General features: G+C 47.4%; 40 protein-coding genes (1 of these 40 running past the window's edge). 28 read left to right on the top strand and 12 right to left on the bottom strand.

Features of this window, described 5'->3' with window-relative positions; genetic code table 11:
• Both CWE08_RS10975 and uvrD read left to right on the top strand, forming a co-directional pair.
• Positions 1-483: the 3' portion of an HAD-IA family hydrolase gene (locus CWE08_RS10975; protein WP_126768228.1), read on the top strand. Its footprint begins 222 nt before the window's first position; only the last 483 of its 705 coding nucleotides appear in the window; the start codon falls outside the window, past its left edge; the stop codon is at positions 481-483.
• A gap of 140 nt (positions 484-623) precedes the next feature.
• Positions 624-2792: a DNA helicase II gene (gene uvrD, locus CWE08_RS10970; RefSeq protein WP_126768227.1), complete on the top strand. Its 2169-nt coding sequence runs from the start codon at positions 624-626 to the stop codon at positions 2790-2792.
• On the opposite strand, the gene rarD is transcribed toward uvrD, so the two are convergent.
• Positions 2779-3696, bottom strand: a complete 918-nt coding sequence (gene rarD, locus CWE08_RS10965; RefSeq protein ID WP_126768226.1) for an EamA family transporter RarD — start codon at positions 3694-3696, stop codon at positions 2779-2781. The genes uvrD and rarD overlap by 14 nt on opposite strands.
• Positions 3697-3767: 71 nt before the next feature.
• Positions 3768-4226, bottom strand: coding sequence for a thioesterase family protein (locus tag CWE08_RS10960; protein WP_126768224.1), 459 nt, complete (start codon positions 4224-4226; stop codon positions 3768-3770).
• Positions 4227-4376: 150 nt separating this feature from the next.
• Between CWE08_RS10960 and recQ the strand changes: the two genes are divergently transcribed.
• From recQ to CWE08_RS10935, 5 genes are all read left to right on the top strand, one after another.
• On the top strand, positions 4377-6242 hold the full coding sequence (gene recQ / locus CWE08_RS10955) for a DNA helicase RecQ (protein ID WP_126768223.1): 1866 nt from the start codon (positions 4377-4379) through the stop codon (positions 6240-6242).
• 257 nt (positions 6243-6499) lie between these two features.
• Positions 6500-9742 (top strand): TonB-dependent receptor, encoded by a 3243-nt coding sequence (locus CWE08_RS10950; RefSeq protein WP_126768221.1) that lies wholly within the window; start codon positions 6500-6502, stop codon positions 9740-9742.
• A 199-nt stretch (positions 9743-9941) separates the two neighbouring features.
• Positions 9942-11615: a carbon starvation CstA family protein gene (locus tag CWE08_RS10945; protein ID WP_126768219.1), complete on the top strand. Its 1674-nt coding sequence runs from the start codon at positions 9942-9944 to the stop codon at positions 11613-11615.
• Positions 11616-11765: 150 nt separating this feature from the next.
• Positions 11766-12062 carry a cory-CC-star protein gene (locus CWE08_RS10940; protein WP_126768218.1) on the top strand — a complete coding sequence of 99 codons (297 nt, stop codon included), beginning with the start codon at positions 11766-11768 and terminating at the stop codon, positions 12060-12062.
• On the top strand, positions 12062-13081 hold the full coding sequence (locus tag CWE08_RS10935; RefSeq protein ID WP_126768216.1) for an ArsA family ATPase: 1020 nt from the start codon (positions 12062-12064) through the stop codon (positions 13079-13081). Before CWE08_RS10940 ends, CWE08_RS10935 begins: the two co-directional genes overlap by 1 nt.
• A 194-nt stretch (positions 13082-13275) precedes the next feature.
• Here the strand turns inward: CWE08_RS10935 and CWE08_RS10930 are convergent, their stop codons facing one another.
• The 3 genes from CWE08_RS10930 to CWE08_RS10920 form a co-directional block, all read right to left on the bottom strand.
• Entirely contained in the window at positions 13276-16545 is a 3270-nt protein-coding gene (locus CWE08_RS10930) for a S41 family peptidase (protein ID WP_126768215.1), read from the bottom strand.
• Positions 16546-16652: 107 nt separating this feature from the next.
• Entirely contained in the window at positions 16653-17252 is a 600-nt protein-coding gene (locus CWE08_RS10925) for a DUF502 domain-containing protein (RefSeq protein ID WP_126768213.1), read from the bottom strand.
• A 102-nt stretch (positions 17253-17354) separates the two neighbouring features.
• Positions 17355-17786 (bottom strand): MAPEG family protein, encoded by a 432-nt coding sequence (locus CWE08_RS10920; protein ID WP_126768212.1) that lies wholly within the window; start codon positions 17784-17786, stop codon positions 17355-17357.
• Between the two features lie 114 nt (positions 17787-17900).
• On the opposite strand from CWE08_RS10920, the gene CWE08_RS10915 reads away from it, so the two are divergent.
• Positions 17901-19337 carry a serine hydrolase gene (locus CWE08_RS10915; RefSeq protein WP_126768210.1) on the top strand — a complete coding sequence of 479 codons (1437 nt, stop codon included), beginning with the start codon at positions 17901-17903 and terminating at the stop codon, positions 19335-19337.
• Between the two features lie 109 nt (positions 19338-19446).
• Here CWE08_RS10915 and CWE08_RS10910 read toward each other — a convergent pair whose 3' ends face one another.
• On the bottom strand, positions 19447-22851 hold the full coding sequence (locus CWE08_RS10910; protein WP_126768209.1) for a PAS domain-containing hybrid sensor histidine kinase/response regulator: 3405 nt from the start codon (positions 22849-22851) through the stop codon (positions 19447-19449).
• A 204-nt stretch (positions 22852-23055) separates the two neighbouring features.
• Here CWE08_RS10910 and CWE08_RS10905 point away from each other — a divergent pair, with 204 nt between their 5' ends.
• Positions 23056-23721 (top strand): class I SAM-dependent methyltransferase, encoded by a 666-nt coding sequence (locus tag CWE08_RS10905; RefSeq protein WP_126768207.1) that lies wholly within the window; start codon positions 23056-23058, stop codon positions 23719-23721.
• Position 23722: 1 nt separating this feature from the next.
• On the opposite strand, the gene CWE08_RS10900 is transcribed toward CWE08_RS10905, so the two are convergent.
• Together CWE08_RS10900 and CWE08_RS10895 are read right to left on the bottom strand one after the other, a co-directional pair.
• Entirely contained in the window at positions 23723-24388 is a 666-nt protein-coding gene (locus CWE08_RS10900) for a response regulator (protein ID WP_241973891.1), read from the bottom strand.
• 194 nt (positions 24389-24582) lie between these two features.
• Positions 24583-26841 (bottom strand): TonB-dependent receptor, encoded by a 2259-nt coding sequence (locus CWE08_RS10895; RefSeq protein WP_126768206.1) that lies wholly within the window; start codon positions 26839-26841, stop codon positions 24583-24585.
• Between the two features lie 186 nt (positions 26842-27027).
• Here CWE08_RS10895 and CWE08_RS10890 point away from each other — a divergent pair, with 186 nt between their 5' ends.
• The 6 genes from CWE08_RS10890 (at position 27028) to CWE08_RS10865 (ending at position 37789) form a co-directional block, all read left to right on the top strand.
• Positions 27028-28323 carry a GntP family permease gene (locus CWE08_RS10890; RefSeq protein WP_126768204.1) on the top strand — a complete coding sequence of 432 codons (1296 nt, stop codon included), beginning with the start codon at positions 27028-27030 and terminating at the stop codon, positions 28321-28323.
• A gap of 70 nt (positions 28324-28393) precedes the next feature.
• Entirely contained in the window at positions 28394-30034 is a 1641-nt protein-coding gene (locus CWE08_RS10885) for a long-chain fatty acid--CoA ligase (protein WP_126768203.1), read from the top strand.
• A 2-nt stretch (positions 30035-30036) separates the two neighbouring features.
• Positions 30037-31227 (top strand): E22 family MetX-like putative esterase, encoded by a 1191-nt coding sequence (locus CWE08_RS10880; RefSeq protein ID WP_126768201.1) that lies wholly within the window; start codon positions 30037-30039, stop codon positions 31225-31227.
• Between the two features lie 304 nt (positions 31228-31531).
• Entirely contained in the window at positions 31532-34246 is a 2715-nt protein-coding gene (locus tag CWE08_RS10875; protein WP_126768199.1) for a hypothetical protein, read from the top strand.
• A 12-nt stretch (positions 34247-34258) separates the two neighbouring features.
• Complete coding sequence (locus CWE08_RS10870; RefSeq protein ID WP_126768198.1) at positions 34259-36949, top strand: TonB-dependent receptor domain-containing protein; 2691 nt, start codon at positions 34259-34261, stop codon at positions 36947-36949.
• Positions 36950-37141: 192 nt separating this feature from the next.
• A complete protein-coding gene (locus CWE08_RS10865) occupies positions 37142-37789 on the top strand; it encodes an FkbM family methyltransferase (RefSeq protein ID WP_126768196.1) in 648 nt (215 codons plus the stop codon).
• Between the two features lie 110 nt (positions 37790-37899).
• Here CWE08_RS10865 and metJ read toward each other — a convergent pair whose 3' ends face one another.
• Positions 37900-38223, bottom strand: a complete 324-nt coding sequence (gene metJ / locus CWE08_RS10860) for a met regulon transcriptional regulator MetJ (protein WP_126768195.1) — start codon at positions 38221-38223, stop codon at positions 37900-37902.
• A 175-nt stretch (positions 38224-38398) separates the two neighbouring features.
• Here metJ and metL point away from each other — a divergent pair, with 175 nt between their 5' ends.
• A complete protein-coding gene (metL, locus tag CWE08_RS10855) occupies positions 38399-40843 on the top strand; it encodes a bifunctional aspartate kinase/homoserine dehydrogenase II (protein WP_126768193.1) in 2445 nt (814 codons plus the stop codon).
• 9 nt (positions 40844-40852) lie between these two features.
• On the opposite strand, the gene CWE08_RS10850 is transcribed toward metL, so the two are convergent.
• Positions 40853-43429, bottom strand: a complete 2577-nt coding sequence (locus CWE08_RS10850) for a penicillin-binding protein 1A (protein WP_126768248.1) — start codon at positions 43427-43429, stop codon at positions 40853-40855.
• A 132-nt stretch (positions 43430-43561) separates the two neighbouring features.
• Here CWE08_RS10850 and CWE08_RS10845 point away from each other — a divergent pair, with 132 nt between their 5' ends.
• From CWE08_RS10845 to CWE08_RS10810, 8 genes are all read left to right on the top strand, one after another.
• Positions 43562-44260 carry a hypothetical protein gene (locus CWE08_RS10845; protein WP_126768192.1) on the top strand — a complete coding sequence of 233 codons (699 nt, stop codon included), beginning with the start codon at positions 43562-43564 and terminating at the stop codon, positions 44258-44260.
• Positions 44253-44774, top strand: a complete 522-nt coding sequence (locus tag CWE08_RS10840) for a hypothetical protein (protein WP_126768190.1) — start codon at positions 44253-44255, stop codon at positions 44772-44774. The genes CWE08_RS10845 and CWE08_RS10840 overlap by 8 nt, the downstream gene beginning before the upstream one ends.
• Before the next feature lie 2 nt (positions 44775-44776).
• Complete coding sequence (locus CWE08_RS10835) at positions 44777-45592, top strand: hypothetical protein (protein WP_126768188.1); 816 nt, start codon at positions 44777-44779, stop codon at positions 45590-45592.
• A 106-nt stretch (positions 45593-45698) separates the two neighbouring features.
• Positions 45699-46217, top strand: coding sequence for a shikimate kinase AroK (gene aroK, locus CWE08_RS10830; protein WP_126768187.1), 519 nt, complete (start codon positions 45699-45701; stop codon positions 46215-46217).
• A gap of 2 nt (positions 46218-46219) precedes the next feature.
• Entirely contained in the window at positions 46220-47332 is a 1113-nt protein-coding gene (gene aroB, locus CWE08_RS10825) for a 3-dehydroquinate synthase (RefSeq protein WP_126768185.1), read from the top strand.
• Positions 47333-47394: 62 nt separating this feature from the next.
• The gene (locus CWE08_RS10820; RefSeq protein WP_126768184.1) at positions 47395-48231 is read left to right on the top strand and encodes a Dam family site-specific DNA-(adenine-N6)-methyltransferase; all 837 of its coding nucleotides are present in this window, start codon (positions 47395-47397) and stop codon (positions 48229-48231) included.
• Positions 48228-48671 carry a GNAT family N-acetyltransferase gene (locus CWE08_RS10815; protein ID WP_126768182.1) on the top strand — a complete coding sequence of 148 codons (444 nt, stop codon included), beginning with the start codon at positions 48228-48230 and terminating at the stop codon, positions 48669-48671. The genes CWE08_RS10820 and CWE08_RS10815 overlap by 4 nt, the downstream gene beginning before the upstream one ends.
• Complete coding sequence (locus CWE08_RS10810; RefSeq protein ID WP_157981252.1) at positions 48668-49444, top strand: class I SAM-dependent methyltransferase; 777 nt, start codon at positions 48668-48670, stop codon at positions 49442-49444. The genes CWE08_RS10815 and CWE08_RS10810 overlap by 4 nt, the downstream gene beginning before the upstream one ends.
• On the opposite strand, the gene CWE08_RS10805 is transcribed toward CWE08_RS10810, so the two are convergent.
• Entirely contained in the window at positions 49441-49998 is a 558-nt protein-coding gene (locus CWE08_RS10805; RefSeq protein WP_157981251.1) for a YceB family lipoprotein, read from the bottom strand. The two genes, CWE08_RS10810 and CWE08_RS10805, sit on opposite strands and share 4 nt — an antisense overlap.
• Positions 49999-50135: 137 nt before the next feature.
• Here CWE08_RS10805 and CWE08_RS10800 point away from each other — a divergent pair, with 137 nt between their 5' ends.
• A complete protein-coding gene (locus CWE08_RS10800) occupies positions 50136-51569 on the top strand; it encodes a YfcC family protein (protein WP_126768177.1) in 1434 nt (477 codons plus the stop codon).
• 96 nt (positions 51570-51665) lie between these two features.
• Here the strand turns inward: CWE08_RS10800 and CWE08_RS10795 are convergent, their stop codons facing one another.
• A complete protein-coding gene (locus CWE08_RS10795) occupies positions 51666-52538 on the bottom strand; it encodes a tetratricopeptide repeat protein (RefSeq protein ID WP_126768176.1) in 873 nt (290 codons plus the stop codon).
• 209 nt (positions 52539-52747) lie between these two features.
• Here CWE08_RS10795 and CWE08_RS10790 point away from each other — a divergent pair, with 209 nt between their 5' ends.
• The 3 genes from CWE08_RS10790 to CWE08_RS10780 all read left to right on the top strand — a co-directional run.
• On the top strand, positions 52748-53947 hold the full coding sequence (locus CWE08_RS10790; RefSeq protein ID WP_126768174.1) for a BaiN/RdsA family NAD(P)/FAD-dependent oxidoreductase: 1200 nt from the start codon (positions 52748-52750) through the stop codon (positions 53945-53947).
• A gap of 212 nt (positions 53948-54159) precedes the next feature.
• Positions 54160-56370: an FG-GAP repeat domain-containing protein gene (locus CWE08_RS10785; RefSeq protein ID WP_126768173.1), complete on the top strand. Its 2211-nt coding sequence runs from the start codon at positions 54160-54162 to the stop codon at positions 56368-56370.
• The coding region (locus CWE08_RS10780; RefSeq protein WP_198677162.1) for a hypothetical protein at positions 56357-57671 on the top strand (1315 nt) is incomplete at its 3' end. The genes CWE08_RS10785 and CWE08_RS10780, both read left to right, overlap by 14 nt.

Below are 57671 nucleotides of genomic sequence, written 5' to 3'. Positions count from 1 at the left end.
GCCCTTCGCCTTGCAACGCTCGAACATGGCCTGAGTAAATTTGGGGTTGAACAGCCGAAAGCATTAGCAGAAGAGGCGATGGCTGAATTCCTAATTGCACGCAATCGTGTGCAAATTCCTGATGCAGTACACCAACTCTTGGCGGCATTAGCGGCGCGCTATCCTTTGGTGGCGGTGAGCAATGGCAATGCCGATATTCAACGCATTGGCTTGGGTGATTATTTTCAAGCAGCGTATCAACCGGGCAATGGCAATCGCGGGAAGCCATTTGCCGATTTATTTGTAGCGGCTAGTGAGGGCTTAAAACTCAACCACGCTAGCGAACTCTTGCATATTGGTGATCACCCGGTAAGCGATGTGCAAGGGGCCCTCAAGTTTGGCTCTCAAGCCCTCTGGTACGTGCCCAATAAACCGATGGCTGGCGCAACATGGTTGCCCCACGCTCGGATTAGTCAGTTATCGGCGCTGTACGATTTGCTGTAAGCTGTGCGATTTGCTCCGAGCTGTGCGATTGGCTCTGAGCTGTGCGATTTGCTTTAACAGAATGCACAGGCTGGCGCATTGCCTACTGGTTTTATATACAGTAACATAGTGCGCTGTTGGTTATTGGCGGGGGTTTGGCGATGGATGTTTCATATCTTTTAGACGGCTTGAATGATCGCCAACGAGAAGCGGTAAGCGCCGCAGAGCAAGATATGTTGGTGTTAGCCGGTGCAGGGAGTGGTAAAACACGGGTGCTGGTGCATCGTATCGCCTGGCTGATCGAAGTAATGAACTATTCGCCGTTATCGATTCTGGCGGTAACCTTTACCAATAAAGCCGCCGCCGAAATGCGTGGCCGCGTTGAAAAACTCATGGGGCGCGATGTTCAGCGCATGTGGATTGGTACCTTCCACGGCTTGGCGCACCGCTTATTACGAGCCCATTACCAAGATGCCGGGCTGCCGCAGAATTTTCAAATTCTCGATTCTGATGATCAACAACGCCTTTTGAAGCGCACGATTAAAGCCCTTAACCTCGATGAAAAACAATGGCCTGCTAAGCAGGCGGGTTGGTACATCAACGCCAAAAAAGATGATGGCTTGCGGCCTCAACATATCGATACCTACGATCCTACCGAGCAAACGCAAGTGCAAATTTATCGCGCCTATCAAGAAGCCTGTGATCGGGCGGGTTTAGTAGATTTCGCTGAGTTGTTGCTGCGGGTGCATGAATTATTGCGCGATAACAAACATGTGCGTGAGCACTATCAGCGGCGTTTTCGGCACATTTTGGTGGATGAGTTCCAAGATACCAATCAAATTCAATATTCCTGGGTTCGCCTCTTAGCAGGCAAAGAAAACCATGTGGCTATTGTGGGCGATGATGACCAATCAATTTATGGTTGGCGTGGTGCGCAGGTGGAGAACTTGCAGCACTTTTTGCGTGATTTCCCCGATGCGCAAACCATTCGTTTGGAGCAAAACTATCGTTCTACCGCCACTATCTTGAAGGCGGCGAACCAAGTGATAGGCAATAACAGTGATCGCTTGGGTAAAGATCTTTGGACTGATGGTATCGATGGTGAACCGATTTCCTTGTACTCGGCATTCAATGAACAAGAAGAATCTCGGTATATTGTCAGCCAAATTAAACGCTGGCAGGAACAAGGCGGTGCGCTTAGTGATGTGGCAATACTGTATCGAAACAACGCCCAATCACGCGTACTCGAGGAAGGCTTGCTGTACGCTGGGCTCGCTTACCGAATTTACGGTGGTTTACGCTTCTTTGATCGGCAAGAAGTAAAAGATGCGGTGGCCTACTTGCGATTATTGAGCAACCGCAACGATGATGCCGCCTTTGAGCGGGTGGTGAATACACCTACGCGTGGTATTGGCGAGCGTACACTAGGGTTAGTGCGCGAGCTGGCGCGAGAGCGGCAACTCACTATGTGGGATGCTGCGCGGCTGATGGTGAGTGAATCCTTACTCTCCGGCCGTGCTAAGAACGCTATGGCGGCTTTTCTGGAGATCATTAATGGCTTAGAAGATAAATGCGTCGATAAGCCTTTATCAATTCAAACTGATTTGGTTTTGAAATCAAGTGGGTTAATGGCTATGTATCAAGCTGAGCAAAGTGATAAAGCAGAAACCCGCGTTGAAAACTTAAAAGAATTAGTGAGTGCTACCGAAACCTTTGTGCCCACGGGCGAAGAAGACACGACACCCTTAGCTGAATTCTTGGCTCATGCAGCCTTAGAAGCGGGCGATGAACAAGCAGATGCCTATCAAGATGCAGTGCAGCTAATGACGCTGCACAGCGCGAAAGGGTTGGAATTTCCGCTGGTATTTATGACAGGGCTAGAAGAAGGTACGTTCCCTTCGCAAATGTCTTCGGGTGAGCCTGGCCGGCTCGAAGAAGAACGCCGCCTTTGCTATGTGGGTATGACACGAGCAATGGAAAAGCTCATTATTACTTATGCAGAAAGCCGCCGGTTATATGGGCAGGAAAACTTCCATACACCGAGTAGGTTTATTTCTGAGATTCCTTCCGAGTTTATCCATGAGGTGCGCGTGCAAACTCGGGTTACGCAGCCATCTGCCCAGCGTAGCCGTTTTCATACGGGTGCCTCTCATGAAGCATTTTCGCAAACCGGTTTTCAGTTGGGCCAACGGGTGCTGCATCAAGTGTTTGGTGAGGGAACCGTGCTGAACTACGAAGGCACTGGCCCACAAAGCCGAATTCAAATTAACTTCGATGATGTGGGTAGCAAATGGCTCGTAGTGGCTTACGCCAAACTCACTGTAATTTAGCGGCTCGGCGCACTTGTTGGTGCGTGCGCACCGCATCGAAGCTGTAGATTGCCAGCGCTAGCCAGATAATAATAAAGGTTACGAGCTTATCTAACGCCAAAGGCTCGTTGTAAAGTAATACGGCGAGCAGGAACATTAAACTAGGTGCAATGTATTGAAATAGCCCCAAAGTTGAATAGCGAATGCGCCGAGCTGCACCAGTAAAAAATAGCAGCGGCACGGTAGTAATTATGCCTGCTAGAATTAACAGCACATTCAACTGCCAAGTGTTGAGTAGCATATTGCTGGCGCTACTATTGGCGAAGAAATAGAAATAAGCCAACATGATGGGCAGCAATAAAATCACCTCCAGCCACAAACCCGTGAGTGAATCAAAGGGCAGCTTTTTGCGAATGGCGCCATAAGTAGCAAACGAGCTAGCGAGCGCCAAAGCCACCCAAGGCACGGAGCCAAAGGTAATTATCTGAATCGCTACGCCCACGATGGCAAGGCTTACCGCAACAACTTGCAAGCGCCGTAAGCGCTCACTGAAAAACAGCATGCCGATGGCAACATTCAACAGTGGGTTAATGTAATAGCCCAAGCTAGCATCGAGAATATGATCGTTAGCCACGGCCCATATAAACAAAAACCAATTAAAACCAATTAAGCAGGCCGCCAAGCCAAGCTGTAATAGCAGTTTCGGTGAATCAAAGGCACGAATCACTTGTTGCATGCGGCCTGTGCTTACAATCAGAATGAGCATAAACAGGAACGCCCAAACAATACGGTGCGCAAGTACTTCGAAGGCTGGCACATGGGCTAGGGTTTTAAAGTAAATAGGCGCAAAGCCCCAAATAGAGTAGGCGCAAAGAGCAAAAATTACGCCTTGACGCGCGCTACGTTGTTCATCACTTGGGTTCACGCAAGGTCCTTAAATTAATGTGCTGAGCGGATGCAAAAACAGGCCGCTAGTTTAGCAAATTTAACGGGCCTTTAACCAACAATATACGTGCCGGTACCAAATGCAATTAACATGCCTTCTTCGTTATGCATTTCCATACGAGCAACAGCAACGCGGCTGCCGGAACGAATAATGGTGGCGGTAGTGATAAATTCTTTACCGCGGCCGGGGCGAACATAATCAACGCGCAAATCAATGGTGCCGCAACGCGCCATGCGTTCAACAATTTCTTCAGCACTCACATCCTTTGCCATACGGTCGATCACGCTGGCCATAATTACCACGCCACCGGCGGTATCAAGTGCGGTGGCCGTTGCGCCACCATGCAATATTTGCATCGGTGCGTTGCCCACCAGTTCATCTTTCCATTGAAAGCGAACTTCAGATTCTTGGCTATCGAATTTCGTTACGCGAATCCCCAAATACTTTTGAAACGGAATTCGCTCGTTCATAAAGGCGGAAAGTTGATCAATTAAGTTAGAATGCGTCATAAGCTCATGGTTATCTGTGGCAAGGATGCATACAATAGGCAGCAACGGATTTTGAGTCAACGCTGTTGGCGATACAAACGTGTAATATTCTAAATTTTTCTTGAGAGTTAAGCATTTTAGCTCGTTTTCGCAACAAATAAGAGAGTTTTCGTGTCCTTTACTGATTCCGCCGAAGCCTACGCCAAGCATGCCGCAGATTCCGCTAACAGTGGAGAAGCTGATTTAACAGCTGCCCGAAAGCTACTTCGAGATGTGTTTGGCTACGATAAATTTCGCTTTGGCCAAGAAGAAATTATCAGCAATGTATTGGCCGGGCGAGACACCTTGGCTCTGTTACCTACGGGCGCTGGAAAATCTATGTGCTACCAGTTGCCCGCGATGTTGCTTCCTGGGGTTACGATTGTTGTATCACCTTTGGTTTCTCTAATGGACGACCAAGTGGCGGCAATGCGTGAGGTTGGTATCGCGGCAGGTGCTATTCACTCGGGGTTGAATGCTCCGGAAGTGATGGACACCTTTCGTAAACTTCATAATGGTGAACTAAAAGTACTGTATTTGGCGCCTGAGCGCTTGCTGCAACGTTCGTTTCAGGAGCGTTTACAAGAAGTACGAGTTTCGCTTATTGCGGTTGATGAGGCCCATTGTATTTCCCAGTGGGGCCATGATTTTCGGCCCGAGTATGGTCAGCTCGGTGAAATTCGCGAACAATTACCCGGTGCACCCGTTTTAGCCTTAACAGCAACCGCTGATGCTGTTACCCGCCAAGATATTATTGAACGTTTACACCTTGATGATTCAGCCCTGGTACAAGGGTCGTTCGATCGGCCAAATATTCGTTATTTGGTGCAAGAAAAATATAAGCCACGCACGCAAGTGCTGAAATACGTGAAACGCCAACGCGGCGCTTCCGGAATTATTTACTGCGGTAGCCGCAAGCGTACCGAAGAATTAGCAGAAATGCTGATGCGCGAGGGTATTCGCGCAGCGGCGTATAATGCGGGTTTACCGCATGATCAACGCGCCGCCGCGTTGCAGGGCTTTATTCGTGATGATATCGATGTTGTTGTGGCTACGGTAGCCTTCGGTATGGGTATCAATAAGCCCAACGTACGCTTTGTAATGCATTACGATCTCCCGCGCAGCGTGGAGGCCTACTACCAAGAAACAGGGCGTGCGGGCCGCGATGGTGCGGCGGCAGAGGCCATTATGTTATATGAACCGGGAGATGCGGCTTGGGTTTGGAAAATCTTAGAAGAGCATGATGAAACGCCGCAACTTCGGGTAGAAAAGCAAAAATTTTCAGCGATGACCTCCTTTGCGGAAGCACAAACTTGCCGGCGTTTAGTGCTCTTAAATTATTTTAACGAATATCGCGATAAAGCCTGTGGTAACTGTGATTTGTGTATTCAGCCACCACGGCAATACGATGGCACCGTGGATGCACAAAAAGCATTGAGCTGTGTGTATCGAACCGGGCAGCAGTTTGGCGTGCATCATGTGGTTGATGTGCTTCGCGGTAGCCAAAACCAAAAGATAAAACAATTTAATCACGATCAACTCTCCACTTACGGTATTGGTAGCGATCACTCGGCAGAGTATTGGGTATCGGTACTACGCCAACTCATTCACCGCGGCTTATTGCTGCAGGATATTCGCCGGCACAGTGCCTTGGTGCTTACCGAAGAAGCTCGGCCAGTTTTACGCGGCGAAGTTGCACTCACTTTAGCTGAGCCGCGTTTAGCGACAACTGCACAACTAAACAGTGTGGTTGAACAAGGCCAACACGATAAGGCACTGTTTCGCCGTCTGAAGAAACTGCGGAAAGAAATAGCCGAACGCGAAGGAAAACCACCGTTTGTTGTGTTCAGTGATGTGAGCCTGCAAGAGATGGCGCTTTTGTTACCAAGTTCTGAAAGTGAATTTTTGCGAATTTCGGGTGTGGGTCAAATCAAGCTAGAGCGTTATGGCGAGGCCTTTATAACCGAAATCAACGATTATCTTGCTGCTGAGAACTGAATAATCTTCCAGCGATTGTAAATGTATTGTTATACTTGTTGTATAATCTATAATCACAAAGATGGCAGTTCGGTTACAATTAAATAACAAAAAAGCAGGTAATTTCGGCAAAAAACTTATGAAACTGTCACGAATTTGTCATAGAATACGCGCGCTTAATTTCACGATTGTCATTGAATTGAAATAATTCAGTATTATCGTTATGCGTCCAAGCTTATTAGAAAACTCTCACACACTAACTATGCAGGAAAATTGGCATGACTAAGACAACGAAACTGACTCGCATTGCAGCAGCAGTAGCGCTTACGTTAGGTATGTCTGGAATCGCAATCGCAGATACATCATCTGCAATGCGCGGCCAGATCGTTGGTCCACAAGGCGAAGTAGTGGCCAACACTCGCGTAATCATTCAGCACGTTCCATCAGGTACCGTAACCACAGCAGAAACTAACGAATCCGGTATTTTTACCGCGAGCGGTTTGCGTGTTGGTGGTCCTTACATTGTTATCATCGATTCTGATGTTTATGAAGGCAAAACCTTAGAAGATATCTTCCTGCAGTTAGGTGATGCATACCGTCTTAACGCCCAACTAGAAGAGCGCCGCCAAAACATCGAGCGCATCACAGTTACGGGTAGCGCAATTAATACAACTTCGTTGCAAGCTGGTTCCTCGAGCACTTGGGGCGAGCAAGAAATTCGCAACATGCCAACCTTTGACCGCGACCTAAAAGATGTTGTTCGTCAAAACCCATTGGCAACTGATTTAGGTGACGATAACCGTTCGCTTACTGTTGGTGGTAATAACCCACGCTACAACAGCATCACGGTTGATGGTATCGGCCAGAACGATGATTTCGGTTTGAACTCAGGTGGTTACCCTACTAACCGTTCACCAATTTCTATCGATGCAATTGAACAGGTTTCAATTCAATCTGTACCATTTAATGCCCGCTACAGTGGCTTTACTGGTGCGCGTATCAACGCGGTAACTCGCTCTGGTACTAACGAATTGTTCGGTTCTGTATTCTATGAATACGCAAGTGATGACCTAGCTGGTACGCCAGATGCTAGCCGTTATACACCGAATGCGAATCGCCCGAACCTTGATTATAAAGAAGAATCATACGGTTTCAGCGTAGGCGGCCCAATTCTTCAAGATCGTTTGTTCTTCTTCTTAAACTATGAAGAGTATAAAGAACCAACTTCAATTGCTCAGGGCCCATTAGGTTCTTCTGCAGTTGAAACCAAAAACATCGATCCAAGCGTAATTGCTCGTGTTCAAGATATCGCGCAAAACGTATACGGTGTTGATGCTGGTGATTGGAATGTTCAGCCAGAACAAAAAGATGAAAAAATCTTGGCGAAAATCGACTGGAACATCAATAACGATCATCGTTTAGCCTTCACTTATCAAAGTGCGGAAGACGTTGCAGCGAACAACACCACAACTGGTGGTCAAACTAACCTTAACTTGCAATCACGCTGGTACACTCGTACTCAGGAAATGGATAACTTTGCACTACAAGTATATTCAAACTGGACGAATAACCTGAATACAGAATTCAAAGCGTCGGTTAAAGATGTTAGCACTGGGCAGAACCCATCTTTAGGTCGTAACTTCGGGCAAGTTGAAGTGCGTTTCACTGAAGACGAAAACCCAGGTGGTGATGAAGGTCAAATCAATATCGGTCCTGACCGTTCACGTCATGCCAACTCATTAGAAACCACTACAACTGAAATTCAGTTGCACGGTGAGTATTTGTGGAACGAACACCAAATTCAATTTGGTGCTGAATACCAAAATATTGATGTATTCAATGAATTCGTGCAGAACTCATTAGGTAACTTCTTCTTTGATAGCATTGAAGATTTTGAAAATCGTTTTGCTTCAGAAATTCAATATCAAAACGCGTTCACCAACGTAGCCGCTGATGGCGCTGCTAGCTTTGAATACGGCAACATGGCGCTGTATTTACAAGATACTTGGGATGTGAACTGGGATCTTACTTTAAGCTTCGGTTTACGTTATGAGCGCTTCAGCTCAAGTGATACGCCTGCACTTAACAGCAACTTTGTTGAGCGTTATGGCTTTGAAAACACCAACAACATGGATGGCTTAGATTTATTGCTTCCACGTTTCAGCTTCAACTACGAGTATAACGACAACATCACAATCCGTGGTGGTGCTGGTATGTTCGCTGGTGGCCGTCCTAACGTATGGATTTCAAACGCTTATTCAAACGATGGTGTAACGGTAGTAAGTGCTCCGAACTTAAGCGATGTAAGCAACGTCGATATCACTAGCGTACCGCAGGAAATGCGTGATTCACTAGCCGCAGGTGATGGTAACACCACACCAATCGATCCTAACTTCAAAATGCCATACGATACGCGTTACAGCGTAGCTATTGATTACGATGATTTATCGCTTGGTCATTTAGGTGAAGGTTGGTTTGCGTCTGCTGAATTTATCTACACAGACAAAAACCGCGAAGTAGCATGGACCAACTTAGCTAAAGTACCATTGTTAGATGACTCTGGTAATCAAGTAACTTCAGCTGCGGGTCGTCCACTTTACGTGAGCTGGGATCCACTTGCTGGTCCACGCCCAGATGAAATTGGTGGCTCGAACACTAGCCGTTACGATATCTTGTTAACTAACGTGTCAGGCGGCCGTAGCTTAATTTCTACCTTAAGCTTAGGTAACAACTGGGATAACGGTTTGAGCGTTCGCTTTAGCTACACTAACCAAGACGTGAAAGATATCACTTCTGGTGGTTCGTCTACTGCGCACTCAAACTACAACTTCCAAACGGCTATCGATAAGCAAAACCCAACTGTGGGCCGTGCTTCTTATGAAATCGAGCACCGTTTCATGGCATCACTTAACTACAGCAAAGAGTTCTTCGCTGGTTACCGCTCTAACTTCAGCTTGTTCTGGGACCGCACTTCTGGTCGTCCGTACAGCTATGCGTTAGATGCGTTCCGCTTTGGTGGATTTGGTGATGCATCACAAAACAACTTGTGGTCTTCTACTAACTACTTGCCGTACATCCCAACAGGTGCTGACGATCCAAACGTTCGCTACACTGGTGGTTTAACTTACGCGCAATTTGCTGAGTGGATTGAATCTGCAAACTTAGAACAGTTCGCTGGTGGTTACGCAGTTCGTAACGAAGGTAACCGTGGTCCTTGGAATACCAACCTAGATTTCCGTTTTGAACAAGAAATCCCAGGTATCCTTGATGGTCATAAAGGTGCAATCTACGTAGACGTTCGCAACGTGTTAGCCATGCTTGGTCAAGACAACCAACGCCACACTGTGAGCTTCTCTGATACGGGCGTTCGTTTAGCCTCTATCGGTATCGACACTGAAACTGGCCAATACATCTATGGTTCACCATTTGGTGGCTTTGATGAAACGCCAGCGTCTGCAACCCGTTACAACGCTCGTGCGTCAACTTGGTCTGCGAAAATTGGTGTACGCTACCAGTTCTAATAACCTAAGGCTTTGGCCTTTGAGTTAGAGAGCTTGTAGAACTAAGTACGAAAGCTAAGCCGGTCATTGTGAAAACAATGACCGGCTTTTTTATTGGGCTAAAGTCTAGTCAGAAATAGGTAGATATATTGCTATACTCGTAGCAACACTAATTTATCGATTTGTAATCGTGCTTAATAACAACAAATAGGAAAGGCCAATGAATTCTATTTTCGTGTTAATCGCAGGTATTGTCGCCATGGCACTGGGGTACTTCATTTACTCCAAGTTTGTAGCGGAAAAGATTTACAAACTGGATGCTAATTTCCGCACGCCTGCTCATGAATTTGAAGATGGAGTGGATTTCGTTCCAACTAATAAATTTGTGCTCTGGGGGCATCATTTTACTTCCGTAGCGGGTGCAGCGCCGATCATTGGCCCGGCGATAGCGGTGATTTGGGGTTGGGTGCCAGCATTTCTTTGGGTAATTTTCGGCACCATTTTCTTCGCCGGTGTGCACGATGCGGGTGCAATTTGGGCCAGTAACCGCAACAAAGCAAAATCTATTGGCGCACTTACGGGTGATATCGTTGGTAAGCGTGCGCGCAGCTTATTCATGATTGTTATTTTCCTTGTGCTGTTAATGGTAAATGCCGTATTTGCGGTGGTGATAGCCGGTTTGTTGGTTGATTTTAATAGTGCTGTAATTCCTGTTTGGGGCGCTATTTTTGTTGCCTTGATTATCGGCCAGCTCATTTACCGCAAACTTGTTGGCTTACTGGCCGTGTCGATTATCGGTGTAGTAGCACTCTATGCCTTAATTGGCCTCGGCCCGGTATTCCCTATTGCATTGCCAGAAACCTTTATAGGGTTATCTGATCGGGCGCAGTGGATCATGATTCTGTTTGGCTACGCGGCTATCGCATCATTGCTTCCGGTATGGATGCTGTTACAACCGCGAGATTATATTAACGGGCTGCAGTTATTTATCGGTTTGATCTTGCTATATGCAGCGGTGTTAATTGCTGGCCCCAATATGGTGGCACCAGCATTTAATACCGATTTGCCGGCGAATACGCCTTCGATGATTCCATTGCTCTTTGTAACCATCGCTTGTGGCGCCATTTCCGGTTTCCACGGCTTAGTGGCAGGTGGCACAACCTCGAAGCAGCTGGACAAAGAAACCGATGCCCGGTTCGTAGGCTATTTTGGTGCTGTGGGTGAAGGCTCACTCGCCCTCGCTGCAATTATTGCCGCGTGCGCCGGCTTCGCTACCTTTGGTGATTGGCAGGCTATTTATCATTCATTCGGGCAAGGTGGTGTGAACGCCTTTGTTGCCGGCGGTGCCAGCATTATTAGCGAGGGTATCGGCTTAAGCGAAAACTTAGCGCAAACGCTACTTACCGTAATGGCCGTTCTTTTTGCGGGAACGACCATGGATACGGGCTTACGCCTGCAGCGTTACATCTTCCAAGAGTGGGGCGCAATTTATAACATTAGCTGGATGCAGCGTGTGGTGCCGGCAACCTTGCTGGCTGTGGGTGCCTGTTTGCTATTAGCATTCGGTGCAGGTGGCGCGGATGGTTCCGGTGGTTTAATGATTTGGCCACTATTCGGAACAACCAATCAGTTACTTGCAGGGCTTACGCTTCTAGTTATTACCGTAATGCTTGTACGTTATGGCCGGCCCATGTACGTTACCCTAATTCCATTAATCTTCTTGTTGGTGATGACAGTAGCAGCCTTGGTATTGCAGCTACACACATTCTACAACCAGCAAGATTGGTTCCTTTTCGGCCTCGATATTGTGGTGTTAATCGCTGCTATTCTCATCGCCCTTGAGTGTGGTTCGGTGTTAAACCGATTGCGTAAGGGTGAAAAAGAGCTCGAGTAATGAGAATTTAAATTCTATAAGTGTTTGTTTTAGCCCGAACTTTGCTGTTGGCGTTCGTAGTTAACAGTAAGGTTAGGCTAATGCTTCTATTAGCATTATGTGTTAGAGCTAGAAACGATTAGAGGCAGGAACGATTAGAGGTAGGAACGAATGGCTCGGAAAATTATAGAAGTTAGCAAACTTGGTAAAGTGAAAGCGTTCTGGCGCAGGGCGAACGCCTTCGCTGAGGAGGCTTACAATGCACCTTATCGTTCCGCCATTGCCCGAGCTCAGAGAGACCAAGACGATTTGTTTATGTTGTTGGTTTATTCTGAGCTTATGGGCATTCCGAATCCAGCTACCTTCTATACCATGGAGTTGCAGCCGCTGATGCTCGAACGCTTCCATGAATGGCATATTCGTATGGGTATGGAACATTCGCCTCTTGATAACATGCGGTGTTGTTAATGTCGTCAATCAATCAGCTTGTGGATAACCTCGAAAATAAACAACTTATTCTTGTGGGCGGTAAAGGCGGCGTTGGAAAAACTACCCTTTCCAGCACCCTAGCGGTTGCATTGGCAGAACAAAATAAGCGCGTGTTAATTATATCAACCGACCCCGCCCACAGTTTGGGTGATGCGCTTGGGTGCTCCGTAGGCAACAAAATACAGAGTATTCATCGAAACCTAGATGCCTTAGAAATAGACCCTGATGCGGAAGTGAACACTCACATCGCAAAGATTATTGCGCAAACAAAACAATTCGTGCATCCCGAGATGTACGCCGAAGTGGAGCGACAATTGCGCAGTTCAGCGCAATCACCAGGCGCGCAAGAAGCAGCATTACTGGAACGTATTTGCCGCGAGATTGATCAAGGTTTGGATACCTACGATGTACTCATTTTCGATACCGCGCCAACAGGCCATACTTTGCGATTACTGAGCTTACCCGAAGCCATGGCGGCGTGGACTCAGGGTATGCTTAAGCACGATAAGAAATCACAAGAACTCGCCGGTGTTTTGGCACACTTGGCGCCAAAATCCGGGAAAGATATTGATAACCCGATGGCGGAACCAATGAATTTAGCCACCGCCGAGATGAGTGAGCGTAGCAAGGGGATTACGGAAACATTACTTAATCGCCAGCGCCTATTTCAACGCACTCGGCGTATTTTAAAAGACACCAATTCAACAGCACTTCTGTTTGTGCTTACCCCGGAAAAATTACCTATTCTGGAAACTGAACGCGCAATTAAATCCTTGTTAGCGGAAAAACTGCCGGTAGCCGGATTACTGATAAATAGGGTATTGCCCGAAAGCGCTGATGGCCACTTTCTAGCCCAAAGGCGAGAGGTTGAACGGCAACGGTTAGCGGAAATTGACCAGATCTTTAAAAAGCTGCCGCGTTACCGCGTGCCGCTGCAAGCCACGGATATCGAGGGTGTTGCAGGGTTGCGCGATTTGTTGGCAAGGTCGGCGCTTTAATACGCCCCTATGGCAGGTATGGTAAGGCCCAACATATTGGGCACATATGAATTACTTTTGGGTTAATTACCAAGTATTAATTACTCATTATTCTACTCATGAGTGCTTATTAAGCACCAATTAAAAAAGGGCTCTCACTTCAAGCTATCAGAAGTGAAAGCCCTTTTGTTTTAACGGTTCATTTAGCGGCCAAGTCAGCGGCTAATATCATCGGCTCTTGGCGCCGACATTGGTTGCGGCTCAAGTTGTGGATACGGATTTTCACGAAGTAATTCACGAAGCACTTGAATACCGCGATCTAACTGAGCATCACTGCCATTAAAGGTAGCAAAGGGCAAGTTATCCACTTCAATATCCGGCGTTACCCCAAACCCTTCAAGAATCCAGCGGCCGTCCATCGCGTATTGTGGCGTTTCTGCAACACGGGCCACACCTCTATCGGCTAAACTATTCCGCCCTGAAAGCCATACACCAGCACCGGTGGTTTGCTTGCCTACAAGTGGCCCAAGGTTTAGTGCTTTTACGCCGGCGGAGAAGGTTTCACCATCAGAATAGGTAAGTTGATCGGTAAGCACCACGAGCTGGCCTCTAAAGGTTTGCTGCATGTTCGTGTAACCTTCTCCTAACCGCGGCTGCCAAAAGCTCCAAGCACGGCGTAAAAGCTTTTCAATGATCCAACTATCAATGTTGCCACCACGATTTCGGCGCACATCGATAATTAGCCCTTCTTTCTGGTAGTTGGCGTAAAACTCACGAGCAAAACTCGCAATGTCGTTACCGCCCATGGCGTACAAATGTAAATAGCCAAACTTTCCATCGCTGGCTTCAGCCACTTTATCACGGTTGTTTTCAACCCAAGTTTCATAGCGTAGGCGATGGTCGCGCCCTGCGCTCACAGGCGTTACCACGGTTTGCAATGTTTCACCATTCCGTTGAATAGTTAGCAATACTTGCTTATTAGCTTGGCCCCGCAACGCCGTGATCAATTCGCCAAGATGGCTAACTGTGCGGCCATTGATATGCGTAATCACATCACCCACAGCTGCATCAACGCCGGGCGCACTGAGCGGTGAGGCCTGATCCGGTAAATCCGCATCAACTCGATAAATAGTATCGATACGCAGCCCATTAGTAGCCATGCTAAATTGCCCGCCTAAGCTAGCGGCACTTGCCCGCTCACTCGGCTCAGAATATTCGCCACCACGAACTTGCGAATGCAATACGTTGAGTTCACTTAATAATTGCGAGAAAACATCGTCGAGTTCATGTCGATCGGTGAGCCGATCCAGCAAGGGCTCGTAGCGCTCACGCATTTCTACCCAATCTATGCCACGCATATTGCTATCAAAGAGAAAATCTCGATGCATCAACCAAGCATCGCGAAACATTTGCCGCCACTCCTCAGTTGGCGAAAATGCTAACTGCCAATCATTTGTGTTCACAGCTGCTTTGCTAAGATCCCCCGGTGCCGTGGCGTTAGCATCAACAATAAACATGTTGTTATTACCGTTCTGTTGAAAGAACAAGCGCTTGCCATCATGAGATAATTCATAATTGTTCACATTACTGGCAAACACCTCCGCTTTCACATCGGTTTGGCTGAATGCAATACTATGCAGCGTAGGCGGCGCGCTGCGATCAAAGGTGCGCGTTTGCACATATAAGCGCTCTGCATTGGCACTCAAGTTGTAGTAGTTATCAGCAGGAACAGGAACTTGCCATAGGCGCTCAGGTGCGCCTGCTAAATCGACACCTTGCTCCTTGGCAACTTCGTTATCGCAGCTTACAACTTCTTGTGGCGGCGCAAAGGGGAAACATGCATCAGGTTTAAGTGCTACCGCATAAATTAATGCGCGGTTGTTAAACATTGGCCCAAGGTTCCGATCGCCCCAAGGGGAGCTTGGCGTAGCCTGAAAGTTTCGATCGGAGAGAAAGTAGAGCCAATTACCATCACGGCTAAAAGCTGGCGAGCCCGATTCATATTTGTTGGAAGTGAGCACTTGCGTTTGTTCTGTGGCAAGCGAGTATAGCCAAATTTTTTGTCGGCTGTTATCTTGCCCTGTTCTAGAGAAGGCTAATAGATTGCTATCCGCGTTCCAAACTAAATCCGCCATCCCCCAGTGGCCTACAGCACCAGTTTGAATACGTTGGTTCTCGCCAGACTCTAAGTTAAGTAACCAAAGATCACCATTTTTATCATCGTGTGCTAACCATTTTCCATTAGGCGATGGCGCTAAATTCCAGCGAAAGGTACTGCCGTTATCGGTAAGTTGCTCAGCGCCTTCGGAACCATCGGCGGGGAAACGCCAAATTTCATTTTCACCCGTGTGATCATTTAATGCATATACCCACTCGCCATCATGGCTCAGGAACGCATTGCGAGAGCGGCTTTCAGCGGGTGTTGTGATCTGCACTAAGCGGCGAGGCCCAGTGTTTGCCACTGCGATCTGGCTTCTGGCGGTAATAACCACTTGGTCATGGTTATCGAAACGAGCGGCGGTGATATAGCTTAAAGGGTTCTCTAACCAACGCTCTTGGCGTGCTTTGAAATCGCTGGTTAGATTAATTGCTAATGTGTGTGAATCCCCACTTTCAATATCAAACTCATGTAAATCGGCACCGCGTTGATAAACAATTTTGCCATTGTGGTGGCTAGCCGACCAAACCTGCCAATCATCGTAATCGGTATGCTGGCGGAAATCGCGGCCAGCCGTTGTCATCGACCAAATATTCGGTGTGCCATCGGCATCGCTAATAAAATAAATACGGCCTTCATGATACATGGGCCGTTTCACCGAGCCTTGGTGGTTCTCGGTTAGTAACGTTGCTTCTTGATTCGAACCCAGGTTAAATCGCCAAATCTCACCCATAGCACCGCCACGATATACGCGCGCGTTATCGCCGGTGGCCTGCAATCCGAATCGAGTGAAATAAACCTCTTGGCCATTGCTATTCGTTGTACCCTCAATGGCATCCACTAGCGGTAAGGTAGCTGTTTCTAAGCTCTCAGGATTAACCGTACGCAGAACCCATTGGTTTGCCGGGCCAACCACATTATCAGTGCTGAACATCACTTCACCGTTTGGCGTCCAGCCTTGCACACGAACCCGGCTATTCTCAAAGCTCACTCGTTTGGGAATACCGCCAGTGATGGGTATCACATACACTTCGGTAGCACCTTCATAGTTGGCCGCATAAGCCACTAATTTGCCATCATGGGAAATAGCCGCGCCAATCTCCTCCGCTGGGTGCGAGGTAAGCCTTTTGGTGTTATCAGCCGTGCGGTGCCATAAATCACCTTCAGCGGTAAAAATAATATGATCTTGGTGAATAGCTGGCGCGCGATAGTACCCTTGTTCGGCGGCGGCAACATTGGCACTAAATAACGCTGCAACCGAGGCTGCAACCGATGCTGCAAACAATGCCGTGCTATGAATTCCCAGAGAAAACGTTCGTAGTTTCATAAATAAATTCCGCATTCATTAAACAAAAGCCGAAACTTGCATCAGTTTCAACTGCTATGAGTATCGGTACTCGGAGCATGAATATACTGAGTAAAAAGTGCCTTGAGCTAATCTGATGATTTCGTTGAGCCGAGGCCACCGCTTATTACCAGTTGTAATGCTTCGGCTGGTTTCATATCAATGTTTTTAGTGCACGATTTGGGCACAATTACCGTGTAACCGCCAACGTTGTAAGCCATAGGCAAAAACACGGCTAAATGCTCATCTTCAATTAACTTCGACATTGAATCACCTTTTATACCGCTTTTTTTGGTAACAATACCAATCAGTTCAACCTCAGATTGTGGGAGTTTAACGAGAACTACCGATTCATCGGCGAAGTTCTTGCCGGACATCACTTCCATAATATCCTGCATCATGCCATAAATTTGTTTAGTGCCCGGAATCTTCATTAGAATTCGGCCGGGCAACCGCCAAAGCCAGTTCGCCTTTTGCCAACGTGCACTGAAGCCAATGAGCGTGCATATCAGTAAAAAAGCAATTGTTGCCATACCTGGAATATACCACTCAGAACGAAGTACGAGTTCGAGCACGGGAGCAAGGCGTGATTCTATGGTGATTAACAACCAACGAATAACTTCGATGGTAATCACTAAAGGTAAAATAATGGCTAAGCCCTTGAATAAGCTGCTTACAATCAATTTCATAACATTCCCTTATTTAATTTCGCAGTACTTTGCAGGCACCAACTTGATAAAATAGCATTACCCTACCTCATTCGATTCGGCAGAGTGTTTACCTCGTTTAATTTAATGGCTTACTACCGCAACCATACCAAGCACAATAATCGCAAGGTTAGCAAACCAACTCAGCATGAAAAAATAACTGCGCGGGCTTGGGTTTTTATCCGTAGCAATACCATAATACAAAACCATATGGGCAATTCGGCTCACTACCATAATCGCCATAATGCCCTGTAGCCATTGCGGATTAGCGCCAGCGAGAATAGCAAAAATAGCACCCCCTACCATGGTAGCTGCGTTTTCTAGAGTGTTTTGGTGGGTACGCCAAGCCCGAAATGTAAAATGCTTGTGGCCAGCATCGCGTGGTGGCAGGCCGGGCACAGCACCGGGCTGTGATGCTTTTGCATATGATGCTACCAACCATTGCAGCAAAATAAGGCAGAGTAAGATACCGAGCCACAGAATAGTGCCGTTGTATTCAGAAAGATCTAACATCATGAGCGAGCTCCAATATTGGGGAATAAATTCACAGGTTTCACGTTTATGAAATGTATAAGGTATAGTTATAACTTATCACTGTAGCTTACTCTACAGGTCTTAGGAGAGGGAACCATGGAAATATTCGCGAAAAAAACGCTTTTAACTTCGCTAGTTCTGAGCGCTGGGTTAATTATGGGGTGTTCGGAGCAGGTTGAATCTGAAAGTGTTCAAGGAACTGGAAACGATAATCGTATGCAAGTGGAATCGTCGGTAGCGGTTACCGAAGCGCTGCGCGCGCGCATTGAAAGTGATGCTTCTACCGCCTGTATTGCCGCGGCACGCTTGCAACGCAATAGCGACGGCTCACTCACCAGCGAACGTGGTTTCTATTGTGCCGATGAGCAAACTGCTCTACCGAATGCAGATTCCCGCTACGAAATTGGGTCTATTTCGAAAGCCATGTTGGGTGGTATTTTTGCTCACTTAGCGGCCAGTGGAAAAATCGATATTAATGACCCCTTGCAAGCTTGGGTACCCGAGGGCATTGAAGTGCCCCAATATAACGATGAGCCTATTTTGTTAAGGCACATGCTCACGCACACTTCCGGTTTGCCGCGTTTGCCTGCGTTGCTTATGCCGGACGATGTGAATGACCCTTACGTTGATTTCAGCGACGAGGCGTTGTGGCAATCGTTAACGGATGCGGAGCTCGTTGCCTTGCCCGGTGAGCAGTTTGGATATTCGAATTTCGCATTTATGCTGCTTTCAAAAATAGCGGCCGAAGCAGCGGAAATGCCGTTAGCAGAACTCTATGCAAAAACACTGTTTCAGCCTTTAGAGATGGCGAACGCCAGTTTTACTGGCGAAACCATGCAAGGTTTTAGCGCTGAGGGTGAGCCGGTAGTAAACTGGAACTTTGCTGATGATATGCAAGGTGTTGGCGGTGTAAGAGCGAGCTTAAGTGATATGGAAGCTTGGGTGGGTGCACAACTAGGCGTTGGCCCAGAGCCACTCACTACAGCGTTTGCAACGAGCCATGAAGTATTAGCTGAAACAGAGCAAGCAACAGTGGGTTGGGCATGGTTGTATGCGCCGGTGCAAGGCACTAGCTATGTAACGCACGGCGGTGGTACGGGTGGTTTTGCCACTATGGTGGCGATAAACCCTGAAACTCAGCAAGCCGCTATTGTGTTGAGCAACGCAGCGCTTTATCAAACTGGCGATGTGCAAGCTCTGGCGATACACCTGCTCGATGCCAATATTCCCCCAGGAGCGCCTTACATCTCGGTAGCCATGCCAGATTCGGTTAATTTAGCCGATTACTTTGGCTACTACGAAATAATGCCAGGCTTTGTGGTACATGTATTCGAAGAGGCGGGCTCCTTGATGATTCAAGCTACGGGGCAACCTTCGGCACCGGTAGCTTATGCAGAGGAAGATATTTTTGAAAATGTTGCTTTTGGTGCTCGGTTCGTTTTTTCTCGAAACCAAGATGGTGAGGTAGATGGAGTAACACTCTATCAAGCCGGGCAAGAGTTAACAGGTGAGCGGCGCTTAACTGAAGAGTAAGTTGCCTGTTTTTTACTAAGTAAGATTTGTAGAGCCGGCTTTTTGCCGGCTCTATTGTTTGGTGATTTTGCTTAATACCTTTTAACTCTAAAAAAGCGGCTACGTGAGCCTACAAAAGCCGTTTTAATAACCGTAACAACGCGGCCTGCTTCACTGGTTTTGGTAAAAATGAAGCCTGTATCTCAACAACCTGTTCGCGAATACTTTCATCGGGGTCAGCCGTGCTGAGAATAGCCGGGATTTGTGTTTGCCATTTTTCTCGCAGCGTGCGAATACCGGTAACCCCTACCTCATCGTTATCTAAGTGATAATCAACAAAAAGTAAATCGGGCTGAGTAGAAACAGCCATGGCTTCCTCAATGGAATGGCAAGCCGTAACCTCAGCGCCCCAACCAACTAAAAGTTTGCTAATCGCTAAACGCAGCGTTTCATCGTTATCGAGCAGTAAAATATGCACATTTGCCAGCACCGCGTTAGATTGCTGGGTTTCGGGTACAGTGATCGATTTAGGCGCAGCCGTTTGCCAACCGTTTAGGGGCAGAATAATACCGAAGCAGGTTCCGTGGTGCTCTGATGATTTTAAAGTGATAGGAATTTGCAGCAATCGGCACATCCGCTCTACGATAGCCAAACCTAAACCTAAGCCAGGGTTTTCAGCTTGATCGCCGAGTTGATGAAACTCCTTGAAAATCTCATTTTGCTTATCTTTCGGAATCCCGCGGCCTGTATCAATAATTTGTAACTCGATAGCCGCGGCAGAACGCCGACGAATGCCACAGAGCACACTGCCATTATCGGTGTAACGAATGGCGTTGGAAATTAGGTTTTGAATCACCCTCGAGAGCAAACGCTTATCGGTGGCAACCCAGGCTTTGGTAGGCCTCACTTTTAGGGCTAAACCTTTTTCATGCGCAAGAACAGTGAAAGATTCAGCCAAAGGTAACAAAATATCATCGAGCGGAACCTGTTGAATATCCGGCTTTAAGTTACCCGATTCGAGCTTTGTCATTTCCAGCAGCATGGTAAGAAGCTCTTCGGCATTACTCAGTGATTGTTGAATCTGTGCCGCAAGGGCATATTCCTCTTGCTGTTGTGCTTGCTCAAGGCGCTGCTGCAACATTTCACAAAACAGAGATGCCGCATTGAAAGGTTGCATCAGATCGTGGCCCGCGGCGGCGAAGAAACGTGATTTGCTCAAGTGCGCCTCTTCAGCAGCGCGCTTCGCCAACTCCATTAAGCTATTGGCTTCAGTAAGCTCTTGTGTGCGCTCATTCACCCGATTTTCCAATTCTTGGTTAATGCTGTGCAGATCCTCTTGCGCCTTTACCAACTTAGTAATATCCGTGTAGGTGGTTACAAAACCCCCTTCAGGCATAGGGTTTCCCTGCAGCTCAATCACTCGCCCCTCGTGTTGGCGTTGATAGCGATAACTGCTGCCGCGGCGCAAGTAAGTTAAACGTTTATTCACCTCTTGCTGAATATCCGCATCTGGGTGGCCGAACAAGCCACGCTTGGCATTGTAGCGAAGTATTTCAACTACTGGCATGCCGGCATGAATAAAGCCATCAGGATAATTGAAAATTTGCAGATAACGGCGATTCCAAGCCACTAACCGCAGATCTTTATCCACTACACTAATCCCTTGGGGAATGTTTTCTACGCTGGCCTGCAATAATTCGCGATTAAAGCGATAGAGCCGCGAGGCTTCGCTCGCCCAATCGGCCATAACCTCAGCATTAACTTCTGAAGTGCGAGCTAAACCATGGAGAATTAAGCGGCTTGCAGCACTACCCACGGCGCCGGCCAGCTCACGCTCTACGCGTTGCAGTAGTACCGGCGGCACCAAACCCTCGGCAGGGGCAGCGGCTAGGGTTAAGCCCAAGCGCTTATCAAGCTGTACCGTATCTTTTGCATCAATGAAGCGGCTTAATACCGAGCGCAACTTACCCCAAGTTACCTGTGGTCGAGAGCCAACATCGGTGTAATCGGCATTAGGTTGGAGATAGCGTTGAGCATGCTTGCGCTCGTTCGCTTTATCAGGAAACAACAAGGAACCGATAACAAAGAGTAAAATATTCACCGAAAGGCTAATTAGAATACCATTACTAATCGCTAAATCGGTAAGTTGCCGCGTGCTTTGCAGCGATGGTAATAACAACAAAATAATCCACAGAATGCTGCCAATACCTAGAGCGCCAATCGCGCCGATACGGCTACTTCGCTGCCAATATAACCCACCGATTAGTGCCGGCCCCAACTGTGTTAGTAGGGCCATAGCGATTAGGCCATTACTTACCAATGGCACGCCACTTTCCGTTGCCTCATGGTACAAATAGGCAAGGGAAATAATCAGCACCATAGTAAGCCTACGAATGGTGAGCACCACACCAGAAGTAAGCCTAAACTCTTGCTGCTTGGCTTTTCGCCAACGCAACCAAAGCGGTGTGAACACATCATTAGAAATCATAATGCTTAATGCCAGTGTGGCCATAATCACCATGCTGGTAGCGGCTGCTAATCCGCCAATAAACGCAATGATGCTGATATCAGGCCGTTCCATGAGCACAGGCAAGGCCAGCATAAACATATCTTCGCTACGGCTTTCTGGAACCAGTAAAATACCCGCTAACGTTATCGGGAGAATGAAAAAGTTAATGGCAAACAAATAGAGCGGAAATGCCCAACGCGCGGTTTTCAATTCATCAGCGTGCGTGTTTTCAATAAAGTTTACGTGGAACTGGCGTGGTAAGAGGAACATGGCTGCTGCACCGAGCAGCATGTGAGTAATATAAATGTAGGTGCCATTCGGCAGGCCCGCTAAGGCTTCACGGGCTAAAGGTGCCGCTGCCGCCTGAATCAGCAGATCATCGAAACCGTTAAATAGTTGGTAAGTACAAAAAAGGCCAATAAGCCCGAAGCTAACTAGTTTTACGATAGATTCAAAGGCTACTGCATCCATTAAACCAGGGTGTTTCTCTGATAAGCTGAGTTTCCGTGCACCAAATAAAATGGCGAACAGAATCATCACCACAGCTACACCGGCACTTACATCGGTAAACCAAGGGATACGCGTGGCATCAACGCCGGTAATGGCGGAGAAACTGGCACTTACAGCCCGAAGCTGCAAAGCAATATAGGGCACCAAAGCAATAAGCGAAATAAAGGTAACAAACACCGCTATGCTGTGAGATTTGCCGTAACGGGAACCGAGTAAATCGGCAATAGAGGTGAGGTTTTGTTGTTTTACTACGGTTAACAGCTTCATTAAGAAGCCGTGGGCGAACAAGAAAATTAAAATACCGCCGAGATAGGTTGGAGCAAACCACCAGCCATAGTGAGCCGCTTGCGTTACCGTGCCGTAAAAGGCCCAGGTAGTGCAATGTACGCCAAGCACCAAGGAGTAACGCCATGGCCGAGGTTTATCGGTTTGTTGCTTTTCGCCCCGTGAAGCAATTAAAAACAAAATAGCGAGGTAGGCTAGGGCAACAAAAATAACAAGATAAGCGGGTAACATAGCGAATTCTCTTTTCCTTACCTTCTAGTTGTTTGTTTCAAAGCACTTAAGCATTACCATTGAGCCCTAACATAGAGCCCTAACATAGAGCACTAACACAGAGCATTCGCATTTAGAACTAACACTCAGAGCTAAAACTCAGAACTAACACTCAGAATTAGCACAGCGCATTGTAATTCTGAATTGAAGCCGTTGGAGCACCCCTTGCCTAGAAAAACTGAACAGTGCCCGTTATGCCGTGAAGCAATTGCTGGAGAGCCTTGGTTCGTGGAAACACGCGCGCCTTTGCAGGGTCGAGAGCATTTTCAGTGCATGCATTGCCATGTAGTTTTCGTGCCCCAACGCTTTCATGTATCCGATGCTGAGGCTAAAGCGCTTTACGAGCTGCACGAGAACAACCCCAACGATATCGGCTACCGAAAGTTTCTAGCGCGCGCTGCTGAGCCGGTACAACGCTTGTTACCGCAAGGATCTTCGGGCCTTGATTTCGGTTCTGGCCCCGGGCCTACGCTCTCACTTATGCTCAACGAAGCAGGCTTTCCTTGCTCTATTTTTGATATTTTCTATGCAAATAATCCCGAACGCTTGCAGCAAACTTATGATTTTATTACCAGTACCGAGGTGTTTGAGCATCTGGCGCAACCAAGGCAAGTGCTCAACCAGTTAGTGCCGCTATTAAATCATGGAGGCCTGTTGGTGATCATGACACAAAGGCCGAAAACCATCGATCGCTATCAAAAATGGACCTACCTTCTTGATCCAACTCATATCACTTTTTTTCGTGATGAAACGTTTCAATGGATAGCCCAGCATTGGCCCCTTGAGCTTATTGAGCTACACAAAGACGTGGCAGTTTTGCAAAAACGGTAAACTATGCTTCCTCATCGGCTTTGAGCATATCGTGGAAAATAACGCCGGCTTGCGTGCGGTTATACACGCCCAACTTGCGCAAAATCGCTGAAACATGCTGTTTAATAGTGGTTTCTTGCACATCAAGTTCGTAAGCAATTTGCTTGTTTAATAAGCCATCAGCAATACAGGTAAGCACTTTAAATTGCTGTGGCGTGAGTTGTTCTAACTTGGTGGCGAAATCTTGGCTGGCTGCGCTTGCTGGGCGCTTGAGTTCATCTTTTAAGTGCTCAGGAAGCCAGCTATCACCTGCTAATACCGCATCAACGGCATTCATCAGCATTGGTAGAGGCGCTGATTTTGGCACATAAGCGCTGGCGCCGAATGCCATAGCACGGCGGATTACATCAATACTCTCGTTGGCCGAAACAATTAAAATCAAAACATCAGGAAATTGATTGCGAATAGCGGTAAGGCCAGTTAACCCGCGGTTACCCGGCATATTTAAATCAAGAAATAGCAATTCAACCTGCCGCTCTTGCTCGAGCACAGTTTGAAGTTCTGTGAAATTTTCCGCTTCTAGTACATCACTGCCTAAAGTAGCTGTTAAGGCTTGCTTTAGGGCCGCGCGAAAGAGCGGGTGGTCGTCTGCAATAATGGCTCGTGCCATGCAACTCATCTTCTTCATAAAGCATGGAACCTATTTTGTACCTGATGTACAACCATGCTGCAAGGTAAGCATAGGGCTTTGTTGTACTTAACGCAGGAAAGTTGCAGAAAAAAGCCACCGCTACGGTTAAATAACGGTGGCAAAGTATTACCAGAGAAAACAACAGGTTTTTCTTTGTGTTGCTTTTACGCTTCTTAGCTTTTTATCGCAGCTTAGAAACGATAGCCAACCGTTAGTGATACAGTGCGAGGCGCGCCGTAGTAACCAACAATTGTATCTTCACCACCTAAACCAGCACCGATAATGTTGCCTTGCTCATCACGCGGCGCTGCAAAGTTGTAGCCTGCTAGGCGGTATTCTTTATCAAACAGGTTTTTCACGTGCAAACCGGCTTGCCATTTACCACTGTGCGAATACCAAACTAAGCTTGTATTCGCTAAGCTGTAGGAATCCATATCCAGCATTGAAGGTATTTCAAAAATCTGGGTATCACTGCGGTAAGCCACATTACCTGACCAAACTAAATCACCCTGCATTACATCGCGGAACTCTTGTACAAAACCAATGTTTGCGCTGAGTTCAGGTGTGTTGGCGAACGACCATAAACCCGATACATCTTCATTTTGCTGGGTATTCGGGTTAAAGAAGATAACCTGATCAAAGCTTGCATCAACATAACCAACCGAAGCGTTGAACGATAATGTATCAGTGGCTTGCGCAAGCGCTTCAATTTCAAAGCCTTGAACTGTTGCATCAGCGGCGTTTAGCACTTGCGAAGCAACACCAGCGGCAACGGCACGTTGAACGGTAACCTGCATATCCTGATAATCAGAATAGAATATGGCAGCATTTAAGCGTACGCGGCCATCCATCAACTCACTTTTCAAACCAAACTCATAGGTGTCTACAATTTCCGGATCGTATGGGTTGGAAGCATCAGGGTTTAAGGAAACATCGGCCCGCATATCTACACCACCAGATTTGAAACCGTTGCTATAGCTGGCGTAGTACATGAGATCACGAGTTGCTTGATACTGCACACTTGCATGCGGCGAGAAACGGCTCCAATCAGCAGCAGTAGTGAAATCAGAGTTGGTTACCAACGGATCGCCAACGGCTTCACCCGGATACACTTGGCCTAAATACGTGAAACGATATACATCAGCTACTTTGTCATCTTTAGTGTAGCGGCCACCGAGAGTGAACGACCATTGATCATCCACTTGGTAGGTGCCTTGGCCAAATACTGCATAACTTTCAGTTTCAACACAGCCACCGTTTTCCACGGTTACGCCTAAACCACCAAGAATCGTACCGAACACGCCACAGGCTTCGCCATCGTAATAGTACAAACCACTTACGAAGCGTAAGTTCTCATCGGCATAATTGAGCTGAAATTCTTGGGTGAATTGTTCATCTTCATAAATAGCCGGCACTAATAAGGTTGGCATTTCAGTTGAATCGAAATCGATATTGGTATCGGTAAAGCCTTCACGTTTAGCCGTTACTGATTTAAACATCCAGTTTTGATTCAGTTCCCAATCTACAACAGCCGACATCCCCTCGGTTTTTACGTAGTTATCTACCGGCATAGCCGTGCGCGAATCAAATACGCTATCAAGTGGCTCGTCACCGGTTACTTGGCTTGTAGTTAAACGATAACCACCACGCGAGTTCGAATCATCTTCGGTACGATCGGCGGATAAACGTACAGTTACCGTATCGGAAGGCATCCAAAGTGCACTGATGCGGCCGGTAGTAAGCTCTTTGTTGTAGTTATCATCGCCGGTGTTTACGAATTCACCGAAGCCATCTCGATTTAGTGAGGCGAAAGCACCGCCCACATAAAAGTTATCGGAAAGTGCCGTTTGCCCTGAGATTTTGAAATCACGGCGGTTGTAATCACCCACAGTGCCTTGCACTCGCACTTCGGTATCGCCAGAAAGTTGTGCGGTTACATATTTCATCGCACCACCGATGGTGTTTTTACCATAAAGCGTGCCTTGTGGTCCGCGTAATACCTCAATGCGCTCAACATCAAATACTTCAAGTACAGCACCTTGCGGGCGTGCTACATATACATCATCAATGTACACACCAACGCCTGGCTCAAAACCCCAAAGCGGATCTTGTTGGCCGATACCACGAATATAGGCGGTAAGGGTTGAGTTTGTACCACGGCTTACTTGCATTGTGGTGTTTGGAATACGTTGTTGTAGCTCAGTGATATCGTTAATACCAACGCGCTCGAGCTCCATTTCTCCGAAAGAGCTTACTGAAACTGGCACTTCTTGCAGGTTTTCAGTGGTACGGCGAGCGGTAACCTCAATGCGTTCAAGGCGTGTTGTTTGTTCCTCTTCCTCGGCATCCTGCGCTACGGCTGGCATGCTGATACCCAAAAGCGCACTGGTAACGGCCGCTGCACAAAGGCTACGGCGGAACTGTTGTGTTTTAAATGTTGTTGCTTTCATCTTGATCCCCCAAGGGTTTGTCTTTTCCAGACGTTATATTTTTGTTACGGATGCAACATTAGCCTAAGTTGAGGAATTTGTGACCTGTACCATAGTACTATGGGTAGAATTTAGTTCTTGGCCGACAATAACGCTCAACGACGAAAACGCTAATGTGCGCATCGAATAATAAAAAAAGAGGTGTTTATGCTGAGTATGATTGGTTTAGTAGGTGGGCTTATATTATTGATATTGCTCACCTTGCGCGGGTGGAATTTATTTATCAGCGCGCCCATTTGTGCGCTTATCGTAGCATTGTGTAGTGGCATTCCGGTATTCCTTGGCGATGTTAATTTTGTAGAAAATTACATGAACGGCTTTTCTGGCTTCGTGGCTTCTTGGTTCTTTATGTTCTTGCTCGGCTCAATTTTCGGCAAGTTTATGGAAGATACCGGTGCCGCTGATAGCGTGGCCGAATGGATAATTAACAAGCTGGGTAAGAAGCAAGCCGTAATGGCCGTAGTGCTTGCTTGCGCAATTCTTACTTATGGTGGCGTGAGTGTATTCGTGGTGGCGTTTTCCGTATACCCAATGGCATTAAGCTTATTTAAAGATGCCAACCTTCCACGCCGATTTATTCCGGCAGCACTCGCGTTTGGCTCGGTAACCTTCACCATGACATCGGCCGGCTCACCAGAAATTCAAAACTGGATTCCGATTCAATATCTCGGCACTTCGCCCTATGCAGCATGGGAAGTGAGCTTAGTGGTGGCCATTATTATGGCGATTCTCGGTTACTGGTGGTTGATGAAAATTATTAATAAAGCGGTGGCGCGTGGCGAGCACTTTGTTGAGCGTGAGAGCGATCCAAAATTGGTTGATCGCCGCCGGCCACACCCGATCACCGGGCTTATTCCACTGGTTGTGGTGCTTACACTTTCGTTTTTCTTTCACGAAAAATATGCACAGATGGCGCTCATCATTGCGCTTACCGGCGGTGTTCTTGCCATCATGGCGATTAATTGGAAATTCTTTAACGATATGCAGCACGCACTTGGGCAAGCCACAACAGGCGCTTTGGTGGCCATTGGTAATACGGCGGCTGTAGTGGGGTTTGGTGCTGTTGCGCGGGTAACACCCGCATTCGAGCAAGCGGTAGTTGCCATGACATCACTGCCGGGCAATGAGCTTGTGGGCGCCGCGGTAGCGGTAAGTGTGATCGCCGGTTTAACGGGTTCTGCCTCGGGCGGGCAAGTTATCGCGCTGCCAGAGGTAGGCCCGCATTATTTGGCTGCGGGTGTAAGCCCAGATCAGCTGCATCGAGTGGTATCCATATCTTCTGGTGCGCTTGATTCTCTGCCACACAATGGTTACGTGGTGACAACCATTCGCGGTATCTGTAACGAAACCCACAAAGATGCCTATTGGGCGGTAGGTGCGGTAACCGTGGTGGTACCCGTGATTGGCTTAAGTATTGCCATTTTATTATTTAATTTGTTCTAAAAAATATAAGCGCACGCAAGAGCACGCAACATTGAACACAGCAGTTATAAAAGGCACTAGGAGAATTGGAATGCAAGGCAGTTTAAACGGCAACATGATGAATACCCAGTTATTGGTTATTGATTTGCTCGATTATGCCCGGCAGCAGTTTCCAGAACAGGAAGTTGTGAGCCGGCGGCTCGAAGGTGATATTCATCGTACAAATTATGCACAGTGCTGGCGCCGCAGCTGCCAATTGGCACACGCCTTAGATGCTTTGGAAGTAGGCATGAACGATTGTGTGGCTTCTATGGCTTGGAATACTTATCGGCATTTAGAGCTTTACTACGCGGTTTCTGGTGTGGGTGCTATTTTGCATACGGTAAACCCACGATTATTTGCCGAGCAAGTGGAATACATCATTAATCATGCCGAAGATAAATATGTGTTTGTAGATCTTGGATTCGTGGCAATGTTAGAAGAAATTCAAGGTCAATTACCCACGGTAAAGGGCTTTATTGTACTGACAGATCGTGAACACATGCCAGAATCATCATTGCCAAATCTTTTGTGCTACGAAGAGCTATTGGCGGGCCAGTCAGAACATTATGATTGGCCACGCTTTGATGAAGATCATGCGGCGTCGTTGTGCTACACCTCAGGCACAACCGGCAACCCGAAAGGCGTTTTATATTCTCATCGAGCACTGGTGTTACACGCACAAGCTACGGTTTCCGGTGCTTTGCTCGATTTACGGGCAGACACCGTGTTATTGCCCATGGTTACTATGTACCACGCCAGTGCCTGGGGGGCGCCTTATGCCGCCCCTTTAGCGGGAGCGAAACTAGTGCTACCGGGCAGTGGCATGGATGGCGCTAGTATGTGGGAATTAATTTCAAGGGAGAAAGTAAATGTAGGTTTAGGCGTACCTACGATCTGGTTAACGTTACATAATTATTTGCAGGAACAAAAAATCAGCGAAACACCCTTAGAAAGGGTATGCGTGGGAGGAGCAGCTTCACCTATTGGCATGGTGAGAACTTATGCTGAGCGCTACAACATTTATTGGCAACCCATTTGGGGAATGACAGAAACCGCCCCCTTAGCTACTAGCCTGCCCCCTACGCCTGCGATTATGGCACTGGCAAAAGAAGCCCGTTACGAATTGCAAACCACCGCTGGCCGAGCAGCCTTTGGGGTAGAGATGGAAATATTCGATGCCGATGATGTAGCAGTAGCTCATGATGGCGAAAGCTCGGGTGAATTGCGTGTGCGTGGGCCATGGATTTGTAATCAGTATTACAAAAACGAAGATTTAAGCAGTTTCCCCAATGGTTGGCTCGCAACCGGCGATATCGCCGTAATCGATTCTCAAGGCTACATGCGCGTTGTTGATCGGAAAAAAGATGTTATCAAAAGTGGTGGCGAGTGGATAAGCTCGTTGGAAATAGAAAATATTGTTAGTTTGCATCCACAGGTAAATGAGTGTGCGGTAGTGGGAGTGAAACACCCGAAATGGGATGAACGCCCGCTATTATTAGTAGTGTTAAACCCAGGCGAGGAAGCAACGCAGGCGGATATCCTTGCGCATTTAAAAGGAAAAATCGCAAAGTGGTGGACACCCGACGCCGTTGAATTTGTATCTGAGTTACCGAAAACTGGCACGGGAAAAGTGCGGAAAAATGAATTACGCGATGAATTTTTAAATTATTTAATTGAACAAGGAGCCTAATCATGGCCGCTAAAAAATTAACAAGCTGGCTCATTGCTGCCATTTGTGTTGCTAGCCCGCTAGGGTTTCTGCAGGCAGCTGAGTTGCCCTTAGTAGAAAAGCAGGTTTTTAGCACGGAAAACTTTACCACCTTTGGTGGCGAAACCATTGCAGAGGTGAATGTGGGCTGGGAGGCCTACGGTGAGCTGAATGCCGAAAAAGATAATGCTATTTTGATTACTCACTTTTTCTCTGGAAATAGCCACGCAGCCGGTAAATATTCCGCCGACGATGCCCAACCTGGCTATTGGGATGCCATTATTGGCCCCGGAAAAGCAATTGATACCAATGAATTTTATGTCATTAGTGTTGATACATTGGTAAATCAAGAACCCTATAATCCAAATGTTACCACTACTGGGCCGGCGAGTATTAACCCAGAAACAGGGAAAGAGTATGGCTTGGATTTCCCCGTAGTTACCATTCGTGATTTTGTAAATGTACAAAAACTGGTAATCGATTCCTTAGGTATTGAGAAGCTCTATGCGGTGGTGGGAGCGTCCATGGGCTCTTTGCAGGCCATTGATTGGGCAGCGGCTTACCCGGAACGTGTTGAGCGTATGATTTCTGTGATTGGTATGGCCGAGGCCGATCCATGGACAATTGCAAACCTACAACATTGGGCTAACCCAATTATTAACGACCCGAACTGGAATAATGGCAATTACTATAATGGCGAGGCGCCAAAAAGTGGTGTGGTACAGGCATTAAGAATGATTACTTTAGGTTCGCTGCATCCGCAGATTGTGAACCAAATGTATTCCGCTAGCTCGGCTCGTGAGCCTGCGCCGTTGCAAGATATCCAAGCTAACTTCAGTATTGTAGATCAACTCGAAGCCGCTGCTAATTTGCGTGCCACTTATGCCGATGCGAATCACATATTGTATCTGGTGCGCGCAAACCAGTTATTCGTGGCAGGTTTTGAAGATTCGCTTGCTGAAGGTTTGGGAAATATCACCGCGAAATCATTATTTTTACCGGCTACGAATGATTTATTGTTGCAGCCTTATTTGGCAAAACGTGCACACGATATACTGATAGAGCAGGGAAAAGAGAGTAGCTACAGCGAAATTGCGGGGCCTTGGGGCCACCTTGATGGCGTGGTGAGTATCAGCCAACAGGCGGATCGTATACGAGATTTCCTAAATAATTAGGCAAATTTAGGCTCTGGGAAAAACAGAATAAGTGATAACTATCAGTAATATGCAGAATCCATTTACACTTTGTTACAATTAATTTGTTTTTCCTGTGGGGCCGCTGTGCTAAATTTCACCACATCAAGTTAATGTACGGTTTCGCACACACGGATGTGTGCACCTATTCCAGAAAAAGCCGAAGGCATTGCGCCCTCGGCTTTTTTTTGTCTCCAAATTGTCATGTTTCCGTAAACCTATCTTCATGAAAAAGCCCCACAGTACGCACGTTAATTCTCGTTGCATACTAATTCGGAGCTTCATCATGCGTTTGAATCGTTTTTTTCAACTTAGTGCCTTGGCGGCAGCTATAGCCCTAACCGGCTGTGGCGGCGGTGATATCAATATTAATATCAATGAAACTGCGCCACCCACCAGCGGCGGCAACCCAGGTGGTGGTAATACTGGCGGCGGCAACCCGCCACCAACGAATGCTTGCCCGGATTGGGCTAGCGCTGGCGAAGCACTTACAGGTTACTCCCAGCCTGTGTGTGAAATAACCGGTACCTTTACTGAAGATCGCACCCTAACTAACGATATCCTTTGGGCCTTAGATGGCCGTGTTGCTGTGGGTAATGATAAAGCAGATTCTGCCACGCTAACTATCGAACCTGGCACTTATTTATTTGGTAAATCCGGTGCTGATTTCTTAGTTGTGCGTCGCGGCTCACAAATTGAAGCAAATGGCGCTGCTAATGCGCCTATCGTAATGACATCACTACAAAGCATGCTCGGCCTATCCGACCATACATCCATTGGTGAATGGGGTGGTTTAGTACTGCTTGGTCAAGCGCCGGTAAATGGCTGCGATCAGGCTAATCTAGAAAATTGTTCGATCGAAGCAGAAGGCGATGCAGGCCCTTACGGCGGTAATTTGGAAGATGATAGCAGCGGTACCTTACGTTACGTGCAAGTGCGCCATGCCGGCTACGAAGTTCTGCCTGATAACGAATTGAACGGTATTACCTTCGGTGGTGTTGGCCGCGGTACAACGGTTGAATACATTCAAGTGCATAATAACTTAGATGATGGTATCGAGTTTTTCGGTGGCACCGTTGATGTGAAGTATGTTGTGTTAACTGGTAACCAAGATGATTCATTGGATTGGGATGCAGGCTGGAATGGCCGCATGCAGCACGTTTTAGTGCAGCACAGCCCAACGAATCAAAAAGCGAACCGTGGTATCGAAGCGGATAATAGCTCTTCGAACTTTAGCGCAACGCCGATGAGCCGTCCGGTTATTGCTAACATGACGATTCTTGGAAATGGTTACGACGCCGATGATGATTCAGAAGGTGTCTTGTTACGCCGAGGCACAAGCGCAGAGCTTTATAACTTTGTTATAACCGGAGACCCAGCAATGGGTGAGTGCTTTGAATTAAACGACCAAGAAACGGTGAACAATGCTACCGGCGGTGATTTGCGTTTCGAAAACTCTATTATTTCCTGTACAGAACCGTTCCGCAACACCACTGATGAAAGCGGAGCTGTAACTTTCGATGCAGAACAATGGTTCTTAGCGCAAGAAGGCAACATGCTGGTTGATCCATTACTTGGCGGCTATATGCCATCAGCGGTATCACCTGCACTCGGCGCTGGCCGCAATGTCGCCAACGACATCGACCCATGGTTTGATGATGTTGACTACATTGGCGCGTTTGATGGCGAAAATGATTGGACCATCGGTTGGACTTATAGTTTGCATAATGATGCAGGTTCAGAGCTTGCTTTTTGTCCGGAAAACACCGTAGAAGTGACTTCAGTTACCGACAAGATAAATTGTCAAATCAGCGGAAGCATCACGGAAGATATGTACCTTCCTGTAGGTGCTGATTACGTATTGAACGGCCTTGTTCGTGTAGGCAATGATAATGCCGATAGCGCCACGCTGTTCATTGCTCCGGGTGTGAAGCTATTTGGCCAATCGGGTGCTGATTTTTTAGTGATTGCGCGTGGTTCAAAAATCATGGCTGAAGGCCGCCCGAATGCACCAATCGTGTTTACATCATTACAAGATGCCATTGGCTCAGAGGGCGAAAAAGCCCAATGGGGCGGTGTCGTGCTACTCGGTAATGCACCAAGCAACAAATGTGATGCGGCTAACTTAGGTGATTGTGCTATCGAAGCTGAAGGTGATGCAGGCCCTTATGGCGGTGCAGATCCAGAAGATAATTCAGGTAAACTGAAGTTCGTACAGGTACGTTACGCCGGTTATGAAGTACTGCCAGATAACGAACTTAACGGTATTACATTTGCGGGTATCGGCAAGCCAACCCAAGTTGAATTCATCCAAGTTCATGAAAACCTTGATGATGGTATTGAATTCTTCGGTGGCAATGTGGATGCACGTTTTGTTGTTATTACTGGCGCTGGTGATGATTCACTAGATTATGCCGATGGTTGGAATGGCCGTATTCAGTTTATGCTCACAAAGCATAACGGTGAAGGAAACAGAGGAATTGAAGGTGATAACCAATCAGGCAACTTCGGCGCTTCACCTCGCACTAATCCAACTGTAGCCAACATGACCATTATTGGAAATGATTACACTTCTGCAGATAAAGACTCAGAGGGTGTCTTAATTCGTGCCGGTGCTACATCACAATTGCATAACTTCTTGATTACTGGCCCTGCAGAGATGGGCGAGTGCTTGGAGTTTAACTCTGCGGAATCGGAGCAATTAGCGGCCAACGGCACTACGGTAATGACGCACTCGGTAATTGCTTGCCCTGAACCATTCAAGGGCAGCGTAAGTGCAACAGAAACCACCGAAGCCTGGTTCTTAAAGCAAGAAAATAATAGCGTTGCGGCAAGCATGCTGGATGTTATTGATGGTTACTACACCATTGATACTACGGAAGCGAAAGCAATGTCGGAAGTAGATGCAGATTTCTTCATGGACGTACCATTCGTTGGCGCAGTTCACCGTGATTTCGATTGGACACGTGGCTGGGTTCATAGCTTGCAAAACTTCCAATAAGGCTCGTTGATTATGAAGAAATCTCTGGTAATGAAACCGCTGGCAACAGCGGTTCTTTTCGCCCTCAGTGCTTCAATGATAACAGCTACTGCCAACACGGAAGATGCAGAGGCTGCTGAAGCTGAGGCTGATGCCATCGTTGGCAATGAGAATCTGCAAGGCACAGCGCGCATCGAACGGATTCAAGTGAGCGGCAGGCTTTTAAGCTCTGCGGCGATAACGGCGGCTGAGCGCAGAGATAACGCGCAAGTGGCCGATTTCATGGATGCGGAAATGATAAGCCGCATCGGTGATTCGGATGTTGGTGCGGCATTGCGCCGGATTACCGGCTTAACCCTAGTGGATAACAAGTTCATCTACGTACGTGGTTTAGGTGAACGTTATTCGAGCACGCTGTTGAACGGCGCCATGGTGCCAAGCCCAGATCCAACGCGAAATGTAGTGCCCTTGGATATGTTTCCAACCAGTATCCTTGATCGTTTAGTGGTGCAGAAAAGTTTATCGCCAGATCAGCCCGCTACCTTCGGTGGTGGCGGTGTTGATATTCGTACTTTGAGTATCCCGCGGGAGCGCGTGTTCGAGGTTTCTCTGGGCACGGGCTATAGCACTATGCATGATGAAGATGGCTTAACGTATGCCGGTGGCGGCGATGATTGGCGCGGGCGCGATGATGGCACGCGTTCAATGTCGAGCACTTTGCAAGAGGCTTTGGATACTTATGGTTCTCTGGAGCCTATTCCGATTGCTCAGGCATTGGGTGGCGTAAATGCGGCTAACTTGGCGCAAGCCGAGGAAATTAACCGTAATCTGGGTTTAGCCTTGAACCGAAATTACGATATTCAAACGGAATCATCGAAACCTGATGTGGATGCTAGTGTTACCTTTGGTGATCGGTTAGAGCTGGGTGATAAGTGGGTTGTGGGTATGCTAGCGAGTGCTAGCTACGATCGCAGCCGTTCTAACAGCAAAGAGCAAGAGCGTTATTACTCGATTACCAGTGGTAACGACCTCACGCCTTTGGTGCAATATGACGATATTCAAGCTACCAGCGATAACGTGCAATTATCCGGTATTTTCAACTTTGGTATTGAATACGATGGCAACCATCGCTTGCAAACCACTAGTTTGTATTTGCTTGATACCGAAGATGAAATAAAAATTAAAACCGGTGATACCATTGAAACCATCAATGAAGCGAACCGCGAGAACGTTGATTACTCCATCATGTATGAAGAACGCAGCTTGGTGAGTAATCAGATTCGTGGTGAGCACCGCTTTGAATTTTTAGCTGATTTGGGCGTGAAATGGCAGTACACCGATTCCAAAGCACGCCGTTATGCGCCGGGGCAAGTTGATTATCGGTATATTCGCAACATGGATGGCGAAGGGAATCAAACCGCACTCACGCTTCGCCGCAGTGATAACGCTGCATTGATTCAGTTTGGTGATATGCGCGATAACATGGAATACGGCACTACTGATTTCACGCTTCCATTGAGCTTATCAAAATGGGAACTGGAACTGCAGGCAGGCTACGCTTGGCAGCAGCGCCAACGTACCGCAGAGAATGATCGCTTTAAGCTGGATAGCCGAGGTTTTAGCAATCAGGAGCTGCAACAAAACTTCTCGGAAATATTTTCTGACGCCAACATAAGTGATGCCAGCAACCGCTTCCGTATCTCTGATGTTACCGCTCAGGCCGATGATTATGTTGCCGCGCAAACCTTAGATGCAGGCTATTTTGCAATGGATGCGCTGTACGATTACACCTGGCGCTTTAATTTTGGTGCCCGCTACGAATCGTTCCGGCAGATCTCGATTCCTTTGAATCCATCTACGGGTGAAGTTGAAGGTGATGTTACCGATTATCCGTTGGTAGACGAAGATTGGTATCCATCATTGGCGGCTACTTGGCTGTTCCATCCAGATATGCAACTTCGTTTCGGTATCAGTGAAAGTGTGGTTCGCCCAGATCTAAGGGAAGTAACGCCGGTTCTTTTCGTGGATCCGGTTACTGATTTCCTAGTTGTTGGTTTTCAAGATTTGCAGCCTTCGAAGATTACTAACCTTGATACACGTTGGGAATGGTACCTCGAATCGGGCAGCAGCTTGAGTATAGGCGCGTTCTATAAGGATATTGATCAGCCCATCGAAACGGTGGAAATTAAAGGCTCTGATGGTAACTTGCAAGTAAGCTTCCGAAATGCTGAAAAAGGCAGTGTTTATGGGGTTGAAGCGGAGTTCGTGCGAACGTTCTCAGAGCTTGATTTCATTCCTCTGTGGGCCAGTGATTTCTTCCTAGCCGGTAATATAACCATTAGTGATTCTGATATCGAGATTCAACGTTTAGGCGAATCAAATATTACCAATCTTAGCCGCCGCTTAAGCGGCCATTCACGTTATGTGGTGAATACGCAACTTGGGTACGATGCACCTAACGAGCGCCATTCGGCAACACTTTCATACAACGTGTTCGGCCCGCGTATTTCATTTGCCGGTGTGGATGGCAAAGATGATGCGTTTGAGCAGCCATTTCATTCGCTTGATTTCACCTATAGTTACTACCCACGGGAAGGGCTATCAGTGAAACTTGGATTGAAAAACCTGTTAGATGAGAAAACGGAAATTCTCCAGCAGGGGCAAGTGGTACAAATGCGCGAGCGTGGAACTTCTGCCAGCTTGAGCGCAACGATGCGTTTTTAGGAATCACCTGCTTCATTTAAGCTCGGCATTCAGGGAATGCCGAGCTCACTTCCCACTAAAACACCCTGCTGTTTGTAACAGAATATATACAACCCTATATCCAAGATACTAGGCTTTTGTTTACAGAACTTTATTTATTCGTGCATAATTTACTAACTACAATAATAAATTCGAAAGCAAAAGGATAACTCGGTGGGTATTTTTACTTGGCTAAAAAACCTCGATAGCGCGCGCAGAAAAGCACGTTACCAAGCACAAACTGAAGCCTTCAAAGTTGCAGCGGCTGCATTAAGTGCGGGTGATATTGCCATCGATTGTGGTGCCAATGTGGGCATCTACACTGAGATTATGGCCCGCAGTGGAGCAACAGTTTACGCCTTTGAGCCCAATCCCATAGCGTTTGCAGCATTGCAAGAACGCGTTGCCGATTATCCTAACGTAAAATTATTTCAAGCCGCCAGTACGGTGAAGCCCGGCTCTTTTAAGCTGTATTCGCACCGCCATGCCAAACGAGATCCATTGTTATATTCCGTGAGCTCTTCGCTTATTTCGGCAAAATCAAATGTGAATGCAGATGATTTCTACGAGGTTGAAGGGGTGGTATTGAGCGATTTTATTGCTGACTTAGCTAAGCCAGTAAAGCTTCTGAAAATGGATGTAGAGGGCGCGGAAATCGAGATTATTAATGATTTAATGGATAAAGGCTTACATAAAAGTATTCAAGCCGGCTTTGTAGAGGTTCATGATCGCCGTGTGAAATCTTTGCGGGAACCAACCGCAGCGCTTCGAGAGCGCTTAGAGCGTGAGGGGGCAACACATATCACGCTCGATTGGCGCTAGCAGAAAAATTATCGCTAGCTCTTTTAATTTAATCCTGAGTTCAACCCTGAGCTCAACCCTCCGTTTATACTTAGTTTAGAGAGAAAGCGGGGGCATGGTCGGCACCAAAATTAATCTTCGATCAAATCATCCTCTGAATACTGAATGTTGTGGGCATCGAGGTACTCGCGCACAGCTTTTGGTATTTTATGCGGGTTATCTTTACTCAAATCGTTATCATCTGGTAACGGCTGGCCGGTGAAGGCGTGCAAAAAGGCTTCGCACAGTAACTCGCTGTTCGTAGCATGGCGTAAATTCGCAACTTGGCGGCGAGTGCGTTCATCGGTTAGAACTTTTAAAACATTCACCGGAATCGATACGGTAATTTTTTTCACCTGCGTGCTTTTTTTGCCATGCTCCGCATAAGGGTAAATATACTCGCCATCCCATTCCATAATGAAAACCTCCGGTAAATGCGGTTTCAAGCCGCCGAAAAAACGTTATTATATTTGCATGTTCTATATTATGCCCTTTTTTGCAGCATTTAGCCATCTAAACTTCTAATTCCAGAAAAGTTTCGTTATGATGCTAAGTATTACTTTTCAAACACAAGGCTAGTAGGCTGTTAGCATGAATACACCGGTAAACCCTTCTCCTGAAAGAATCCGCGCTATCGCTGATGAAGTTCACGTGCATAAATTTGGTGGTAGCAGCCTTGCCGATGCCTATTGCTATCGCCGAGTAGCCCGAATTGTTACTGAACATGCCGGTGTAAGTGATTTAGTGGTGGTATCAGCCGCAGGCGATACTACGAACCGCATTATTGCCATTGCTGATGCACGAGAAACTCAGCCAGAATACGCCGCCACCCTTTTGAGCTCATTGCAGCGCTTTCAGCAAGGGCTTATCGAAGAATTACTTTCTGGGCGTTTGTTGAATCAAGTCATGGCGCAATCGGAAGCTGATTTCGAACGTTGGCAGCAATGGCTTATAGGCGCGGAAACTATTGAGCGAGCTGAGCTGTGTGCCTATGGTGAGCTTTGGAGTTCACGCTTGCTTGCGGCGTTACTGCAGAAACAAGGCACGCGTGCCGATTATATTGATGCGCGTACTTTTTTAGAGGCAGCCGATGCGGCAGAGCCCGTTATCGATACGCAAACTTCGCGTTCCCAGTTACTTGCTCGCTTGGGGCCATACCCCGGTACTCGCTTCATTGTCACGGGTTTTATTTGCAGCGAATCTGGCAGCGGCCGTACTTTGCTGCTGGGGCGCAATGGTTCCGATTATTCGGCTACCTTGATAGCCAGTTTGATTGATAGCAGGCAAACCACGATTTGGAAAGATGTGGCAGGCGTGTATTCGGCAGATCCGCGTAAAGTTGAGCGAGTGGTGAGCTTGCCTTCGCTGGATTGGAGTGAGGCCGAAGAGCTTGCCCGTTTAGGTAGCCCAGTGTTACACCCGCGCACCTTTCAGCCCGTAAACCGAGATCGCATGGTGATCAGCGTTCGCTCAAGTTTAAAAGTAGAGAATCAACAAACGCGAATTGGCCAATATGATTACACCGAGGCGCAAGGCAAAGTATTAACATCGCTGCAAGATGTTGTTCTATTCAGTATCGGCTTGGCACACCGAGGCTTAATTGCCCGTTTCGAGAGTAACCAATTGCAACCGCTTTTAACCTGGGATGAGGAAAATAGCAGCGAACGTTTCTATGCATTTCATCAAAACCACCTTGATTATATTCGCAACTGGATAGCCGTGAGTGATGCAGAACATCAAGTGCGCGAGGTGAGCGGTTATAGCATGATTGCGCTGGTAGGTGCCCGCATTCAAGAAACTAAGCAGTTTTCGGTGTTACGCCGTGAAGTAGGTGAACAAGCGTTGCGGCGATTTTCTATCTCCGATAATAAAACCTCAGCGATCGCGATTCTGGGGCAGAAGCTCGATAACCGCTTGCTAAACCGCCTACATAGCCAGCTGTTTAACTTCCGCCGTAGCGTGGGCGTGTTGGTGATAGGCCGCGGCAATATCGGTAGTGAATGGATTGAGTTGTATCGCCAACAAAGCGATAGAATGAACGAAAACGTTGATGTTCGTATTTTAGGTATCGCCAACTCACGGCGCCTTTGGCTTGATTACAGTGGCGTGGATTTACAAGATTGGCAGGACAACTTTGAACGTTTGGCGCGGCCTTATGTGCTCACGGAATTGCTACGAGAATTACCGAATGCACCTTGTGATGAGCTGATCCTAATGGATTTAACCGACGCCAATGCTATTTCCCAGCTGTATCCTAGCTTCTTTGCCAATGGCATGCATATCATTAGTGCTAACAAGCGTGCTGGTTCTGCAGAAGAATCGCTGTATCGTGAAATTCGTACTATTCAACACGAATACAAACGCGAGTGGCTCTATAACACCACTGTGGGAGCTGGCCTGCCATTAAATTATGCACTCAACGATTTAATTCGCTCTGGTGATCATATTCGTAGTATCTCGGGTATTTTTTCCGGCACCATGAGCTGGTTGTTTGAAAACTTCGATGGCCATGTGAAGTTCAGCGATCTTGTGCTGCAAGCAAAAGCGGAAGGTTTTACTGAGCCGGATCCTCGAGAAGATTTGTCTTGCCACGATATCGTACGTAAATTATTGATTGTGGCGCGCGAAATCGGTGCTCAACTTGATTGGAATGATATTGAAATTCATGGCCTCGTGCCCGAATCGTTGCGTGATGTGCCGGTAGCTGAGTTTATGCAGCGGTTGGGCGAACTCGATGCGCCAATGCAAGCACTATGGGATGAAGCACAAAAAGAAGGTAAGGTTCCACGCCTAATGGCGAGTTTCTCGGTAGCCGATGGCCGCAGCCACGCCCGCGTAGGCATCGAAAACATCTCAGTGGAAGATATGCTAACCAATTTGATTCCGGGCGAAAATATTTTCGTGATTTACAGCGATTGGTACCACGATATGCCGCTGGTAATCAGCGGCCCCGGCGCGGGTAGAAAAGTAACCGCGGGCGGTGTGCAATCTGATTTACATCAGCTACTCGCCCGCATTGGTGTGCAGCCGCATTAACCTCGCGTGCTAGAATAAACCATCGTCATCTTCAAACACTTCTTGTGGCCGGCGCTCAGGGTTTACAAACTCCTTGGGCTCTGTGTCACGAATGAAATATTCGAACATACTGGTATGGTCGGTGCGGTTGGTAAGGCGCCCCGAGGGTTGATCAATACGCACAGATATCATATTCGGTGGCAATTCAAAGGGCCGATCATCGAGCTGGTTTAAAGCCGTTTCCATATAAGTAACCCAGCCTGGTAATGCCGTGGTTGCACCGGCCTCGGAACCAACAATGGGTTGGCGCTGACGGCCCAAATTACCGTTCAATGATGTCCGGCCCAAGCTAAATTCAAGGTTATCGAAGCCAACCCACGAAGCGGCTACAATATCTCTGGTGTAACCCACAAACCAAGTGTCTTTCACATCGTTAGTAGTACCAGTTTTGCCGGCTAAATTCCGATTGCGCAGTGCTTGCGCACGCCACGCTGTGCCATTCCAGCCAGTTTGATGAGCCCAGCTACCACCACCCCAAACGGCTGATTGCAGCGCTTGCGTTACTAAATAAGCTACCTGTTCAGAAATAACACGAGGCGCTTGCGGCCAATCGTTTAAAATTTCTTCGTTGCTTTGTTCGTCATCGCTGAAGGTGATTCCAGCCGCTTCCGCGGCACAGCGTGCGCAGGCATAATCAGGTTGGCTTTGAAAAACCACATTACCATCAGAATCTTCAATACGTTCAATAAAATATGGTGTAATTAAATGACCACCATTGGCAAACACCGCGAATCCCCGCGCCATTTCCATCGGTGTAAACGAAGCAGCACCTAGCGATAACGATTCGTTACGTTGTACATCGGCAGTATCAAAGCCAAAACGTTCGATATAATCCGCCGTTGGGTTAACCCCTAGCTCACGTATGAGGCGAACGGATACCACGTTTTTCGAGCGCGCAAGAGCCTCGCGTAAGCGAATTGGCCCATCATATACCTCAGGTGAGTTACGCGGCCGCCAGGCCGAACCAGAACCCGGATTCCACTGCGTAATAGGTGCATCATTCACCAATGTTGCAAGCGTAAAATTACGCTCTAGGGCAGCGGCGTAAATGTAAGGCTTAATACTCGAACCCACTTGGCGCTTTGCCTGCGTGGCACGGTTGAATTGGCTGTGGTTGAAACTATAACCGCCGACAATACTCTGCAATGCCCCATTGTTCGGATTTAACGCTACAAGCGCTGAACTTGGGCCGGGCATTTGTGCCAAGCGGTAGCCGGCTTCAACAGAACGCACAAGAATATGATCGCCCGGGTTTAAAATGGCATCCGCACTTTGCGGGGGGTTGCCTTGGCGCTCAGCGCTAATGTAGCGCCGAGCCCAATCCATTTCGCTCCATTCAATGTTAGCCTTCATGCCACCACGCAAAATGATATCAACGGTTTTTTCTTGTACGTTCGTAACAATCGCGTGCTGCAAACGGCCAAACCGCGGTTGGCGCTCTAAATATTCAATAATATCGGCTTCGGCCCAAGGCTCACCTTGATTTTGCATCATTAGAGAGAGCGTTGCTTCGTCCGGTAGCTTTTGAATTTGTGCGTTTTCATCGCTAAAAAGGCTTTCCGGGTCAATACCCCACAAGCGCATTTCTGGGCCACGATAACCATGGCGCTCATCGTAGGCGTGTAGATTTTCACGCAAAGCATGCTCGGCGGCTAATTGTTGCTCTGAATTCACCGTGGTATATACCTTGTAGCCACCATTGTAGGCTTCATCTACACCAAAGCGATCAACCATTTCTTGCCGTACCATTTCTGCTAAATAGGGCGCGCTCAACTCTAATTCCGCTACATGATAACGAGCAGTAACAGGCGCACGGTAGGCCACATCATACTCAGCGCGGCTAATATAATTTTCACTAAGCATTCGGAACAGAACTACGCGGCGGCGCTGTACCGAGGCCGCCGGGTTTGATATCGGATTTAAAATCGAAGGCCCTTTGGGCATACCTGCAAGCGTTGCGATTTCAGCTAAATTTAATTGATGTATATCACGGCCGTAATAAACCTGGGCGGCTGCACCCACACCAAAAGCCCGATGCCCAAGTTCAAGTTTGTTTAAATACAGCTCAAGAATTTCATCTTTGGTAAGTAATTGCTCAATGTGCAACGCGATAAATGCTTCCTTCACTTTCCGCATCCACGCTCGTTCTCGAGTTAAAAAGAAGTTTCGAGCTAACTGCATGGTAATGGTACTTGCACCTTCTCGAATTTCTCCGGTGCTAACCAGCACCCAGAAAGCACGCATTACACCGATAGGATCAACACCGCGATGTTCGTAAAAACGGGAATCTTCGGTAGCTAAAATGGCATCAATCATAGATTGCGGAATTTCATCGAGCGTGAGGGGGATGCGCCGTTGCTCACCAAATTGCGACATCAACTTACCATCGGCGGTATAAACCTGCATGGGGGTTAAAAAGCGCACATCTTTCAGCGTTTCCACACTTGGGAGGTCGTCTTTTACGTAGATATATAGCCCTGCAACCGCCACAACACCCATGAACATTAAGGCCACGAGCGCGAGCAAGGAGTACTTCAAAAATCGAATCACAAAATTTCCGCCATTACCGAGGTAAAACACATCTATTGTACGCTTATTATCGGCTAAATTTAACCAATACCACTGCAGTTATACAAAACTTAACAATTCAATTTAAATAATGGCAGGGAGGCCATTGTTATGTTTAAAAAGAAACAACCGCACACTAGGCCCCGTGTACTGAAAAACCGGTTGGTGGGAATCGCCGGCGATGAGCATGGCTTTGTGATGGTGATCGCGCGATATAAGAGGCCAACATGTGAATTCACCGTTTATCTGAGTCGATTTTTGCCAAATGGGTTACCAGAAGCCGCTCATGGGCGTATAGCCGCTAATAATTTGCCGTGGCGTTATCCCCTCAAAAAAGCCCCCATTCATGCCGTAAGTGAACATTTCGAAGTGTTACCGCTATTGTTGCCAGCCGGAATAAGCGAAGCTGAGGCCATTGCTTGTGCGGAATTAAAAGTGAAACAGCAGGCGAATCCAAACGCTTGGTTATGGGATATTCAATTGGCTGAGCAAAACAGTAAGCTTTGGCTTTTGGCAAAATCTCGATATACCGAGCTTGTAGCTTGGCTCGATACCCTAACTTTCTGTGCAAGGCAATTAGCGAGTTGGTGCCCTGCGAGTGAAATTTTTACTGAGCGCCAGTTGGTGGAACATAACCTCGTTAAGCAGCCGCAAATTGAAGCATGGTTAAGCGAACACTTTCCCCATTACACACAGGAGGAATACCGTAAGTTAGTGCTCGCTATAGCGGTGTTGTACGCAAAATATCAGCATATCAAGCATGCAGAAATACGGCTTGTACCACCCGTACAAGGAGGCTTCGGTGGTTGATTTTATTCTTCCAAAAGCAAAACGTTTGCAACGTCAACGCTTCTATACGCAAATCGAAATTGTGGGCGCGGCTCTTATTCTGCTTGTGGCAGCAGGCTGGCAACATCTGAATTTACCGCAAGAGCTCTCGGCAGAAGCTAAACAACAATTAAACCTTGGTTACCAACCGCCGATACCGGTTGCCGCTCACCCAATCGCTCAGCAGTTGCAGTTGTTAGCCACTTTAGGTGAGCTCATGGCAAATACAGAAGGATTGCCAGTGCATAGGCGTATTCAATTGCAACGCGTGCATTTTCGGCCTCAAAGCACAGAGCTCACGTGGCGGTTACAAGCAGCAAGAGAAGCACAAATAATATCGGCGTGGCCTATCGCCGGTTGGCAGGTGAAAAACGCTGATTTAACCAATTCCGACGTAAATGAACCCTTTCCATGGGAGCTACATATGGAGCTCATACCGAATGGCTCAGGCGGTGCTGAACGCGTTGAAAATATTGGTCAGAACGGTAAGGGGTAGTTATGAGTAGCGTATCTTACTTGCATAAGCTTGCGTTTATGCCAATCAAACGTCGGGTATTACTTGCCATATTAACCACCGTAGGCGTTTTAATCTGTAAGTTTCTATATTTCGAGCCGAAAGCGCAGGCGCGAATTACCGCCCATGCCCAATACCAAGTGTTGCAGCAAAAATTAAGCACGCCAGTAGTTATTTTGCCATTGGCTGATAAGCCTCAACCTCCTAGTTTGCCTGCGGGGGTTCAGCTAGAGGAATTTAATTTAGAGAGTACTAGCGATGGCGATATTCAATACCTAGGTGTATCGGGCGAATTTCCTATCTTGTATACATGGCTAAAGCAGTTTGTAGATAGCCAGTGGTATCCACATGAGGCAAGCTGGCAATGGTATCCGGAGCAACTGAAAGTATATTTAACGCTGAAAAATGGCTCACGCGCTAAAGTAGAAGCGCCTATGCTGGCGCATAGCCCATTTTCACCGCAAGAAACGATAACCGTTGAAGCCGAATTGCCAAGCTGCCAAGAGCGTTGGCCGCAACAGCATACGATTGTGGCTACGTTGAACAATAAAGTAGCGATTAGGAATAATGAGCAAATTTCTTATTATTGGCAGGGCGAAGTGCACCCAGAAAGCGGCCTCGTGATCACACAGATTACAACGGCAGGAGTTACATTAAGTGCTGTAGCGGCAAATCAAGATTCCGAAGAATTTGTGCAAGGTATCGCCGAAGCATCGTTATCCGAGGCGCAATCGAACTGCTTGGCGATTACCTTACCGGTTAGCCTTGGCGAACGAGAACCGCCGCGCTGGTTGCCATAATGAGCGCAAATTGCGATAATCGCCTGTCTTTTTTTCTGGGGCACAGGGGTGAACCACCACTCATTTGATTCGAAACAGTTTTTATAAGAAGTGATGTATTCAAGCTATGGCTGATAAGCGCAATATTTTTCTGATTGGCCCAATGGGGGCTGGCAAAAGCACCATCGGGCGGCAACTCGCCAAATCTCTTCATCTCGAATTTTTCGATTCGGACACTGAAATCGAGCGCCGCACCGGTGCGGATATCAGTTGGGTGTTTGAGCTTGAAGGCGAGGAAGGCTTTCGTGAACGAGAAGAAAAAATGATTAGTGAGCTCACTGAAAATACCGGCATTGTGCTGGCAACCGGTGGCGGCTCAATCATAAGCAAAGAAAATCGCTTAAAACTATCAGCACGGGGTGTTGTGGTTTATTTAAAAACCAATATTGATAAGCAAGTAGCCCGCACACAGCGCGATAAACGCCGGCCCCTGTTAGCCAATGCCGATAATCCGCGAGAAGTGCTTGAAAACCTTGCCGAAGAACGCGATCCTTTGTACGAAGAAATTGCTGATGTGGTTATCCACACCGATGAGCAAAGCGCGAAAGTAGTGGCCAACGAAATTATTAGTAAATTGGGGTTATAAATATGAATGCACCAACGCAGAGCCTAAACGTTTCTCTTGGTGCACGCAGTTATCCCATATACGTGGGGGCGAAACTACTGGGTTCCTCGGTAGCCGCAGTTCTCCAACAAGCCTTGCCAAACGCTGGCGAACAAATTGTGATTATCAGCAACGCCACGGTTGCTGAACATTACCTAAAAACGCTTACCGATGGCTTGCAAGCTGAGGGTGTGGCGCGCGCGAATATCTTTCATGCACTTATGCCCGATGGTGAATCTTATAAATCACTCGCTATTTATGGCGAAATTATGGACCTGTTGGTTAAGCACAGGCTTAATCGTGATTGCACCATAATTGCCTTAGGCGGCGGTGTGGTAGGTGATATGGCCGGCTTTGTGGCCGCTACATGGCAGCGCGGCGTGCCGTTTATCCAAATTCCAACAACCTTACTTGCCCAAGTTGATTCTTCGGTGGGTGGTAAAACCGCAGTGAACCATCCGGGTGGTAAGAATTTAATTGGTGCGTTTCATCAGCCCTCGGCGGTGGTGATTGATATTGATACCTTGCGAAGCCTGCCTGAGCGGGAACTAAAGGCTGGCCTTGCCGAAGTGATTAAATATGGCGTTATGGCCGATAGCCATTTCTTTGCATGGCTAGAATTAAACATGGCTAAACTGCTTGAACGCCAACCCGATGCGCTAGAACACGCCATAACTCGAAGTTGTGAGATAAAAGCTGATATCGTAGCTGCGGATGAGCATGAAAATGGCATACGAGCCTTATTAAATTTGGGCCATACCTTTGGCCATGCTATTGAAGCTGCAACGCAGTACAAAACCTGGTTGCATGGGGAAGCCGTTGCCGCTGGAATGGTAATGGCAGCACGTTTAGCGTTGCAACTTGGCTATATCGAAAAAAACCATGCGAATCGAATCGAAACACTCATTAAAAACGCTGGGCTTCCGATTCGGCCACCGAAAAACATCAGCAAACAGCGCTGGCTAGAACTTATGGCCCGCGATAAAAAAGTAAAACAAGGCAAGCTCAGATTTATTTTGCCCACCGGGCCAGGCCGAGCCAACATTTTCAGTAATATTAGTAACGAAGCGCTAACAAGGCTTATCGATACACTTTGATGCGTGTTATTGTGGGCCTTATCCCGTTACACTAACCCCAAACATTAGCAAACTACAATTATATGAAGAAGCAGCGCGCGTTCCTAAAATGGGCCGGTGGCAAATATACATTAATCGAGCCTATTCAACGCTTGCTTCCGCCGGGTGATAAACTGATTGAGCCCTTTGTTGGTGCGGGTTCAGTGTTTCTGAATACTGATTACGATAAATACCTCCTAAACGATATTAATGCGGATCTGATCAACTTATATAAGTTTCTGAAACGTAGGCCGAAAACCTACATCGAAGATGCGCGGCGTTATTTTACGCCAGCGAACAATACCCCAGAGGCTTATTACGCCTTAAGAGCGGCCTTCAATGTCAGCAACGATCCTTACTTTCGCTCGCTGTTGTTTTTATATTTCAACCGCCATGGCTACAATGGTTTATGCCGTTACAACGCGAGCGGTTTATTTAATGTGCCGTTCGGGCGCTATACAGGCCCTTATTTTCCGCAAGCTGAGTTAGAGTTTTTCGCAGAAAAAGCAAAAAAAGCAACCTTCACCTGCGAGCCTTTCCAGAATAGCTTTCGCCGCGCTCGCGATACCCACGTTATTTATTGCGATCCACCCTATTTACCGTTAACCACTACGGCTAATTTTACCAGTTACTCGGGTAACGGCTTTGGCTTAGATGAACAGCTGTTGTTGGCGCAAAAAGCACGGCATGCCTCGTTAAAGCGCAATATCCCCGTACTCATTAGTAATCACGATACCGAAACAGCGCGGCTTTTTTATGAGCATGCAGAGCTAACCACCTTGCAGGTACACAGGTTTATCAGTCAAAATGGCGCTAATCGGAAAAAAGTGGGTGAACTTTTAGCGTATTTCGCCCCAGGTATAGCCCCTCGGAGGAAATGATGCTGCATTTCGCAACCCACCCATTTTCAGAATTAAGCGCTCTGCAAGTACACGATATTTTTAAATTACGGCAAGATATTTTTATCGTTGAGCAAGATTGCCCCTACCCCGATATTGATGGCACAGATACGAATTGGCTGCATCTGTGCGGCTTCGATGATGAGGGTTTAGTTGCATATGCTCGGTTACACTGCCCAGGTGATGAAACCTCCGAAATTGGCAGAGTAGTGGTAGCGCAACGAGGCCGAGGCAAGAGCTACGGGCGTGAGCTTATGCAACGCGCGGTTGTAGAAATTTTGGCCCGAGCTCCGGCCCAACCCATAGAATTAAATGCACAAACGTATTTATTAGAGTTTTATGGCTCCCTAGGCTTTACCGTGATTGGTGAGGAATACCTAGAGGATGGCATTCCGCATCGGCTTATGGAATATCGTCCGTGAGTTTTCCCGTGCCATTGTTGGCAGCAGAGCCGGAACTGCAAGCAGCGGCTGCAGCTTTAGCTTCTGAATTTACGCTACCAACAGTAGATACTGGCTCTAATTTTATTCTCGAGCTCACGCGTGAAGGCCTGCAATTGCGTTGGCGCAGCAAACCCGAATATCAGCCCTTAGTTTTAGATTACACTCGCGGCAAGCAAGCTTGGCGCCAACAACTTGGGGGTGGTCGGCAAGAAGCTGTTGTGCGAGCACTTGGGCTTGGCAAAGGGTTCCGGCCGAAAGTTCTCGATGCAACAGCCGGCCTTGGCCGCGATGGTTTAATTTTAGCCCATGCCGGTTGCGAAGTTCGTTTATTGGAGCGCAACCCTGCCATTCATGCCTTATTACACCAAGCGGTAGCGCACTTACAGCAATTTCACGGAAATGAGCATTGGAGTTATCAACGCGTTTTGGTGTTGCCGGCAGGAAGCTTACTTGATCATGAAGATGCGCATGCGGTATTTGCTGATTGGCAACCCGATGCAGTGTATCTCGACCCCATGTTTCCAGAGCGCGAGAAATCAGCAGCGGTAAAAAAAGATATGCAAATGTTACAGCAACTGGTTGGCGCTGATTTAGATGCCGATGGCCTCTTAGCGGCTGCGCTGGCTATCGCAAAGTGCCGAGTGGTTGTTAAACGCCCGGCGAAAGCCCCATTTTTAGCGGGGCAAACGCCAAGTAGCCAAATTGCCAGCAAGAAGCATCGATTTGATGTGTATATCAAGCAAGCTTATTAGCGCGCGGGTGAAATGCGTAGCGCACCCTCTTCAACCGTGAGCGATAGCGGCACCTGCATTAGAAGTTGCTGTGTTCTATCATTCGCATCTAAGCGATAAACCGGCCGTTCACTCATGAATTCATCAAGAATATCTAAAACTTGCCCGTTCAAGCCAGTTAACGTACCCGAATATCCTGCCGCATTAATGGAAGAGTTCACCACATTTAAACGCCGAACATAAATGGCCTTTTCATTACCATCGTACATAGGTGCGCCCTCTACGCCCAAGTTCAATGTAACTGGGTAGCTGCGGCCAAAAATTTCGATTGGCAAGTTAAAGCCCGCCTGTAAGCGCACAATATCGGTTTGCTCTGGGCCAATTTCAGCGATCAACGAGGTGATTTCCAGCGGTACGGAGAAGCCCATTATGCGAACTTCGGGTTGCTGCTGTTCAGCTTGTTGCAAAATAAGCTGCTCTAATTGGCTTTCATTAATGCGGTAACTCACCATATCGGTAAATTGCGCACATGAAGAAAGAAAAAATATGCTCAACAACAAAAAACAACGTTTCATACCACTACTCCCGAAAAACGAACGTGCGCTTAGGTTAACGGTAAAACACATTGAAACAAAGTTAATCTTGGTTGCTTTACGTGGTTCAGGTATTCTTAGCCACGGTTTTCCATACAATAACAATATAGGTTTTTCTTATGGCTAAAGCATTCAAGGTTCCACATACCCTGACGCTGCTATTCGGCATGATGATTATCGCGATGTTGGCAACCTGGATAGTGCCGCAAGGGTTCTTCCAAACCTTCATCAATGATGCTAATCGCGAAGTTGTTATTCCTGGTACATTCTCATTGGTTGAGGAACGGCAATATCTCACGCCGTGGGAGTTGCTAACAGCAGTTCCGCGGGCGTTCGCAGCTGCACAAGATATTATTTTCTTCGTGTTTATAGTAGGTGGTGTATTAGCGATTGCCCGGCGCACCGGCACCGTTGATGCGCTTATCGGGCGTTTATTGAAAAAACACAGTGATAAGCCGCAGAAGTTAATCTTTATGGTTATCTTCTTCTTCTCACTGGCATCTGGTGCAATTGGCACGGCCGGTGAATACATCCCCTTCGTGCTTATTCTTGTGGGCTTGTGTAAAGCCATGCGCCTTGATGCCATGACAGCAGTGGGCATGACAGTAGCGGGCTATGGCGTGGGTTATGGCGCTTCAGCCTTTAACCCATTCACCGTGTTGATTGCGCAAGGTATCGCCGAAGTGCCTCTCTACTCGGGCTGGTGGTTGCGAGCGGTGATTATTCTGCCGTTTATCTTAATTGCTTTTCATCACGTATGGACATACGCAAAGAAAGTAATTGCTGACCCAAACCAATCGTTAGTTGCTGATTTACCGTGCCCGCTAGAAGGGAAAGAGGCTACGGTTTACCCGGAACTGAATGGCCGCCATCGAATGATTCTCGGCACCTTTTTAGCTACTATCGTGATTGCCATTTATGGTATTTCCCAACACGGCTGGTACCTGTATGAGTTAGGTGCATGCTTTGTTGGTTGGGGCTTGGTAATTACAGTGCTTGGGCGCTTGAAGTTCGATGAGGCGGCGGAAAGTTTTATCGAAGGGGTGAAAGATCTAACCACTACCGCTGTGCTAATCGGTGTGGCTCGAGGTATTGCACTAATTCTCGAAGATGGCCAAATCCTTCATAGTATCGTGAACGGCCTTTCCATGCCCTTATCACACGTGCCTGCAGCTATTTCAGCAGTAGGAATGCTGGTTATTCAAACTATCCTCAATTTATTTGTGCCTTCAGGTTCAGGGCAAGCGTTCGTAACTATGCCGCTGATGGCTCCATTGAGCGATTTAGTGGGTGTTCCACGGCAAGTAGCGGTATTGGCTTATCAGTTCGGTGATGGTTTCTCGAACATGATTGTACCTACGAATGCGGTGTTGATGGGTATCATTGGTATAGCAGGTGTGCCTTACGATCGCTGGTTCCGCTTCTGCATGCCGTTGCTCGGTAAATTGATGTTGTTCGCCACTATCGTACTCGTACTCGCCGTGGTGTTTGGTTACGGTGCTGATTTAGAGGTTGCCTCGGTATTTATCAACAATGCTGGCGTGGTGAGTTAATTACATCAAAACTCAAAAAGTTATGCTTAACACAGAAAAAAGCCCCGGTATCTAAGAATGCCGGGGCTTTTCACTTGAGCTAAAAGCGTTGAAGTACTACAAGCCCTGTAAAAGCTCTTCTACGTTTGTTGCCGCAGTATCTCGAGTCTTACGATCAAATATGATATTGCAAGGCGATGCAAAACTGCCGCAGGGTGGCGCTCTGCGCACATTTGAACCAGTGGCTTTTCTACGATAAAACTCCTCGTTTAAGCGCGCTGAGAAATCGTTGAAGTATTCCATGGGCTCGCTTTGGATACCCCGAACAACAATCACTTCCATTGATTCATACTCACGTAGTTGAGCGGCTAACTCTCGGTCTTCTTCCTGCTCAGATTGTTCAAAATAGCGGGCATAAGCACGATTACGCTCGTTGGAATCCCGATAATTTTTTACCGCAAGGTGCATATAAAGTTGCGCAGCCTGGCGATGTTGATTACTTTCTTCAAATAATTGAGCCAGTAGATACATCGATTCTGGGTGGCCATCCTTCGCCGCATCTTTTAACAGAGCCAGTATTTCGTCGATATCACCATTCGCGCGAATATTTCGAACAGCTTGCTCGTAAACGGCAGGGGCATATCCACTCTCTACCGCTTTTTGAAGCCAATAATCCGCACGCTCTTCGTTTTGCTCAAAAACGGTACCATTGCGGCGCCAATTCGATTTAACGTGATAGGCCTGCGGGTTTCGAAATCGCAGCGCCTCTTTCATCCAGATCCGCGCTTGATCCATATTTACGTTCACACCTTCACCATTGGCGTAACTTACTGCAAGAATAATCATGGCCTCATCAGCGCCATAATCCGCTGCACGATGTAAGTTTTCAATTGCTTCTGAACAATCATTTTCGGCACAAAGGTTTTCAGCCAATGCTTGTGGTGCTAAAAATGATAGCGTAAATCCGAGTATCCAGTATTTCATTTTCATGGGTTTGTCCTTACCATAAGAAAGCTGATGCGTTCCCCATAAGTGAGTAGTTGAGAGCACCTAACTACACCATAGATCAAAGTTTGAATGTTATCTAGTTGTAAATTGTTTCAAATTGTTTCTGGCTTATTCAAATTTGGCGTTTAGCGCACTTTAATTCCACCTATTACTTGTAATCATTTTTTAATCAGTGAGCGGATACAGAAACAATGTCTGAACAAGATACGATAACCTTTGATACTCTGATCATAGGCGCAGGTGCCGCGGGCTTAATGTGCGCGGCAACAGCTGCTCGGCGAGGGCTATCGGTTGTTGTGCTTGACCATGCCAAACAAGCAGGCAAAAAAATTCTGATATCCGGTGGTGGCCGTTGTAACTTTACCAATATGTATACGAGCCCAGAAAATTTCCTTTCGGAAAATCCGCATTTTTGTAAATCTGCGTTAAGCCGTTATACCCAATGGGATTTCGTAGCTATGGTGGATAAACACAAGATACCGTGGCATGAGAAAACCTTAGGGCAGTTATTTTGTGATGATTCAGCGAAAGATATTGTGCGTATGCTCATGCAAGAATGCAGAGATGCTGGCGCAAAGGTAGAGTTGCGCACCGAAATATTCGCGGTGGATGCGCAGCGTAGTGGCTATAGTGTAAAAACCGCACAGGCTGAATATCATTGTAAAAATCTAGTTGTGGCATGTGGTGGTTTATCTATGCCAAAACTTGGCGCTACACCGTTCGGTTATAAATTAGCCGAGCAATTTGGCCACAGTATTGTGCCCGTTCGGGCCGGTTTAGTGCCGTTTACATTGCACGATACAGATAAACAGGCTTTTGCCGATCTTTCAGGTGTGGCGAGTGATGTAGTAGCCAGTAACGAAAAAGCGTCATTTCGCGAGGCTATGCTTTTCACTCATCGCGGTTTAAGCGGGCCGGCTATGTTGCAAATATCATCGTTTTGGCAGCCAGGAGAAACCGTAGCGGTGAACCTTCTGCCAAACGAGGAAGTGCTCACTTTGTTGCAAACGGCAAAAGTGGAGCAACCACGCAGTGGCTTGGTGAGTGTTTTGAGTAAATATTTACCGAAACGTTTGGTGCAGGTGCTGGCGAATTATGGCAAATGGCCCACGAAGAAGTTAGCGGATATAAGTAATGTCGATATTGAACGAGTAGCAAATAACCTTGCGGCATGGCCAATAAAGCCAAACGGAACCGAAGGGTATCGCACCGCAGAAGTAACCATCGGCGGCGTAAATGTAAATGAAGTCAGCTCAAAAACTATGGAAAGTAAATTACAACCCGGCTTATTTTTCATTGGCGAAGTGCTCGATGTTACCGGTTGGCTAGGCGGCTACAACTTCCAATGGGCTTGGAGTTCAGGCTGGGTGTGCGGTGAATCAGTGAATTAGCTTGGGAGAACGATAAGTTTAAGAACGATAAATTAAGCATTCAATTTAACTAAAAACCAATTCAGTAACACTTTGTTACAATTTATATAATAAATTGTTTGCTTATTGTTGTTTTTTATTTAAAGCTAAACCCGTGCGAATCATTATTGGCTGATATGGAGCGTACATAACCTCTAATTTTGAGGATATATTCTCTACAAGGACGCCTAAAAATGCGCACATTCAACGTTTTATTTCTACTAGCTAGCACCTTTCTGTTTAGCGGCACTGCCACAGCTCAAGATATTTCAATCGGCATAAGCGTGCCCAATGCGGTAACTGCCGCCCATAATGATAATGTGATCGATGTTGCGTGGGAAACGAGCCCCTCGAATAGTGCGTGGCCGATTGTCTATGATGTCCAATTGCAATTAAATGGTGTGCTGCAACCTTCTGTAAGAGTGTACGGAAGTTCGCCTTCTGATCCATCGGATCCACAACCGATGAGTATGTCGACGTCAGCATTAAGTAGTTATGCGCACGATATTGTCGATACAGGTACACATAGTTTTCGTGTTCGCACCTGTGAATTATTTGTCTACACCAACTCATCAGAAAATCTATCCAACAGTTCTAGTTTAACCGAGTCATGCACTTTTTGGTCTAAGTTCACACCCATAATCACTATCACGGAGCTTCCGGCACCTACCTTACCGCCATCGAGTGTGAGCACTGCGCCATCGCCTCAGGCGGCATCGATTGTGAATGATTTAAGTGCTGTGGGGGCGACGTCAGGGAGCTTTCGGGTTGATGAAAGCGGCGCGGCAACGTATAGCTTAAACGTGCCACTCCCGGCCGGTATTGCGGGGAATACACCGGAGGTGTCCGTTAATTATCATTCGCAAGGCAGCAGCGGCTTGATGGGCAAGGGATGGTCGGTTGGAGCGGGCTCGAGCGTTGAGCGCTGTCGACAAACCCCCATTCATGATGCTCGCTTTCGTGCGGTGAACTTATCGGCTACTGACCGTTTTTGTCTTGATGGCCAACGGCTCATGGTGATATCGGGTCAATATGGTGCGCCGGGCTCGGTTTACACCACGGAGATTGAGGGGCAATTACAGATTACGGCGTTGGGCGGGAGTTTGGGTAACCCAAGTTACTTTGAAGTGCGCAGTGTAGATGGCGCCATTCGCCGTTACGGGGTGCATACCGATAGTCAATATCGGGCCGCCGATGAAACGACGGTTATTAGTTGGGGCCTCAGTGAAGTTACCGACCAGCTTGAGGTGGCGGCCAATACGATTCGCTATTATTACGATTATGATAGCCAAACGAATGAGCAGTGGCTGAGTGAAATTCGTTACAGTCAACACAGTGTGCACTTTGACGTGATTAACACCTTTCGTTTTGACCAAAAACCCTTTTACATGTTCGATAAAAAGGTCACGCCACGTCGATTATTAACCGGAATTCGGGTGGATAATCATGAGCAAACGCAAATCTACACGATGGACTTTGATTATGATGACTCGCCCTTATCATCGGTAAAACGAATCATTCAAATTACCGAGTGTGGTTTAAGCGGCGTATGTTTGCGGCCGCTGGTATTAGAATGGAATGAAGCGGAGCAAGAAACATTAGGGTTTTCGAGTACACCGAGCCGGTCGGTTCATGTGACTAAGCAAGATTACATCATGTATAACGCTGCTGTAGATGTGACCGGTAATGGGCGGCTTGATTTTGTGACCGTGAGCCGTTTAGGGCATTGGTTTTATGTGCGGATGCGCGAAAATGATGGGCAATCCTTAGGCTCTGAACAATTACTGTTTCAGTATATGTTGACGACTGAAAATGGCGAACATCCGTTTGATTTTCGGATAACGGATTTAGATGGGGATGGTGTCGCTGAAATTCTTTATTTTGGGCGAAACGGTTTGCAAAATCAGTGGCGTGCGTATTCGCATGCCACGCAAACCCATCGCATTATCAGTTCAGAGCAGTATATTGCGCTGCATGATTTTTCCGGTAACGGCTTACCTGATATTTTGCAAAGTGGGTTAGCATATCGTGATAACAGTTTAGGGCAGTTTGCAAACCCGCAGTCTGTGAATGTGTCGGCCACACCGCTGAACTGTGATGCAGGGAGTGAGTGTACATTTTTTAAAAAATTACTGTCGAACTCGATAAGTTATGACATTAATGGCGATGGGCTGAACGATTTAATTTTGCGAATGAACAACAATGGGTTCGACCAATGCCCTGCACCGCCGGGTGTGCAACCGCAGTCGAGCCCTCATGGTGCGATGCTTGCATCAACCCAGAGTAACTTTTGCAATGAGCTTGGTAATAACTTTTGGGGTGTGTTTGAATCGCGCCGCACCAGCACAGGGGCGATGTCGTTGTCGTTTGCCGGCGCGTTCGCGATTATCAATGCTGATTACTGATACGGCTACTGGGCGCCTTCGAACCTACGAGATGGGCGCATCAACAACGATTCCAGATGATCCGGGTTGCCCGCCGATTTGCCCACCGCCGTCGTGTGAGCCGGGCACGATGTGCTGGGACCCATTATCTCAGCCGGGAACGCAATCCATGTCGCTTGTGGGGAGCTACAACAACGCCGCGATGCAGGATACGATTGCAAAATTTGTGCATGGGCACGGGCTCGATACGCGCATCTCATATGGCTTTTTAACGAACCCTGCACTTTATACAAAAAATGCCAGTGGCATACCAAATCCTGAGCGGGTGTATAGCATTATCGGCGCGATACCGGTGGTTTCGGTGGTCGAATCTGCGACGGGGGCGGGTGCTGTTTCGGTGACCTACACTTATGAAGGTGCGCGAGCGGAGGCTGGCGGCCGTGGATTTTTAGGGTTTGCGTCATTAACAACGCGTGATGTGCAAACGGGTATTGAAACCACCACCACGTATCATCAACATTTCCCATATATTGGCATGCCTAAATCGACTCAGCAAACGCTTGGTGGGGTGGTATTAAGTGAGTCGTCGAATGTTTATCAGAACTACGTTTTGAACCAGGGTGCCTCAGTGTTCCCATTCTTAGCGCGCTCCCATGAGCTTAGCCGCCGCATCAATAGCGATGGCTCCGCCACGTTGATGAGCGAGGTGGTATCAGAGCAGCACTATGAGAAAGTTGCAGAACGTTACGCTCGATTAACCGATGTGACGGTGTATACATTCGATAATGTTCATCAGGTGATGCGTCGGGTGCATACGGCAAATAGCTATCAATCCGATAATCTGTCGGCTTGGCTGTTGAATCGATTATCTGCCAGTACGGTGACGCATGAGCAGGGCAGTGGCGTTATCGGGGCAACAGGCTTGCCCTCATTTAATCCAAATAGTGATGAGAGGGTTGTACGGCACTCGGCGTTTGCGTATACCGCTTATGGGCTTTTGGACTATGAGGTGATAGAGCCACAAGGTGACAATGAGAGCTATCTAAAAACGGCGTATGAGTACGATGGCTATGGGAATCAAATCCGCACGACGGTGTGTAGTTTGCATTATGCCGGTAGTTGCGGTGGTAGTGGCTTGCAGCTAAATGAGGGCAAGCGCATTTATCGGCAATCAGAAACTCAGTTTGATGCATCCGGGCGGTATGTGGTGGCGCGCTATGAGAACGGTGAGCTTATCAGCACGCAGAGTGATTTTAATGCACTTGGGCAAGCGCAGCGGGTGAATCATGCGGGAGTGGTGAGTGTGAAGCGTTTTAATGCCT

Origin of the sequence: Aliidiomarina iranensis (assembly GCF_003987135.1) — a bacterium.
GTDB classification, from domain to species: domain Bacteria; phylum Pseudomonadota; class Gammaproteobacteria; order Enterobacterales; family Alteromonadaceae; genus Aliidiomarina; species Aliidiomarina iranensis.
Note: the sequence above shows the minus strand (reverse complement) of the source record. Positions and strands in the feature narration are given on the sequence as shown.

Bases quoted from the DNA above. Each gene is read 5' to 3' on its own strand.
- aroK (WP_126768187.1), top strand. From the start codon at position 45,699: ATGGCTGATAAGCGCAATATTTTTCTGATTGGCCCAATGGGGGCTGGC.
- CWE08_RS10925 (WP_126768213.1), bottom strand. From the start codon at position 17,252: ATGAAATTGATTGTAAGCAGCTTATTCAAGGGCTTAGCCATTATTTTA.
- CWE08_RS10835 (WP_126768188.1), top strand. From the start codon at position 44,777: ATGAGTAGCGTATCTTACTTGCATAAGCTTGCGTTTATGCCAATCAAA.
- CWE08_RS10960 (WP_126768224.1), bottom strand. From the start codon at position 4,226: ATGACGCATTCTAACTTAATTGATCAACTTTCCGCCTTTATGAACGAG.
- CWE08_RS10820 (WP_126768184.1), top strand. From the start codon at position 47,395: ATGAAGAAGCAGCGCGCGTTCCTAAAATGGGCCGGTGGCAAATATACA.
- metL (WP_126768193.1), top strand. From the start codon at position 38,399: ATGAATACACCGGTAAACCCTTCTCCTGAAAGAATCCGCGCTATCGCT.
- CWE08_RS10880 (WP_126768201.1), top strand. From the start codon at position 30,037: ATGGCCGCTAAAAAATTAACAAGCTGGCTCATTGCTGCCATTTGTGTT.
- CWE08_RS10890 (WP_126768204.1), top strand. From the start codon at position 27,028: ATGCTGAGTATGATTGGTTTAGTAGGTGGGCTTATATTATTGATATTG.
- CWE08_RS10920 (WP_126768212.1), bottom strand. From the start codon at position 17,786: ATGATGTTAGATCTTTCTGAATACAACGGCACTATTCTGTGGCTCGGT.
- CWE08_RS10815 (WP_126768182.1), top strand. From the start codon at position 48,228: ATGATGCTGCATTTCGCAACCCACCCATTTTCAGAATTAAGCGCTCTG.
- CWE08_RS10785 (WP_126768173.1), top strand. From the start codon at position 54,160: ATGCGCACATTCAACGTTTTATTTCTACTAGCTAGCACCTTTCTGTTT.
- CWE08_RS10945 (WP_126768219.1), top strand. From the start codon at position 9,942: ATGAATTCTATTTTCGTGTTAATCGCAGGTATTGTCGCCATGGCACTG.
- metJ (WP_126768195.1), bottom strand. From the start codon at position 38,223: ATGGAATGGGATGGCGAGTATATTTACCCTTATGCGGAGCATGGCAAA.
- CWE08_RS10790 (WP_126768174.1), top strand. From the start codon at position 52,748: ATGTCTGAACAAGATACGATAACCTTTGATACTCTGATCATAGGCGCA.
- CWE08_RS10885 (WP_126768203.1), top strand. From the start codon at position 28,394: ATGCAAGGCAGTTTAAACGGCAACATGATGAATACCCAGTTATTGGTT.
- CWE08_RS10935 (WP_126768216.1), top strand. From the start codon at position 12,062: ATGTCGTCAATCAATCAGCTTGTGGATAACCTCGAAAATAAACAACTT.
- CWE08_RS10875 (WP_126768199.1), top strand. From the start codon at position 31,532: ATGCGTTTGAATCGTTTTTTTCAACTTAGTGCCTTGGCGGCAGCTATA.
- CWE08_RS10800 (WP_126768177.1), top strand. From the start codon at position 50,136: ATGGCTAAAGCATTCAAGGTTCCACATACCCTGACGCTGCTATTCGGC.
- CWE08_RS10870 (WP_126768198.1), top strand. From the start codon at position 34,259: ATGAAGAAATCTCTGGTAATGAAACCGCTGGCAACAGCGGTTCTTTTC.
- CWE08_RS10895 (WP_126768206.1), bottom strand. From the start codon at position 26,841: ATGAAAGCAACAACATTTAAAACACAACAGTTCCGCCGTAGCCTTTGT.
- CWE08_RS10915 (WP_126768210.1), top strand. From the start codon at position 17,901: ATGGAAATATTCGCGAAAAAAACGCTTTTAACTTCGCTAGTTCTGAGC.
- CWE08_RS10910 (WP_126768209.1), bottom strand. From the start codon at position 22,851: ATGTTACCCGCTTATCTTGTTATTTTTGTTGCCCTAGCCTACCTCGCT.
- aroB (WP_126768185.1), top strand. From the start codon at position 46,220: ATGAATGCACCAACGCAGAGCCTAAACGTTTCTCTTGGTGCACGCAGT.
- CWE08_RS10805 (WP_157981251.1), bottom strand. From the start codon at position 49,998: ATGAAACGTTGTTTTTTGTTGTTGAGCATATTTTTTCTTTCTTCATGT.
- CWE08_RS10900 (WP_241973891.1), bottom strand. From the start codon at position 24,388: ATGAAGAAGATGAGTTGCATGGCACGAGCCATTATTGCAGACGACCAC.
- uvrD (WP_126768227.1), top strand. From the start codon at position 624: ATGGATGTTTCATATCTTTTAGACGGCTTGAATGATCGCCAACGAGAA.
- CWE08_RS10795 (WP_126768176.1), bottom strand. From the start codon at position 52,538: ATGAAAATGAAATACTGGATACTCGGATTTACGCTATCATTTTTAGCA.
- CWE08_RS10845 (WP_126768192.1), top strand. From the start codon at position 43,562: ATGTTTAAAAAGAAACAACCGCACACTAGGCCCCGTGTACTGAAAAAC.
- CWE08_RS10950 (WP_126768221.1), top strand. From the start codon at position 6,500: ATGACTAAGACAACGAAACTGACTCGCATTGCAGCAGCAGTAGCGCTT.
- CWE08_RS10930 (WP_126768215.1), bottom strand. From the start codon at position 16,545: ATGAAACTACGAACGTTTTCTCTGGGAATTCATAGCACGGCATTGTTT.
- CWE08_RS10940 (WP_126768218.1), top strand. From the start codon at position 11,766: ATGGCTCGGAAAATTATAGAAGTTAGCAAACTTGGTAAAGTGAAAGCG.